The 56429-nt window shown below is 64.6% G+C and carries 48 protein-coding genes (1 of these 48 running past the window's edge); 19 read left to right on the top strand and 29 right to left on the bottom strand.

Annotated features, from left to right (window positions below):
- Positions 1-39: 39 nt before the first annotated feature.
- Genes speB through ACP159_RS16440 form a run of 4 tightly spaced genes read right to left on the bottom strand, consistent with a single transcriptional unit; the run spans position 40 to position 3718 of the window.
- Entirely contained in the window at positions 40-996 is a 957-nt protein-coding gene (gene speB, locus ACP159_RS16455; RefSeq protein ID WP_425100818.1) for an agmatinase, read from the bottom strand.
- A gap of 10 nt (positions 997-1006) precedes the next feature.
- The gene (locus ACP159_RS16450) at positions 1007-1894 is read right to left on the bottom strand and encodes an NlpC/P60 family protein (RefSeq protein ID WP_425100817.1); all 888 of its coding nucleotides are present in this window, start codon (positions 1892-1894) and stop codon (positions 1007-1009) included.
- On the bottom strand, positions 1894-3279 hold the full coding sequence (locus ACP159_RS16445; protein ID WP_425100816.1) for a leucyl aminopeptidase family protein: 1386 nt from the start codon (positions 3277-3279) through the stop codon (positions 1894-1896). The genes ACP159_RS16450 and ACP159_RS16445 overlap by 1 nt, the downstream gene beginning before the upstream one ends.
- A gap of 58 nt (positions 3280-3337) precedes the next feature.
- A complete protein-coding gene (locus tag ACP159_RS16440) occupies positions 3338-3718 on the bottom strand; it encodes a hypothetical protein (protein WP_425100814.1) in 381 nt (126 codons plus the stop codon).
- A gap of 152 nt (positions 3719-3870) precedes the next feature.
- Between ACP159_RS16440 and ACP159_RS16435 the strand changes: the two genes are divergently transcribed.
- Complete coding sequence (locus tag ACP159_RS16435; RefSeq protein ID WP_425100813.1) at positions 3871-4518, top strand: carbonic anhydrase; 648 nt, start codon at positions 3871-3873, stop codon at positions 4516-4518.
- 14 nt (positions 4519-4532) lie between these two features.
- Here the strand turns inward: ACP159_RS16435 and ACP159_RS16430 are convergent, their stop codons facing one another.
- Positions 4533-4868 carry a hypothetical protein gene (locus ACP159_RS16430; RefSeq protein ID WP_425100812.1) on the bottom strand — a complete coding sequence of 112 codons (336 nt, stop codon included), beginning with the start codon at positions 4866-4868 and terminating at the stop codon, positions 4533-4535.
- 124 nt (positions 4869-4992) lie between these two features.
- Here ACP159_RS16430 and ACP159_RS16425 point away from each other — a divergent pair, with 124 nt between their 5' ends.
- Entirely contained in the window at positions 4993-5349 is a 357-nt protein-coding gene (locus tag ACP159_RS16425) for a hypothetical protein (protein WP_425100811.1), read from the top strand.
- Positions 5350-5358: 9 nt separating this feature from the next.
- Here ACP159_RS16425 and ACP159_RS16420 read toward each other — a convergent pair whose 3' ends face one another.
- On the bottom strand, positions 5359-5511 hold the full coding sequence (locus ACP159_RS16420) for a hypothetical protein (protein ID WP_425100810.1): 153 nt from the start codon (positions 5509-5511) through the stop codon (positions 5359-5361).
- Positions 5512-5966: 455 nt separating this feature from the next.
- The gene (locus ACP159_RS16415) at positions 5967-6989 is read right to left on the bottom strand and encodes an aspartate-semialdehyde dehydrogenase (RefSeq protein WP_425100809.1); all 1023 of its coding nucleotides are present in this window, start codon (positions 6987-6989) and stop codon (positions 5967-5969) included.
- Positions 6990-7392: 403 nt separating this feature from the next.
- Between ACP159_RS16415 and ACP159_RS16410 the strand changes: the two genes are divergently transcribed.
- Positions 7393-9261: a polysaccharide biosynthesis protein gene (locus ACP159_RS16410; protein ID WP_425100808.1), complete on the top strand. Its 1869-nt coding sequence runs from the start codon at positions 7393-7395 to the stop codon at positions 9259-9261.
- 75 nt (positions 9262-9336) lie between these two features.
- Here ACP159_RS16410 and ACP159_RS16405 read toward each other — a convergent pair whose 3' ends face one another.
- The gene (locus tag ACP159_RS16405; protein WP_425100807.1) at positions 9337-10179 is read right to left on the bottom strand and encodes a TIGR00730 family Rossman fold protein; all 843 of its coding nucleotides are present in this window, start codon (positions 10177-10179) and stop codon (positions 9337-9339) included.
- Positions 10180-10442: 263 nt separating this feature from the next.
- Here ACP159_RS16405 and ACP159_RS16400 point away from each other — a divergent pair, with 263 nt between their 5' ends.
- The 4 genes from ACP159_RS16400 to ACP159_RS16385 are packed head-to-tail and all read left to right on the top strand — an operon-like array spanning position 10443 to position 15324.
- Entirely contained in the window at positions 10443-11699 is a 1257-nt protein-coding gene (locus ACP159_RS16400) for an imelysin family protein (protein ID WP_425100806.1), read from the top strand.
- 42 nt (positions 11700-11741) lie between these two features.
- Complete coding sequence (locus tag ACP159_RS16395; RefSeq protein ID WP_425100805.1) at positions 11742-13271, top strand: di-heme oxidoredictase family protein; 1530 nt, start codon at positions 11742-11744, stop codon at positions 13269-13271.
- Position 13272: 1 nt separating this feature from the next.
- Positions 13273-14256, top strand: coding sequence for an imelysin family protein (locus ACP159_RS16390; RefSeq protein ID WP_425100804.1), 984 nt, complete (start codon positions 13273-13275; stop codon positions 14254-14256).
- A gap of 3 nt (positions 14257-14259) precedes the next feature.
- Positions 14260-15324, top strand: coding sequence for a DUF1513 domain-containing protein (locus tag ACP159_RS16385; RefSeq protein WP_425100803.1), 1065 nt, complete (start codon positions 14260-14262; stop codon positions 15322-15324).
- Between the two features lie 102 nt (positions 15325-15426).
- On the opposite strand, the gene ACP159_RS16380 is transcribed toward ACP159_RS16385, so the two are convergent.
- From ACP159_RS16380 to ACP159_RS16335, 10 genes are all read right to left on the bottom strand, one after another.
- Positions 15427-17631, bottom strand: coding sequence for an NADP-dependent isocitrate dehydrogenase (locus ACP159_RS16380; protein ID WP_425100802.1), 2205 nt, complete (start codon positions 17629-17631; stop codon positions 15427-15429).
- A 160-nt stretch (positions 17632-17791) separates the two neighbouring features.
- On the bottom strand, positions 17792-18808 hold the full coding sequence (locus ACP159_RS16375) for an alginate lyase family protein (RefSeq protein ID WP_425100801.1): 1017 nt from the start codon (positions 18806-18808) through the stop codon (positions 17792-17794).
- Between the two features lie 12 nt (positions 18809-18820).
- Positions 18821-21565, bottom strand: coding sequence for a hypothetical protein (locus ACP159_RS16370; protein ID WP_425100800.1), 2745 nt, complete (start codon positions 21563-21565; stop codon positions 18821-18823).
- Positions 21565-22869, bottom strand: coding sequence for an alginate O-acetyltransferase AlgX-related protein (locus ACP159_RS16365; RefSeq protein WP_425100799.1), 1305 nt, complete (start codon positions 22867-22869; stop codon positions 21565-21567). Before ACP159_RS16365 ends, ACP159_RS16370 begins: the two co-directional genes overlap by 1 nt.
- 36 nt (positions 22870-22905) lie before the next feature.
- A complete protein-coding gene (locus tag ACP159_RS16360; RefSeq protein ID WP_425100798.1) occupies positions 22906-23652 on the bottom strand; it encodes a hypothetical protein in 747 nt (248 codons plus the stop codon).
- Complete coding sequence (locus tag ACP159_RS16355) at positions 23649-25208, bottom strand: NosD domain-containing protein (protein WP_425100797.1); 1560 nt, start codon at positions 25206-25208, stop codon at positions 23649-23651. The genes ACP159_RS16360 and ACP159_RS16355 overlap by 4 nt, the downstream gene beginning before the upstream one ends.
- Positions 25201-26622 (bottom strand): mannose-1-phosphate guanylyltransferase, encoded by a 1422-nt coding sequence (locus ACP159_RS16350; protein ID WP_425100796.1) that lies wholly within the window; start codon positions 26620-26622, stop codon positions 25201-25203. The genes ACP159_RS16355 and ACP159_RS16350 overlap by 8 nt, the downstream gene beginning before the upstream one ends.
- Before the next feature lie 23 nt (positions 26623-26645).
- Positions 26646-27734, bottom strand: coding sequence for a hypothetical protein (locus ACP159_RS16345; protein WP_425100795.1), 1089 nt, complete (start codon positions 27732-27734; stop codon positions 26646-26648).
- Positions 27735-27864: 130 nt separating this feature from the next.
- Positions 27865-29343: a glycosyltransferase gene (locus ACP159_RS16340; RefSeq protein ID WP_425100794.1), complete on the bottom strand. Its 1479-nt coding sequence runs from the start codon at positions 29341-29343 to the stop codon at positions 27865-27867.
- 8 nt (positions 29344-29351) lie between these two features.
- A complete protein-coding gene (locus tag ACP159_RS16335) occupies positions 29352-30671 on the bottom strand; it encodes a nucleotide sugar dehydrogenase (RefSeq protein WP_425100793.1) in 1320 nt (439 codons plus the stop codon).
- A 345-nt stretch (positions 30672-31016) separates the two neighbouring features.
- Here ACP159_RS16335 and ACP159_RS16330 point away from each other — a divergent pair, with 345 nt between their 5' ends.
- Positions 31017-31946 (top strand): heparin lyase I family protein, encoded by a 930-nt coding sequence (locus ACP159_RS16330; RefSeq protein WP_425100792.1) that lies wholly within the window; start codon positions 31017-31019, stop codon positions 31944-31946.
- On the opposite strand, the gene ACP159_RS16325 is transcribed toward ACP159_RS16330, so the two are convergent.
- Positions 31943-32125 carry a hypothetical protein gene (locus ACP159_RS16325; protein WP_425100790.1) on the bottom strand — a complete coding sequence of 61 codons (183 nt, stop codon included), beginning with the start codon at positions 32123-32125 and terminating at the stop codon, positions 31943-31945. The two genes, ACP159_RS16330 and ACP159_RS16325, sit on opposite strands and share 4 nt — an antisense overlap.
- A gap of 68 nt (positions 32126-32193) precedes the next feature.
- A complete protein-coding gene (locus ACP159_RS16320; RefSeq protein WP_425100789.1) occupies positions 32194-32334 on the bottom strand; it encodes a hypothetical protein in 141 nt (46 codons plus the stop codon).
- A gap of 407 nt (positions 32335-32741) precedes the next feature.
- On the opposite strand from ACP159_RS16320, the gene rimP reads away from it, so the two are divergent.
- The 4 genes from rimP to infB are packed head-to-tail and all read left to right on the top strand — an operon-like array spanning position 32742 to position 38066.
- Positions 32742-33308, top strand: coding sequence for a ribosome maturation factor RimP (rimP, locus tag ACP159_RS16315; protein WP_425100788.1), 567 nt, complete (start codon positions 32742-32744; stop codon positions 33306-33308).
- A gap of 5 nt (positions 33309-33313) precedes the next feature.
- Positions 33314-34927 carry a transcription termination factor NusA gene (gene nusA, locus ACP159_RS16310; protein WP_425100787.1) on the top strand — a complete coding sequence of 538 codons (1614 nt, stop codon included), beginning with the start codon at positions 33314-33316 and terminating at the stop codon, positions 34925-34927.
- A gap of 7 nt (positions 34928-34934) precedes the next feature.
- Entirely contained in the window at positions 34935-35570 is a 636-nt protein-coding gene (locus tag ACP159_RS16305; RefSeq protein ID WP_425100786.1) for an RNA-binding protein, read from the top strand.
- A gap of 9 nt (positions 35571-35579) precedes the next feature.
- Positions 35580-38066, top strand: coding sequence for a translation initiation factor IF-2 (infB, locus tag ACP159_RS16300; RefSeq protein WP_425100785.1), 2487 nt, complete (start codon positions 35580-35582; stop codon positions 38064-38066).
- Between the two features lie 168 nt (positions 38067-38234).
- Here infB and ACP159_RS16295 read toward each other — a convergent pair whose 3' ends face one another.
- The 4 genes from ACP159_RS16295 to ACP159_RS16280 form a co-directional block, all read right to left on the bottom strand.
- Entirely contained in the window at positions 38235-38369 is a 135-nt protein-coding gene (locus tag ACP159_RS16295) for a hypothetical protein (RefSeq protein WP_425100784.1), read from the bottom strand.
- 172 nt (positions 38370-38541) lie between these two features.
- Positions 38542-38940 carry an 8-oxo-dGTP diphosphatase MutT gene (gene mutT, locus ACP159_RS16290; protein ID WP_425100783.1) on the bottom strand — a complete coding sequence of 133 codons (399 nt, stop codon included), beginning with the start codon at positions 38938-38940 and terminating at the stop codon, positions 38542-38544.
- 49 nt (positions 38941-38989) lie between these two features.
- Positions 38990-40216 carry a bifunctional glutamate N-acetyltransferase/amino-acid acetyltransferase ArgJ gene (gene argJ, locus ACP159_RS16285; protein ID WP_425100782.1) on the bottom strand — a complete coding sequence of 409 codons (1227 nt, stop codon included), beginning with the start codon at positions 40214-40216 and terminating at the stop codon, positions 38990-38992.
- Positions 40217-41065: a peptidylprolyl isomerase gene (locus ACP159_RS16280; RefSeq protein ID WP_425100781.1), complete on the bottom strand. Its 849-nt coding sequence runs from the start codon at positions 41063-41065 to the stop codon at positions 40217-40219.
- Positions 41066-41238: 173 nt separating this feature from the next.
- Between ACP159_RS16280 and secA the strand changes: the two genes are divergently transcribed.
- A complete protein-coding gene (gene secA / locus ACP159_RS16275; RefSeq protein ID WP_425100780.1) occupies positions 41239-43959 on the top strand; it encodes a preprotein translocase subunit SecA in 2721 nt (906 codons plus the stop codon).
- 1087 nt (positions 43960-45046) lie between these two features.
- On the opposite strand, the gene ACP159_RS16270 is transcribed toward secA, so the two are convergent.
- The 4 genes from ACP159_RS16270 to ACP159_RS16255 all read right to left on the bottom strand — a co-directional run bounded on the left by ACP159_RS16270 (position 45047) and on the right by ACP159_RS16255 (position 49223).
- Positions 45047-45253, bottom strand: coding sequence for a hypothetical protein (locus ACP159_RS16270; protein ID WP_425100779.1), 207 nt, complete (start codon positions 45251-45253; stop codon positions 45047-45049).
- A gap of 3 nt (positions 45254-45256) precedes the next feature.
- Entirely contained in the window at positions 45257-47155 is a 1899-nt protein-coding gene (locus ACP159_RS16265; protein WP_425100778.1) for a TRAP transporter permease, read from the bottom strand.
- A gap of 64 nt (positions 47156-47219) precedes the next feature.
- A complete protein-coding gene (locus ACP159_RS16260; RefSeq protein ID WP_425100777.1) occupies positions 47220-48221 on the bottom strand; it encodes a TAXI family TRAP transporter solute-binding subunit in 1002 nt (333 codons plus the stop codon).
- Between the two features lie 60 nt (positions 48222-48281).
- A complete protein-coding gene (locus tag ACP159_RS16255) occupies positions 48282-49223 on the bottom strand; it encodes a dihydrodipicolinate synthase family protein (protein ID WP_425100776.1) in 942 nt (313 codons plus the stop codon).
- A 158-nt stretch (positions 49224-49381) separates the two neighbouring features.
- Between ACP159_RS16255 and ACP159_RS16250 the strand changes: the two genes are divergently transcribed.
- From ACP159_RS16250 to ACP159_RS16235, 4 genes are all read left to right on the top strand, one after another.
- Positions 49382-50404: a LacI family DNA-binding transcriptional regulator gene (locus ACP159_RS16250; RefSeq protein ID WP_425100775.1), complete on the top strand. Its 1023-nt coding sequence runs from the start codon at positions 49382-49384 to the stop codon at positions 50402-50404.
- Between the two features lie 26 nt (positions 50405-50430).
- Positions 50431-50691, top strand: coding sequence for a hypothetical protein (locus ACP159_RS16245; RefSeq protein ID WP_425100774.1), 261 nt, complete (start codon positions 50431-50433; stop codon positions 50689-50691).
- A gap of 151 nt (positions 50692-50842) precedes the next feature.
- Entirely contained in the window at positions 50843-51958 is a 1116-nt protein-coding gene (locus tag ACP159_RS16240; RefSeq protein WP_425100773.1) for an NUDIX domain-containing protein, read from the top strand.
- Positions 51959-52060: 102 nt separating this feature from the next.
- Positions 52061-53488 (top strand): nicotinate phosphoribosyltransferase, encoded by a 1428-nt coding sequence (locus ACP159_RS16235; protein WP_425100772.1) that lies wholly within the window; start codon positions 52061-52063, stop codon positions 53486-53488.
- A gap of 380 nt (positions 53489-53868) precedes the next feature.
- Here the strand turns inward: ACP159_RS16235 and ACP159_RS16230 are convergent, their stop codons facing one another.
- Entirely contained in the window at positions 53869-54000 is a 132-nt protein-coding gene (locus tag ACP159_RS16230) for a hypothetical protein (RefSeq protein WP_425100771.1), read from the bottom strand.
- A 450-nt stretch (positions 54001-54450) separates the two neighbouring features.
- On the opposite strand from ACP159_RS16230, the gene ACP159_RS16225 reads away from it, so the two are divergent.
- Positions 54451-55536, top strand: a complete 1086-nt coding sequence (locus tag ACP159_RS16225; RefSeq protein ID WP_425100770.1) for a translocase — start codon at positions 54451-54453, stop codon at positions 55534-55536.
- 21 nt (positions 55537-55557) lie between these two features.
- On the top strand, positions 55558-56429 hold the 5' portion of the coding sequence (locus ACP159_RS16220; protein WP_425100769.1) for a substrate-binding domain-containing protein. It continues 691 nt past the right edge of the window; 872 of the gene's 1563 nt are visible here — the first part of the coding sequence; the start codon lies at positions 55558-55560; the stop codon falls past the right edge of the window.

Genomic DNA, 56429 nt, shown 5'->3' with positions numbered 1-56429 from the left:
AGGATTTCGATCCGCTTTCTTTTCAAGAAAGCGTCCCCCTCAGTCCGCGACCATCGCGCAAAGCAACTCGAACAGGATCGAAACCCCGAGGAAGGCCGTTCCACCCGACGCATCGAAGGGCGGCGAGACCTCCACGAGATCCGCGCCCACGATATTCACGCCGTAGAGTTCACGGCAGACCTGCAATGCCTGAAAGCTGTTCGGACCGCCGACTTCCGGCGTCCCCGTCCCCGGAGCAAACGCCGGATCGACGAAGTCGATGTCGTAGCTGACGTAGGTCGGCATATCCCCGACGATCTCCCGCGCCTCTGCCATCACATCCGCGATGCCCCGGGCAAAGAACTCCTCGATCGGCACCACGCGAATGCCGACGCTCTCGGCAAAATCGCGGTCCTCGCTGTCGTACATCGTTCCGCGAATGCCGATCTGGATGACCCTGCGGGGATCGAGCAATTCCTCCTCCACCGCCCGGCGGAACGGCGTGCCGTGGGTGTAGAGAGTGCCGCCAAAATAAGAGTGGAACAGGTCCGTGTGGCTGTCGAAGTGGATCATGCCGAGCGGTTCGTCCTTCGCCAACGCGCGCAGCACCGGCAGCGAGGTCAGGTGATCCCCGCCCGCCGTCAGGGGCCGGATGTCGAGGCTCACGAGACGGTCATAGAACGCGGTGATCCGCCGCATGGAGTCCTGGATATCAGCCGGGTTCGGCCCGACGTCGCCCAGATCAGCGCAGTTCACCGTCTCGAAGGGCCGCACGCCGGTCTCGCCATGTTGCGCCCGGATCATCGTCGAGGCATCGCGCAACTGCCTTGGCCCGTGGCGCGGCCCCGGGCGGTTCGTCGTGGCGCTGTCCCACGGCACGCCGATCAGGCCGATATCCACATCTGCCAATCTTTCATGCTCTGGCGGCAGGTACGGCAGCCGCATGAAGGTCGGCACCCCGGCAAAGCGCGGAAGGTCGAAGCCGGAAACCGGGTGAAAGAAGGGATCGGAGGGCATGGCGGGCTCCTTAAGGCATCACGCGCGCATGGCGCGTCACCTCACCGTCCCCCTGTGCACGGATGCGGTCAATGGCGTCGTTGATCGGCTCGTAAGCGACAGCCATGTGATGCACATTTGCATGAAGAAGGGTGTCCGGGTCCGCGACCCAGGCCACATGGCCTTTCCAGAACATCAGATCGCCGCGCTGGGGCGGTGTTCCGGGCGGCAGGGTTTCGCCCAGTTCCCGGAATTGCATGTCGCTGTCGCCGGGGCATGGGATTCCGCAGAGCGTGCAACCCATCTGCACAAGGCCGGAGCAGTCGATCCCCGGACTGGAATTGCCGCCCCAGAGGTAGGGCGTGCCAAGCAGGCGCTCGGAGACGGCGACGGGGTCCGGCTCCGGGTCCGTCAATGCACGGAGATGGCTGGCCGGAACGAAGCGTTCATAGTATCCACGGTCCCTGTCGACGGCGTCGGATGCAGCCGGAACGGCGACGCGCGCCCAGCGGTCCGTTGTGTCGAACACATGCAGCTGCGCACCCATCGGCAATTCCCGAAAACGCCAAGTGACTTTGAAATCCGGCTCCAGATAGCCATGGGTCAGCCGGGCGGAGACCCGGTGCGTGGCCCCCGGAACAAACTCCGTCGTGACGTGCCGCGCACTCGTCCACCCGCAGTACCCATCCTTGCAGGCACGGACAAAGGCCCAGCCCTCGCGGTATTCGAGGACCCGGAGCGCTTCTCCGAGGAGCAGTTGCCGGTCCATGGCACAAGCCCGGCTTTCCGACGGAAAGAGGTCAACCGTCCCCCAAACCACAACCGCCCGATCGCCTTCGACGAACCGCTCCGCCTCGACCTGCCCCTTGAGGGACAGATGCGCCACGCGGCCGTTGAACGGTGTGATCCTGCGGTCCATCAGAGGTCCAGAACCTTTGGCAGCGCCGCGAGGATTGCCCTCGGCCCCTGCATCAACCCACCTTTGCTACGACCCGGAGCGGGGCTGGGTTGCCACGAATAGATGTCGAAATGCGCGTAGGATTTCGCACCCTTTGTGAACCGCCGCAGAAAGAGCGCGGCGGTGATCGAACCGGCGAAGCCGCCTTTCGGGGCGTTGTCGAGGTCGGCAATGCCCGGCTCGATCAGCGCCTCGTAGGGCTCGTGGAAGGGCATGCGCCAGACTGGGTCCGCCGCGGCGTCGGATACCCCTGCCAGCGCGGACGCGAAGGTTTCGTCATCGGTGAAGAACGGCGCGAGGTCCGGGCCGACGGCCACCCGCGCGGCGCCGGTCAGCGTCGCCATGGAAAGCATCAGGTCAGGCTCTTCCTCCGCCGCGAACGCCAGGGCATCCGCCAGCACCAGCCGCCCCTCGGCGTCGGTGTTGTTGATCTCGACAGTCAGGCCGTTGCGGGCGGTCAGGATGTCCTGGGGGCGGAAGGCATTGCCGGCAATGGCGTTTTCCACCGCCGGGATCAGCACCCTTAGACGCACCTGCAACCCGGTCGCCATGATCATCCGGGCAAGGCCCAGCACGTTCGCCGCCCCGCCCATGTCCTTTTTCATCAGTCCCATGGAGGCGGCATTCTTGATGTCGAGACCGCCGGTGTCGAAGCAGACTCCTTTGCCGACCAGGGTCAGCCTCGGCCCGCGGTCGCCCCAGCGCATGTCGATCAGGCGCGGCGCCTGTTCCGCAGCGCGTCCCACGGCGTGGATCATCGGGAAGTTTGCCTGCAGGAGGTCATCCCCGCGCGTGACGGTCATCGCCGCGCCATGAGCCTCGGCCAGAACCCTTGCCGCCTCTTCCAGATGCTCCGGCCCCATGTCGGATGCCGGCGTGTTGACGAGATCGCGGGTCAGCGCCTCGGCATTGGCAAGGATTTCCAGACGCGCGGCATCAAGCCCCGCCGGCGCCTTCAGGCCCGCGCAATTCGGCGTGCTCTCGCGGTAGCGGGAAAACCCATACCCGGCCAGCAACCAGCCAAGCGCCTCACGCTCCAGCCGGTCGTCCGGCAGAGCGTTGGCGAGATGGTAGACGCCTGGCGCCAATGCGGTTGCCGCAGCAGCCAAGACAAACCGTTGCCGCGCGCGCTGCTCCGCCGTCCCGTACCCGGCCAGTGCCCCGACCGGCGCACCACCAGTCCCGGGCAGAATGAGGACCGAACCGATTGCTCCGCCGAACCCGGTCGCCTTGACCCAGGTCCGGGTTGCATCATCCTGTTCCGCCAGCCAGCCGTCGAGCGACTGAGGGTCGAGGATCGTCAGGGGAAGGCTTTCGGCCTCTGCGGGGGCAAAACTCAGGGTCATCGGGTGTCCTCATCCGGTTGCCGCACAGCCTATCGGGGCAGTTGGCAACTGCAAGGGCTCAGACCGAAAACTCCTGCAGGTCCCAGAGCATGGCCAGCGAGCTCTCGCCCATTCGGACCAGACGGGCAATCGTCGCCGCCTCCGCGACCGCATCGCCGAACTCGATGCAGACCATCACGTCCCGCGCCACCTTCGACAGGCTTTGCAGGCCGATCTGATCGGCAATCGCTCCAAGCGCGCGCAGCCCCTTGTGCAACTCCTCGCGCGGGCCGCGGATCGACTGCTCCTGGAGTTGACACAGCCTGTGCGCCAATTCTTCCATGGCGCGACACACAACATCCTCCGCCGCGTGCAGACCCAGATCATTTCGCAGCGTTTCGATCTGGCCCTGCTCAACGCGCGGCTCTTCGGCCGGTGCCAGATAGGTCACATCTTTCACATCTCACCCCATTCGGTTGGCCCCCACGGCTGATGCAACATGCACCGTCGACCTTCCCAAAAGGTTATCCCGGACGGATGTTTTCGCTCGAATTCGCCTCGAATTCCGGGTATCGCAGGCTAGTTTTGTCGTGACATTGCAGGAGGAAAGCCATGCACCCGGTTCGTCCGCTCCCCGGATACCTCGTTCAGCGTTACCACGGCTGGAAAGCCACCAACTATTCGGAGAACAGCGCGTGGTATCGCCGCCTTGCCAACGAGGGCCAGCGCCCACGGGCCATGGTGATTTCCTGCTGCGACAGCCGTGTCCACGTCACATCCATCTTCGGTGCCGACCAGGGTGAATTCTTCATACACCGCAACATCGCCAACCTCGTGCCACCCTATGAGCCGGACGGCAACCAGCACGGCACCAGCGCCGCGGTGGAATTCGCGGTCACGGCGCTCAAGGTGGCGCATGTGATCGTGCTCGGGCATTCGCAATGCGGCGGCGTGCAGGGCTGTCTCGACATGTGCGAAGGGCATGCGCCGCAGCTGGAGGAGAGCACCTCCTTCGTCGGCCGCTGGATGGATATCCTGCGTCCCGGGTATCAGCGGCTGAAGGATGCCGATCCAAAGGTCGAGGCACGGGCGCTGGAGAAGGAATCGGTCATCGTCTCGATCCAGAACCTGATGACCTTTCCCTTCGTGGAAAAGGCGGTCACCGAGGGCGAGTTGACCCTGCATGGTCTCTGGACCGATATCGGCGAGGGCGGGCTCGAATACCTCGACCCTGCGAGTGGCGAGTACAAGCCGGTCTGATACCGGCTCTTAACTCAGTGCAGCGTGCCTGCGTGTCCGTCCAGGGAGGCACGCACGCAGGGCCGGCCCATCCGTTTCGCCAGACTGCGCAGCGGCACGCCGAGGGCGCTGCCCGTGCACAGGCCGCGGCCCGCTTCGTCGAGAATCACGAGATGGCCTTCGCGGAAGGCCAACCCGTAGCCTTTCGTCGCGAGCGCCGTGGTCAGGGATGACCAACTCTCGGCGGCCTCGAATATCGGGGTGAGAAAACCGCGGAGCAGAAACAGTGTTTCGCAATCTCGCGGATCGGGAAGTCCGGCCTCTGCTGCCGCGTCGGCCCAACCGGCCTGATCTTCGGTTTGATGACGCATTGCTCGTCTCCTTGACTGCACATTTCAGCGTCACAGCAGAAAAAGGCGAAAATGCGGCAAAGTTCTATCAATTGCGAACGGTCTGGCAACGGTGCCTTAACCACTCTGTGGAATAGCTACGGACATGCAACTCTTCGATCGCCCCAGCCACGTTCCCGATGACCCCCTCGCCACATCTGGCGCGGTATTCCTGCGAAGCGGGCGACCCCGGACCGAGCCGCAATCCGACGAGGATCGGCAGGCTCTCGTCCGGGACCGCATTTCCCAGGACTTCCACGCTGCACGCGGCTGGGCGGAACTCCAGGGGCGTCTGCTGCTCAAGGGATATGTGCTGCGGCCCCAGGGCGAGAGGCTCACGCTCTGCCACCGCGCGGACGGCAAGGTGATCTGCCGTGCCTCGGAACTCGGTGTGCCCTACGCGGAGTTGAGGCGGCGTTTCGGGCTGCCGTTCCCCTCCGCGAACCCGATGACCCAGCAGTAACGCAGCCGCTCACGCCGCCTGTTTCGTTCCGACCTGCCCTGTCATTGCCTCCCGCTTGAACAGCGGAACGCGGCTGGGCCGGGTACGGCGCGGGGCGGCCTTGATGTGTGAGAGGGCGCGCAAACGGCGCGCGCGGATGATTTCGACAAGGGTATCGGTCATGAACTGCTCCTGATCTGCCGGACGCCGTCTGTTGGTCCCCGGTTTTGCCCGGGGCCGCGGCGTCTTCACATCGGAGAGGGTGGGCGGTGTTTGTGACCTCGCAATGACCAAATGCGGCCGAGGTCATGACACATTTCCGGCGCGGCGTTTCCGGAGAGACGAGAGTGTGAGCACACCGCGCCAGAATGCAGACTAGTCCGGCTTCCGAGCTGCCGGAGTGAGAGAGAGAGGCAGTCTGTTGCAGAACCTGGAAACCGCCATTCTGGCCTGGGGAACACCGGCTTTCTGCCGCTGAAGAGAAGATAACATTTTAGACAAATCCGCACCAGCAAAGGGACGGATAGCGGGGCGGCCAGAGGCATTACGCGCGGTATACTTTGATACACCGGCTTAGGAATGCATAAAGGACGATGCGGTCACCCGCACCGTCCTTCCCATGTTTCCGCCGAAAAATATCAGCCTTTCTTCAGGGCTCGCTGGCCCAGCACCTCGGCGATCTGCACCGCGTTCAGCGCCGCGCCCTTGCGCAGGTTGTCGGACACACACCACAGGTTCAGGCCGTTTTCGATGGTCGAATCCTGACGGATACGGCTGATGAAGGTGGCGAAATCGCCGACGCATTCCTTCGGCGTTACGTAGCCGCCGTCCTCGCGCTTGTCGATCACCACGATGCCCGGCGCCTCGCGCAGGATGTCGCGCGCCTCGTCCTCATCGAGGAAATCCTCGGTCTCGATGTTGATGGCTTCGGAGTGCCCGACGAATACCGGCACCCGCACACAGGTCGCCGTGACCTTGATCTTGGGATCGACGATCTTTTTCGTTTCCGCGACCATCTTCCACTCTTCCTTGGTGGAGCCGTCATCAAGGAAGACGTCGATGTGCGGAATGACGTTGAAGGCGATTTCCTTGGTAAACTTCGACGGCGGCACGTCCTTCACCGGGTTGTAGACGGCCTTGGTCTGCTCCCACAGCTCGTCCATGCCCTCCTTGCCGGAACCGGAGACCGACTGGTAGGTCGAGACGACCACGCGCTTGATCTTCGCACGGTCGTGCAGCGGCTTGAGTGCCACGACCATCTGTGCGGTCGAGCAGTTCGGATTGGCGATGATGTTCTTCTTGGTATAGCCCATGATCGCGTCCGCGTTCACTTCCGGCACGATCAGCGGAACGTCCGGGTCGTAGCGGTAGAGCGAAGAGTTGTCGATCACGACGCAGCCCTGGCTCGCAGCCTTGGGCGCGTATTCCTTCGTCGGGCCGGAGCCCACGGCGAAGAGCGCGATGTCCCAGCCGGTGAAGTCGAAGGTTGCGAGGTCCTGGGTCTTGAGGGTCTTGTCGCCGAAGCTCACCTCGGTGCCGAGAGATTTGCGCGATGCCAGCGCAGCGATCTCATCAACCGGGAACTCGCGCTCGGCGAGGATGTTCAGCATTTCGCGGCCCACGTTGCCCGTGGCGCCCGCGACGACGACCCTATAGCCCATTTGGCCCTCCTTCAGGTTCCTGTCTCCGATCCGGCCCGTCCGGCCGTCCGGCTGGCGCGCTGCATACAGTGTAGTGCTCCCGTGTGAAAGAGCGAGTTTGCGCCGGGCCAACCATCCTGCGGAAGTCACGGCAACTTTCGGGAAGTGTCATAAATTCGACACGCAAAACCGGTCAGACGCGCGATTTCGATGCATGTTTGCACATTTCCGGTGGAAATCCGCTTGAATGTGCATGTGCAGAAATTGAGTGCTTGCGTCATAAATAGGCATCCCTCTAGATAGGTCTGAAAGAAGCGGCTACTCCCTTAACGGGTGGTGCAACGGGCAGTTTGCAGGGCCGTACAACGATAAAGAGTGTGGCAAGTCGCCTTGAGAGCGGCTACCGCAGGGGACTAAAAGACGCATGTTTTACGAACTTGTCACGGCCCTTTCCCGTCAGCAAAAGCAGATTGTCTTTACGCTGATCGACGCAATTTTCATTCCGATCGCCTTTTGCCTCGCCATAGCCCTCGAAGCGTCGGTCCACGCCGATCTTGCCACGATATCCGAACAGTCGACCCTCATGCTCGGCATGATCGGCGCGGGAATCGGCATTTCCTGGTGGCTCGGGTTGCCTGCGATCAAGCTGGCCGCTTACGAGACTCGCGGTATCATCCGCACCGGCGGCTATGCCGGGATGCTCGCGATTGCCGGGGTCGTGCTCGACTCGGCGCTCGGCGGTACGCTGCCGGTCGGCGTCTTCCTGATCTTCTCGCTGCTCCTTCTGGTCATGGCCGCCACTTGGCGCGTGGCGCTGCTGCAGGTCACGCTGGAGATCTATCGCCGCGGCAAGACGCGGATGCGGGTGCTGATCTACGGCGCAGGCCAGACTGGCCAGCAACTCGTCGCCGCCCTGCGCCAGGACAACGTGATCCAGGCCGTCGCCTTCATCGACGACAACCCGACGCTGCAAAGCTCGACGATTTCCGGCCTGCGCGTCTATGCCCCGGCACGGATCAAGGACCTGATCGTAGAGAAGGACATCGACCGCGTCGTCCTCGCCATGCCCTCCATGCGCGCACCGCAGCTGGCGAGAATCGCGCACAAGGTCCGCAGCTACGGCTGCGAGGTGCACGCGCTGCCGTCCTTTGCCGAGCTGGTCGGCAAGGGCGAACTCGAATCCCGGGTCTCGCCGGTGTCTCTGGACGATCTTCTCGGCCGCAACCGGCTCGAAAACGAACTGCCGGGCGTCAGCCACGCCTATACCGGCCGCCGCATCCTCGTCTCCGGCGCGGGCGGCTCCATCGGCTCCGAACTGTGCCGCCAGCTGATCGCTTGCAAGCCGTCCTGCATCGTGCTGATCGAGCATTCGGAACTGGCGTTGTACAACATCGACAAGGAACTGCGCGACATCAGCGCGGGCATGTCCATCGTGCCGGTGCTCGGCTCCGTCCTCAACGACCAGTTGATGCGTGACGTGATGATCGAGCACAAGGTCGACGTGGTCCTGCATGCCGCCGCCTACAAGCACCTGCCGCTGGTCGAGATGAACCCGCTGGCCGGTCTCAACAACAACGTGCTCGGGACAAAGGTGATCGCCGATGCCGCCCGCGATTGCGGTGTCGACCGTTTCATCCTCGTCTCCTCCGACAAGGCCGTGCGCCCGACCAACGTCATGGGGGCCTCCAAGCGGCTTGCCGAGTTGCTGATCCAGGACCTTGCCACCCGCAGCACCGGAACCCGCTTTTCCATGGTCCGCTTCGGCAACGTGCTCGGCTCCTCCGGCTCGGTGATCCCGCTCTTCGAGGAGCAGATCGCCCGTGGCGGGCCGGTGACGCTGACTCACGGCGAAGTCACCCGGTATTTCATGACCATTTCCGAAGCCGCCCGCCTCGTTTTGCTGGCCGGGTCCTTTGCCCGGGGCGGCGATGTCTTCGTGCTCGACATGGGTGATCCGGTGCCGATCAAGAAGCTGGCCCGCCAGATGATCGAAGGTGCCGGTTTCACCGTGAAGGACGGCGAGAACCCGCAGGGCGACATCGAGATCAAGGTGACCGGCCTGCGCCCCGGCGAGAAGCTGCATGAAGAGTTGCTGATTTCCCCGGACATGCTGACCACCCCGCACGCGAAGATCCTGCGGGCGCAGGAAGGCTACTTGTCGGAATTCGAGATCGCCACCGCGCTCAAGGATCTGCGGCAGGCGGTGGAGAACCGCGACGAGGCGCTGGCCCGGGGTGTCATCGCCCGCTGGGTCGAACAGGGCGAGATGGCCGAGGCCGCGCAAAGCACCTGACGGGCCCCGACCACCGGACAAGAAAAAACGCGCAGCGGCCCCGCTGCGCGTTTTTCCGTTTCAGAGGGCGGCTGTTTACCGTCCGGGGATGTCGCTCCGCGCCGGCTCCACTTCCCAGTTCTCGATCAGCTCCGCCGCTTCCTGCGCCGTCTCGACAAAGCGGAACAGTTCCAGGTCCTTCTCGCTGATCGTGCCCGCTTCGGCGAGGGCCTCCCAGTTGATGATCGTCTCCCAGAACGTTCGCCCGAACAGCAGGAACGGCACCCGTTTCATGCGCCCGGTCTGGATCAGGGTCAGCGCCTCGAACATCTCGTCCAGCGTGCCGAAGCCGCCGGGGAAGACGCAGATGGCGCGTGCGCGCATCAGGAAGTGCATCTTGCGGATCGCGAAGTAGTGGAAGTTGAAGGCAAGGTCCGGCGTCACATAGGGGTTCGGTGCCTGCTCATGTGGCAGCACGATGTTGAGACCGATGGACACGCCGCCCTCGTCTTCCGCCCCCCGGTTGCCCGCTTCCATGACACCCGGCCCGCCGCCGGTGCAGACCACGTAGTCGCGGTTTCCGGTGGCCTTCGACTTGCGCGTCATGATCTGCGCGAAGGTGCGGGCCTCGTCATAGAAATGCGACAGGTCGGCGAGGGTCTTCGTCCGGGCCTTGTCCTTCTCCGCCGGGGAGGGAATGCGGGCCCCGCCAAACAGCACGATGGTCTGGTCGATCTGGTGCTGATCCAGCAGCATGTCGAACTTCAGGAGCTCCAGTTGCAACCGCACCGGGCGCAGTTCGTCGCGACACAGAAATTCCTCGTCGGCAAAGGCGAGACGATAGCTCGGCGATTGCGTCTGCGGTGTGACGGGCACATGTTCTGCGGTGTCCATATCGAGATGGGCATCCCGAAACGGGCTACGGCGGTCCTGGGTCATCAAAGGCTTTCCTCGTTGGTCCTCAACCCAGACGTATCGCCTCCGCCTCAGGAGCGCCAGCGATAGCGATGCCTCTGTCCGCCAAACCGTCTGCGCCGCGCATCCTGCGCCCATCCGCGTGTCGGTTCCGGGTGGTTTATAGGCGACTTATTTTATCGGAATTGACACTTCCGAGTATTTTTGTCAGTTAATATTTGACGCGATTCACACGCCGCACCCGGCTATCCTGAAGGCACGGGCGGCGGAACAAAGGACAGGACGACATGACACGCACCCTTCTTGCATCGATATTTCTGCTCGGCATGGCGGCCCCGGCCCTCGCCGGCAAGGCCGAGATCCTGACCAACTACGCCAATATCGGTCACGCAACCTACGAGGACAGCCTGCTGAAGGCGCGGGACCTGCGCACCGCGATCGACGCGCTTCTGGCCGATCCGTCCGACGCGACGCTGGCCGCCGCCCGCACCGCCTGGCTCCAGGCCCGCGTGCCTTACCAGCAATCCGAAGCGTTCCGGTTCGGCAGCCCGATCGTGGACGAGTGGGAAGGCAAGGTGAACGCCTGGCCGCTGGACGAAGGTCTGATCGACTATGTTTCGGACGACTACGAAGGCCCGACGGACGAGAACGAATACGCCGCACTGAACGTGATCGCCAACCCGACATTCACCCTCGCAGGCGAACAGATCGACGCCACCGAGATCACGCCGGAGCTGATCTCCGGAACCCTGCAGGAAGCGGACGAAGTCGAAACCAACGTCGCCTCCGGCTATCACGCCATCGAATTCCTGCTCTGGGGGCAGGATCTGAACGGCACCGAGCATGGCGCCGGCAATCGCCCCTGGACCGACTACGCGCAGGGCGATGCCTGCACCCATGGCAACTGTGACCGGCGCGGCGCCTACCTCGTCGCCGCGACGGACCTGCTGATTTCCGACCTCGAATACATGACGGCACAATGGACCGAAGACGGCGCTGCCCGCGCCGCGTTGATGGCGGACGAGAATGCCGGCATCCAGGCGATCCTGACCGGCATGGGCTCGCTCTCCTACGGCGAACTCGGCGGTGAGCGCATCAAGCTGGGCGTGCTGCTGAACGATCCGGAGGAAGAGCACGACTGCTTCTCCGACAACACGCACAACAGCCATTTCTATGACGGCATGGGTATCCGGAACGTCTATTTCGGCTCCTACATCCGCGCGGATGGCACCATCGTCTCGGGCGAGAGCCTGTCCTCGCTCGTCGCCGCCAGCGATCCGGCGGTTGACGCGGAGCTGCAGGCGAACCTGAACGCGACCATGGCGAAGCTCGGCCAGATCAAGGCCGCCGCCGAGGCCGGTTTCTCCTATGACCAGATGCTCGCGATGGGCAACGAAGGTGGCGAGGCGCTGATCATGGGCGCAGTGGATGCCCTCGTGACCCAGACCCGCTCCATCGAACGTGCCGTCGCCGCGCTCGGTCTCGACCAGATCGGGTTCGAAGGGTCGGACAGCCTCGACAATCCGAACGCCGTGTTCCAGTAAGCCTGTCCCGGGGGCAGCCCGAGTGGGCTGCCCCGTTGCCTCATGCGCCACGCCCTTACCCTGTCCGTCCTGATCGCGACCACAACGGCTGCCGCGGCTTCGCCCGACCTGTCGGATCGCCACCTCGATCTGGTTCCGCGCACCGCCGAAGAGGCCGACCGGATCGCCGCCGTCATCCCGCCAACCGACGATTTCAGCGCACCGGAGGCATTCGAGGCCAATTCGGCGGGCGCGGCAACCGTGACGGACTGGCGCGGCGGACAGGCCTTCTCCCAACCCTCCGCGACCCTCTCTTCCGAGGAGACGCTCGACTTCGCGGTGGGCAACGGGTTGTTCCGCAAACACTGGGTCCCCGCACCGGCCTCGACCAAGGCCAGCGACGGCCTGGGCCCGTTGTTCAATGCCCGCGCCTGCCAACAGTGCCACCTGCATGACGGGCGCGGCCACCCGCCCGAACCGGGCGACACCGACCGGGTGTCCATGGTGCTCAAACTCTCGGTTCCCGCGCCGGGTGACGCCGCGCTTGCGGAGATCGAAGCCTATCTTGCCGCGCTCGACGGCTCCGCCCCGCGCACGCGCCCCGACCCCTCGCTAGGATCGCAGCTTCAGGACAGGGCGCTGCCGGGGATGGACATCGAAGCACGCTGGGACGTCACTTACGAGGAGAGTCCCGTGATCCTGTCCGGCGGCGAGACCGTCAGCCTGCGCAGACCGACCTACCATATCGACGGCGTTGTATCGGACGGGCTGGTTATCAGCCCCCGCGTTGCCCCGCAGATGATCGGCCTCGGCCTGCTCGAAGCCATTCCGGCGCAGGACATTCTCGCGCACGAGGACCCGGACGACAGGGATGGCGACGGCATTTCCGGCCGGGCGCAGATCGTCTGGTCACAGGAGTACGACGCACCGATGCTTGGCCGTTTCGGCCTGAAGGCCGGAATGCCGACAGTCCGCGCCCAGGCGGCGCAGGCGCTCTCGACCGACATCGGCATTTCGAGCCCGCTGCATCCCGACCCCGCGGGCGATTGCACGCCCCGGCAGACCGCCTGCCGGAACGCGCCGCACGGCGACGGGGACGCGCGGCACCACGAGATCGACGCCGCTGGCCTTGACCTGATCACCTTCTACAGCCGCAACCTCGCCGTGCCCGCCCGCCGCGCTGTCGGCGACCCGGAGGTTCTGCGGGGCAAGCAGGTCTTTTACGAGACCGGATGCCCGGCCTGCCACGTGCCGAAGTTCGTCACCCACCGCCTGAGCCGGGACACCGCACAGAGCTACCAGTTGATCTGGCCCTACACCGACCTTCTTCTGCACGACATGGGAGAAGGTCTCGCCGATCACCGCCCCGAAGGCCGCGCCAGCGGACGGGAATGGCGCACGCCGCCGCTGTGGGGTATTGGCTTGACGCAGGCGGTCAGCGGGCACAGTTACTTCCTGCATGACGGGCGCGCGCGTTCGCTGCTGGAGGCCGTCCTCTGGCACGGCGGCGAGGCAGAGCCCGCCAGAACCCGTGTCGTGGAGATGCCCCCTGCGGACCGTGCGGCGCTGATCACCTACCTGGAGAGCCTTTGACATGCGCAGCCTAGCCCTCGTTCCGCTCCTCGCCGCCACGGCGGCCTTCGCCGATGTGAACAGTGTCGTCGTCGACCATATCCTGCCCCGGTTCTCCACCTTTGCGGAGGCCAGTACCGACCTGTCCGAGGCCTCCGCGCAGGATTGCACCGCCGAGGCGCTGAAACCGTCGTACAACAATGCCTTCGATGCATGGATGGGGATTTCCCATCTGCAACTCGGCCCCCTGGAACAGGACGGGCGCGCCCTGACCATCGGCTTCTGGCCGGACAAGCGCGGCATGGTGGATTCCACCGTCGAAAAGATGGTGAAGAGCGAGAATGCAGCTGTCGCCTCTCCCGAGGAGTTTGCGGAGGTCTCCATCGCCGTGCGCGGCCTTTTTGCGCTGGAGCGGCTGCTCTACGATCCCGAACTCGCCGGATATGGCCGGGGCGATTATTCATGCGCCCTGGTGCAGGCGATCAGCGGCGATCTTGCCCGTGTGGCCGGGGAGATGAACGCGGAATGGCAAGACTACGCCAAGGTGCTGCGGACCGCCGGGGAGCCCGGGAACACCGAGTATCTGGACAAGGCCGAGGCGGCACAACGTCTCTACACCGCGCTGCTCTCCGGTCTCGAGTTCGACGAGGACAGCCGCATCGGACGCCCGCTCGGCACCTTTGACCGCCCCCGTCCCGCCCGCGCCGAGGCACGCCGCTCCGGACGCTCCCTGCGCAACGTCGTCCTGTCTCTGGAAGCCCTGCGCGATCTCGCCCGCGCCCTCTCGGACCGGCCGATCCCGAAGGTCGAAGCCGCCTTCGACACCGCCTTGCAGCAGGCCGCCGAGCTGGAGGACCCGGTCTTCGCCAGCGTCGACGATCCGATGGGCCGGCTCAAGGTCGAGGTTCTGGGACAGTCCATCGGCTTCGTCCGGGAGGCCGTCGAAGGCGAGATCGGCGCGGCGCTGAACCTCACCGCCGGTTTCAATTCGGCTGACGGAGACTGACCCATGCGCCGACGCAACTTTCTTGGGGCGCTGCTGGCCTCCTCCACCTTGCCCGCCGTCAGTTGGGCCGATGCCGGAAGCCCCGCCTTCGTCGCCGCGGCGCAGGAGCCGGACGGGGGCTATGCCCTCTTCGGCCTGTCGGAACTGGGCGAGGACCTGTTCCGCATCCCCCTGCCCTCACGCGGCCATGCCGCCGCTGCCCATCCTCATGCGCCGGAGGCCGTCGCCTTTGCCCGCCGCCCGGGCACTTTCGCGCTGGTCATCGACTGCGTGTCCGGAGAGGTGGCCCACCGGCTGGAATCGCCCGAGGGGCGGCATTTCTACGGGCACGGCGCGTTCCTGCAGGACGGCGGCCTGCTGTGCACGACGGAGAATGACATCACGACCGGCGAAGGGGTGATCGGCCTGTGGTCCCGTGCCGAAGGGTATCGCAGGGTTGGCGAACTCCGCTCCGGCGGCATCGGGCCACATGAACTCATCCGCCTGCCGGGCGATGTGCTTGCCGTGGCGAACGGCGGCATCCTGACGGACCCGACGCAGGGCGATGGCCGCGAGAAGCTCAACATCGACACGATGATGCCGAACCTAGCCTACGTCACTTTGGACGGGGTGCAGGAGATCGTGGAACTCGATCCAGACCTTCACAAGAACTCCATCCGTCACCTCGCGACGGACGGCGAGACGGTGGCCTTTGCAATGCAGTGGGAGGGCGAGTTGCCCGATCCGGTGCCTCTCCTGGGACTTCACAAGCGCGGGCAGACGCCGGTTCTGGCCTCCGCCCACCTTGCCGAGCAACTGGCGATGGACGGCTACGCCGGGAGCATCGCGGTTGACGGCGACACGGTTGCCATCACCTCGCCGCGCGGCGGGCGGGTGCATCTCTTCGGGCTGGACGGGACGTTCCGGGAGAGCCTGAAACGGACGGACCTCTGCGGCGTCGCCTCTGGTCCCTACGGGCTTGTGGCCACGGACGGGCTTGGCGGGGTGTGGAGCATCACCGCCAAGGGGCTCACACCGCAGGTGAAGGCAAACCGCGCCTGGGACAACCACCTCGTGCGCATCGGCTGAAACCGGCGCACCGCAGCCCCGGACGTGCTCCGGGACCTCAACGCAAACAAAAGCCCCGCCGACTGACGTTGGCGGGGCTTTCCATTTCGGTCACCTGGCGTTTCAGCCGATGATCGCGTTCAGCGTCTTCGACGGGCGCATCACCGCGGCGGTCTTGGCCGCGTCGCCGTGGTAGTATCCGCCAAGGTCGACCGCCTTGCCCTGCTCCGCCGCCAGTTCGCCGACGATGGCCGCTTCGCCTTCGGTCAAGGCCTTGGCGATGGGAGCGAAGTGCGCCGACAGTTCGGTGTCCTCGGTCTGCGTTGCCAGAGCCTCGGCCCAATAGCGGGCGAACCAGTAATGACTGTCGCGGTTGTCCGGCTCACCGACCTTGCGGGACGGGCTGCGATCATGGTCGAGGATACCTTGCGTCGCCATGTCCACAGCATTGCCCAGCACGCGGGCCTTCTCGTTGCCTTTCTGGTCCGCGAGGAACTTGAAGCTCTCGCCAAGCGCGCAGAACTCGCCCAGCGAGTCCCAGCGCAGGTGGTTCTCTTCCATCAACTGCTGCACGTGCTTCGGCGCGGAGCCGCCCGCGCCGGTCTCGAACAGGCCGCCGCCGTTCATCAGCTTGACGATGGAGAGCATCTTGGCGGAGGTCGCCAGTTCGAGGATCGGGAAGAGGTCCGTCAGGTAGTCACGCAGCACGTTGCCGGTGATCGCGATGGTGTTCTCACCCTTGGTGATGGTTTCGAGCGAGGCGATGGTGGCTTCACGCGGGGCCATGATCTCGAACTTGTCGGCCACGCCTTTGGCCTCCAGGATCGGCTTGACGTATTCGATCAGTTCGGCGTCGTGCGCGCGGTTGGCATCCAGCCAGAAAATCGCACGGTAGCCGGTGGCCTTCTGACGGTCGATGGCGAGGTTCACCCAGTCTTCGATCGGCGCCTTGCGGGCCGAGGCGGAGCGCCAGATGTCGCCCGCTTCGACGGCGTGCGAATGCAGCACGGTGCCATCGGCGAGGATCATCTTCACGGTGCCCGCCTCGGGGATCTCGAAGGTGGTCGGGTGCGAGCCGTATTCCTCGGCCTTCTGCGCCATCAGGCCAATGTTCTGCACGGTGCCGGCGGTGGCCGGGTTCAGCTTGCCATTCGCCTTGAAGAACTCGATGGCCGCGTCATAGACCGGCGCATAGGAGTTGTCCGGGATCACGCAGTTGGTGTCGTGCTCCTTGCCGTCCGGGCCCCAGCCCTTGCCGCCCGCGCGGATCAGTGCCGGCATGGAGGCGTCGATGATGACGTCGGAGGGCACGTGCAGATTGGTGATGCCCTTGTCGGAGTTTACCATGTACATCGGCGGGCGCTGTGCGGTCACGGCCTCGATGGCGGCCATGATCTCCGCGTCGTCCTTGACCTTGTCGAGCAGCGCACCCATGCCGCCGTTCGGGTTCACACCCAGCTCCTTCATCTTGTCGCCGTACTGCTCGAAGACCGGCTTGAGCCAGGCCTTGACCGCATGGCCGAAGATGATCGGGTCGGAGACCTTCATCATCGTCGCCTTCATGTGCAGCGAGAACAGGGTGCCTTCGGCCTTAGTCTTTTCGATCTCGGACTCGAGGAAGGCATCCAGCGCCTTCGCGCTCATGAAGGTCGCATCAACCACTGTTCCTGCCGGGTAGGAGACGCCCTCTTTCAGGACGGTCTCGCCGGAGGCGGTCTCGAGCACGATCTTCGCCGTGGCGGCGTCCTTCAGCGTGGCGGAAACCTCGTTCGAGAAGAAGTCGTTGCCGCCCATCGCCGCAACGCGGGTCTTGGACGCGGAAGTCCACTCGCCCATGCGGTGCGGGTTGTTCTGAGCAAAGCTCTTCACGGCGGCGGCGGCGCGGCGGTCGGAGTTGCCCTCGCGCAGAACCGGGTTCACCGCGGACCCCTTGATGGTGTCATACTTGGCGCGGACGGCCTTCTCCTCGTCAGAAGACGGCTCATAGGGATAATCCGGCAGCGCGTAGCCCTGCGCCTGCAATTCCTTCACGGCGGCCACGAGTTGCGGCTCGGACGCGGAGATGTTCGGCAGTTTGATGACGTTTGCGTCGGGCCGTTTGACCAGCTCGCCCAGCGCGGCGAGGTCGTCGGAGATGCGCTGCTCTTCGGTCAGGTAGTCCGGGAAGGTCGCAATGATGCGCCCGGCGAGGGAGATGTCCTTCGTGCCGACGGAGACACCGGCGGCGCTGGCGAAGGACTGGATGATCGGCAGGAAGGAGGCGGAGGCCAGTTCCGGCGCTTCGTCGACCTTGGTGTAGATAATATCGGGCGTGTTCTGATCAGACATCTGTACCAATCCTTTCATCGGTTACCCCTGCCTTAAGCCATGAAAGACAGGTTTTCCAGCGCGACGGCGCCAGGGTGGCGGCGCATTTCGTCGCGGTTGTATGCAATGGAATACCGAAAATCCAGCCGAATTTTCTGCGCCGCCGCATTTCGACGGAAAGTCAGGGCTTCCAGAGCAGGGTCTGGTTGCCGCCGAGTTTGGAAAACGACAGCGGGCGACGTTCATTGGCCATCTCCCGCGCCTCGCGGTTGCCGCTGAGCAGGATGTAGGGTTCCAGCCAGGCAAGCTGGAAATCGTCGAGCGTGTGGGTGCCGTCGAAGAAGCTCTGAACCTGCCCGGTGATGGCCTCGGTCTTGCTGCCATTGGCAAGGTCCGAGAGCGTAAACGCCGCAGCCCGGTCCAGTGCGTTGTCGCATCGGTCCTTCAGGGACACGCCCTGGCGCTCCAGAACCAGCACCGCCGTCGCCAGGGGGGCCATGGCGTACAGCTGGTAGTGCAGCGCATATTTGCCCCGGGTCATCTCCTGCGGCAGGCTGCCGTCCTCGTTCGCCGAGCACAGAACATAGGCCGTCGACCAGACCGCCCAGCTTTGCATGACGACGTCCTGCGTCAGCGCTGCTGTCGACGCCGCCGCGAGACCGGCCCAGGCCCGCAGGTTGCCGGAGGCCGCACCCGGCGGGGCGTCCTCCCAGAACCGCATCTGCGCCTCCATGCGGCGCGAGAGCCAGGCCCGGATATCCTCCAGCCCGGTGTAGTCCGTGCTGTAGAACATCGCCTTGCCCGCGATGATCGCGAAACCGGCCAGACGCGATCCGATGGTCAGGCGCGTCGTCTCCGACCCCATGTCGGACAGCGCGCCGGCCCGCGCCCACTCGGCCATCTGGCCGATGATGCAGTTGGCGCGGCGCTTCCTGGCCTCCGGTTTGGCCTCCATCATCTGGTCCAGGTCGGTGGCAAGGTCCCGGATGAAATCGTCGAGCGGTTTCAGCGCCGCCTCGGTCTCCGCCTCCACCTCCTCGTTCAGCGTCGCCCGGGCGTCGCCACTCCCTGCATAGCGGCTTTCGAAGGCAAGGCTAACGACAGGCGCGGGCGCGGCAGGGCAACTGTCCTGCGCTTGCACCACGTTGGCGGCGGCAAGGAAACTCAGGGCGAGGAAGGGCAGAGGAAGGCGCATCATGTTCTTGACTGGTCAGAGGTCGGCGGCGGCGGCAATCAGCCGGGCCAGGTCTGCGGCCCGCGGGTTGCGGGCCGCTTCGGCCCGGGACAGCCAGTCGAGCGCCGCCCTCGTATCACGCGCCACGCCGAGACCAAACCCCAGACTCATGCCCAATTCGACCATCGCCTCGTCCTGCCCGCCTTCTGCGGCCAGCGTCATCCAATGGGCCACCTCTGCAAGATCGGCAAACGTCTTCGCCCCGGCCTTCAACAGCATCGCATATTCGTACCGCGCCGCCGCATCGCCCGCCTTCGCCGCACGCTGGTAGAGCGCCGTCATGTCGCGACCATCGGCCAGCGCAGCCTGCACCGCGGTGTCGGCAATGCGGACCATGTGAAGACGCTCGATGAGGGTCTGGCCCTCGGCCTCGTCCAGCATCGCTCCAAGCAAGGACGCCGCCCGCTCCGGATCGAAACCCGGCAGGTCAGGGTCAGCGGTGAGGTGGTAGAGGCGCAGCGGTGCAACTGGATCGCCATCCCGCAGGCTCCGCGCGATGACCGCGTCCGGCGTCGGAGCGGCCCCCTTGTCGAACATGGCCATCTGTTCATCCGTCAGCCGCAGCTTCGACAGGATGTGCCCGCCGTCGAAGGCCAGCGTCACGCCGCGCCAATGCTGCACCATCGCCGCATCGCCCCGGATGGCATAGGCATCCCCGATCTCGTCCGCGTCCTTGTTGCCGCAGTTCATCAGCGAGACGGCGCGGTCGATGTAGTCGTCCACCTTGCTGTCCGGCAGGAAGGGGATGGCGAACATCAGGGCGAGGAAGTCGCCACGCTGCTCGATCACATCGCGGAATTCCTCGTACACAATCCGGGCGCTTTCCAAGTAATCCGCCGCGCTGGCGCTTTTCGCGATCAGCCGCGACTTCAGCCGGATCGACGCGCCTTCGCCTCGCACTCCGGCCATGGTCAGCATGTGCAGCATCTCCCTGGCGACCTCGGGATCGCGGGCCATGTCCTCGGTCAGCGCCACGGAGAGGTCCAACGCCGTGGTCACGCCATTGTTGAGATACACCCGGCGGAAGAACTCGATGGCGAGGTCCCATTCGGCGGCCGATTGGGCGAGGTCCAGTTCCATCCGCCCAAAGCTTTCCAGCGCCTTGTCCGATGCGCTGATCTTCCGCGCCCAGTAGCGCAGCGCCTGATCGGCGGTCAGCGGATCGGACTGCAACCTCTGGCCCATCTCCGCCCGTGCCTGTGTGTGGCCCTGCAAGGCATGGGTCTGCAACCGCGCGAGCCGCTCCGGCGAGCGGAACGGCGAGAGCGTCAGCGCATCTCCGGCACTCAGGTCCACCGCCGGATCGAAAGTCGCGGCGTAGGTATCCGACCAGTGGGTCGCCTCCGCCATGCGAGGCGCGTCGTTGACCTGGCAGCGATAGAGGGCATTCAGCCGGTCCATGGAGGACGCCATGCCGAACCGCTCGACCGTCTCCAGCAGCAGGCTTTCCACGCGGGCCACGGTTGCCGGATCGTCGCGATAGCGCACCAGCATCTCGGCCAGCATCTGCATGCCCTGCTCGTCGCCACGCCGCACCGCTTCTTCCAGCAGGTCCAGCGCCTCCGCCTCGGCCTTCCACCGACCCTGCCGCTCGATCAGCTCCTTCGCCAGATCGGTGAAGACAAAGCCCGGCGCCTGCGGGATCAACGCCAGTTCGCGCAGGTACTGCAGGCGCAGGCTGTCCTCGTTGATGACCAGCCCGTTGATCTTCAACCCAAGCTCCAGATAGGGGATCAGGCTCCGATGCACGCGGCGGCGGTCCTGATCGTGATTGAAGCCGAGGATATCCTGCAGATCGTCCTCCGTGATGGCGCCACTGGCAAGCAGAAGGCTCGTCTGCCGGTCGTCCGGGGCCACGCCCAATTCCCTCGCCCGGGCAAGGTAATGGCGCATCTCGTCGAGGTCCTTCTGATCGCCGTCAGCGTTCAGGTGATACTCGACGACCCGCCATGCGGCCTCGGCCCCGCCCATGTCAGCGGCGAACCGGCGCCAGGCCTTGGCGATCTGAGGGTTGGCGATGACGAGATCACCCTTGATGTATTCCTGTGCGATCCGCTCGGCGCGGGCGCAGACACCGGGGTTCAACTCCCCCAGAAGCCCGCCAAACGCCATGGTCACCGTCAGGTCCAGCGGCGCGTCCCAGCCGTCGACACGCTCGCCCTGCGAGAGCATCTGCGCGATCTGCGCCAGCGCCCGGGCATTGCCGCCGAAGGCCGCCTCGCGCACCATCTCGGTTGCGAAGGCCTGATCGACCGGCACCCCGCTCCCGTCGGCATAGTAGCGCGCCAACGTCAATTTCTGGTTGTTGGTCAACTCTCCCACCCGCGCCCGAAGCTGCGGGATCAGGGCGCGGGCCTGCAGGTCGTCCATACGGCGGGCACGCAGATGCAGGGTGATCCGGTCGAACCTCTGGTCGATCTCCGTATAGGCCGGGTCCAGCCGCCCGTGCCAGGCGATCAGCGCGTCAATGAAATCGAACCAGCGGGCGGCGTCCTCACGTTGCAGGCGCCGGATGTCACGCGTGAGGAAGTCGATGCGCAGATCGTCGGTCAGTTCGATCTCGCCCAGCCCCTGCTCGGTGTTGACATCTCCTTCGCCTGGCGGTGGCGCGTTGCAGACGTTGCGGGGGGCGATGTTCGGCGGCAGGAACTCGATGGGCAGCGGGTCGGCCTGCCCGGCAAACGGCAGCAGACACAGGACGGCGGCAAGCAGACGGCGCATCAGTTCACCTCCCCCGGCAGGCAGGCGAACAGCCGCGCGTCCGGTCCGGGACGGCCGTCGAAGGTGATCTCGATGGATGTGGCACCAGACTCGGCAAGCCCGCTCAGAGGTACGTAGAAGCGTCCGGTCAAGTGAGCATCCTCGTTTCGGTACACATGCCGAACGCGGCGCAAACCGCGCTCATCCATGAAGGCCACATGTACGGCACCCGGGATGCCATCCGCGTCGATCAGCAGCATGTCGGGCGTCTCCGGCAGCCGGGTCAGGTCCGCTTCGAGCGGCGCACGATTGCCGGAAGCCATCATCGGAACGGACACCGTGCACGCGCCAGAGGCGGCGGCGATGACTTCCCGAATCGGCTGGTCGCCGGTCTGCGCCAGGTTTTCCCAAACCGGGTGTTCCCAGACAAGAACGTCGGGTTTGAAAACCCGGTAGGCGTCGGACGTCAGGTAGCTGGAGAGCGCCGCGAACGGGCCGCCTCCCGGTGCGCTGTAGACCGCGACCGACAGGCCGCTGGCCTCCTGCAGCAGCGCGGGCAGATTCGTCACCGGCTCGCCGGTCATCTCGGTTCCGACCAGCGCAATGCGGGCCGTGTCCCCGTCCAGCAACGCCCCCGGCGCCTTGTCGTCGGCACTCATGATCCGGAGGGCGATGGGGTGCGGCAAGGTCGAGCCGCAGCTCTCCTGCAGGTCGAGCCGCATGGCGGAGTCGATCTGCACCGCCTCGCCCGCGATCACCGGAAAGGCTGCCCCGGGCAAAGAAAGCCGCGTCGTCACCTGCGCCGCGATCGCCTGTGCCAGAGCCCGCGCACCATGCGGCGTGAGGCGCGGATCGGGACCGAAGTACGCAGGTTCCACAAGGGACGCCGACGCCAGTGCCGCGCGGGCATCCACAACCGCGACACCGGCCCGTTCCAAAGCCTGCAGGCCAAGGTCATGAACCGTCGTCGCCACGTCGATGTCGAAGCCGAGATAGCGCGCCATAGGTGGCAATTGCCAAGGCTGACCAAGGGCTTTCGACGGTATCGGCAGGTAGACCAGGGTCACGCCCTGCGACGCGAGCGCCTCGGACAGGGCTGCGATCTGCATCACGTTCCCGTCCGTCAGCCCCTGCACCATCATCAGGTCCGGATCGACACGGTAGAACATGCCGCCGTCCCCCTCGACCGCCGGCAGGGCGTCGGAGTCCACCAACCCTTCGCAGCCATAGGCCGAGGATTGCGCATGCCCCGGCGCGGCCACGCACAGCAGAGCAAGCAGCGACAGCGCCGCGCCCGCCTTCACCTCATTGATCCATCGTGCCATGGGACAGCCCCCGCTTCCCGTTTTCATGTCCTGCCGTTACCCACCTGGCGCGTCTTTCGTCTCCATCAGGGCCAGCAGGTTCTCCGCCGTCGTCATGATCCCGAGATGCCGCGACTGCGCCGCCTGCTCGAGCAGACCTTTCGCCCGGTTCCGGGCCTCTGCCGACAGGTCCTGCTGCTCCAGCAAGACCATCGCCATGCGCAGTTCCACCTTGCCGTCGGCATTTTCCTCGCCCTGTGCGAGGATCTTCGCCCGGGTTCTGTCACTCAAGGCCCCGAACAGCTTGCCCTCACCATTGAAATCCACCACGGCGTCCAGCGCCAGGGTGTTTCCCGCCCAGGCATGGGCATAGAGCACCTTGATATAAAGCCGGATCCGGTCCCGCGACTCGGTTTCGGGATCGAGCCGCGTCATGGCGGCAATCATGTCCGGCAGGGTCCAGACCCGCCCGGCCCCGACCGCGATGGCGCTGTAATACGCCACATCGGAGGCCGCGGTCACCGCCCGGCCCTGCGCGATCAGCCGACGGACATAACGCTGCGCGGCGAGGCCGTCGCCCATGTCCGCCAGACGGCGCAGGGCCTCGTCGCTGACCTCGGCGTTCTGGTGCATCGCGGTGCGGGCGCGGACGAGATCCGCCGACAGGCCCTTCATGCTGCGCCGGTCCGGCGTGACGGTCACGCTGATCTGGCGGGTCTCGGCGCTGTCAGTGAACGGCAGCGGGATGACCTGCGCGCTCGCCTGACCGGCGAGGAGGACCAGAAGGACGGAAAGCAGCCTCATTGCCAGCGGCCCTCGGAACAATCCGGGGCGACCAGAGCCTCCGGGAACACCGTTTCCGACGCACTCAGCACCATCGGGCTGCGGCCCCGCAGGTCGCGGGCGAAATCGCGGTTGCGCGGGGTGATGTCGCCATCCACCAAGCGCGGCAACTGGTTGGAGAAATCATTGCCGGACATCAGGATCTGCGCCCCGGTGGCCGTTGCCAGACCGGCTTCATTGCCGCGCAGCACGTTGCCGGAAATCAGCGTCTGCGCGCCCTTCGGCTGCGCCGAGATCCAGATCCCCGCGCTGCCGCTGCCGGAGATGGTGTTGCCTTCGATCAGCACGCCGTCGCTGGAACGGATGTCGATGCCCTTCTGACGGCTGTTCAGGACGACATTGTCGCGCACCACGCCGCAGCGGGTGCGCTGGTACTTGATCGCGCCGCCGGAGCGCCGCCAGATCACGTTGCCGCTCACTTCGACACGGTCGGAGGAGCCCTGCACGAGAATGCCGGAGCGGTCCCCGTCGAGCAGCACGTTGCCCTTCACAACGGCCTTGTCGGAGCCAGCCAGCACCCGCACCGCGTTGGTCGGACCCTTGCCGAAGAACAGGTTGCCTTCCAGATGGGCTTCCGTGGCGGAGGACAGCAGCAGCGCGTTGTTGCGCATGTTGTAGAAGCGGTTGCCATTGATGACCGATCCGGCAGTCCCGTTGACCGAAACCGTCTGGAGGTCCTCGAAATGACTGCCCAGGATGCGCGTGTCGCCGGTGGAGGGCATGAGCGCATGGGCGACCACGGAAACGCCTGAGAACTTGGGTGTGTTGCCGAAGCCGAGCCCCTGGAAACTCGCGCCCACGGCGTCGAGAGACCCGCCACCGCCGATCGTCAGAAAGGGCACGAAGTCCTTGCTGGTCGGGTTGGGACCGCCGGTTGCGGCGATCCGGGCACCGTCGATCTCGACCCGGCCGAAACTGATGATGAAGGCGCCGTCGGGACGGCTCATCGCCAGCCGGTCGTCCGGGCCAAGGCGCAGTACCGTGTCCTGCCAGAGGACGACCGGGATGCGCAGGATGTCCTGCCCCGGGCGCATGTCGGACTGCAGACCCAGCGCACGCAGCGATTGGCGGATCAGGTCGAGCGTCACGATGCCGCCCCGGAACGTCAGGGCGTCGGTGTTCTGTTCCGGGTGGGCCAGCAGGATGTCGAGATTGTCCTGGCCGCCGTGCACCTGCGTCAGCAGCGCCAGCGCTGTCCGGAAGGTCTCGACGGTCGCCACCGCCTCGGGGTGCTGGGCAAATGCCTCGTCGGACGCGACGACCTGCGGGTTTCCGGTCCTCGGCAAGTCCTCCGTCAGCCCCGAGAGGCCAGCCTGCATCAGGAGTTGCGACAGGGACAACTGACGGGCGGCGGGATTGCGGTCCAGAAGGTCGGACAGATCCTGCAATTTCTTGTCCAGGGCAAGAAGCTGGAAATCCGGCGCCGCGCGTGCGGAGCCGGGCGCCAGCAGGCTGGCGCAGAACAGGGTCGCGGCCAGACAGGTCGCGACAAAGATCTGCGCCCGCGCCCTAGCCATTGCCGACCATCGGCAGGGGCACTGCCCCGATGTCGAGTTTCTCGAGTGTCACGAAGAGCAGTTCCGCCTTGTCCTCGCCGCTGTTGACGATACGAACCTCGCCGTTCTCGTCGGCATAGATGCGGCCGCCCTCGGTCGCGGTCTTGCTCCAGCCCGGACCGGATGCGTGGACCTGTCCCTGCACCACGATGACCTGCCGGTTGCGCGGACCCTTGTCGAGGATGACTGTCCGGCCGACCTCGATCTCCGCCGTCCCGAGGTGGAAGTTGTCGGACTTCACCAGCTTGGCGATTTCCTTCTGCTTCTCGAAGGGCACCATGGCGGGCTTGGCCTCGGCATGGACCTCGGTTTCGGTCCGGCTCTGCGCCTTGAGCTGTTCCACGATCTTCTTGACGTTCTGCGTCTCGTCCATCTTCGCCACGAGGAGCGCGTCCGGCGTGTCGATGACGATGATGTCCGTCAGGCCGACGACGGAGACGAGACGGCTGTCCGCCCGCACCATAGTGTTCATCGCGTCGAGCGCGATGACGTCGCCCTGCAGCACGTTGCCGTTCATGTCGCGCGGCGAGATGTTGTACATGGCCAGCCAGCTGCCGACGTCGTCCCAAGTCACGTCGAGCGGCGCGAGCACGATGCGGTCGGTCTTCTGGAAGACGACGCCTTCGGTCGGCTCGCCTGCGGCTTCGGCGAAATCCGCCTCGTTGAGGTAGAGCGCTTCCGGCGTTTGCGAGCCGAACTCGACCGAGTCGGCGACGTAGGCCGCGGTGCGCGGGTCGAACTTGGCGTATTCTTCGATGATGGTCGCTGCGGAGAACATCGACAGGCCGGAGGCCCAGTAGGCCGCCTGCGAGTCGATCAGCGCCTGCGCCTCCTCCGCCGGGGGCTTCTCGACGAAGCCGCCGACGCGGCGGATGTTGTCGTAGCCCTCCATTGGCCCGGCATCGGTGATGTAGCCAAAGCCGGTCTCCGCATAGCGCGGCGGAATGCCGAAGGTGATGATGTGCCCGGCCTGCGCGGCCGGGATGCAGGCCTCGATCGTCTCGGTCAGAGGTCCGGAGATGATGTGATCGGCGGGCACCACGACAAAGAGGGCGTTGGGGTCCTTGCGGGAGATCGCATGCGCGGCGGCCAGCACGGCGGGGCCGGTGTTGCGGCCCATCGGCTCGCAGATGATCTGGGCGTTCGACTGGATCTCGCGCAGCTGCTTGACCACCGTGCCGCGATGGGTGACGCCGGTGACGATCACGGGGTCATTGTAGATCGGCCCGGTGTGCCGCTGCACGGCGACCTGGAAGAAGGTCGACGATTCGGGTCCGCTGATCTTCTGGAACTGCTTCGGGCTCTGGGTCCGCGACAGCGGCCACAGGCGGGTGCCTTTGCCACCGCAGATGATCAGGGGATAGATCGTGGTCATGACGATGCCTCGTTTCCTGTTGCTCAGAGCCAGGGCAGGCTCTTCGACAGCCGCAGCCTTGCGGATTTGCCGATATCCTCGCTAGTCAGAGCACCGTCTACGGGAACAAGGGTCACAGGGATGTACAGGTCACCGCGCATACTGGCCGCGGTGGTCGCTTCGCTGGCGATGACATTGACGCGCACACTGCGCCCGTCATTCAGATCCATGGTGACCACGTCTCCGTTCATCGCCCTGTTCAGTCCCTCGATACTCATCAGAGTCTGCGCTCTGATTTCAGAAGTATTAACGAAAATTGTCAGAATTAAGTCTGTTTGAAGGACTGTTGCGCCCTCATTTATTCCTTGCGAAACAACAGCTTCACAGTCGCACGGCATGGTGAAATTCAGCACGTCGCCGGTGTTTGCGTTAATGGAAAACAGCACCTCTCCCTTGCCTGCGGAGGGGTTCAGATAGCTGATCTGGCCGGGCGCCGTCGCGCGCATCATCTGGCCGGCCTGTTCGATGAAAACCGGGTGCATCTCATGCCCGGTGGTGTAGCGCTTGAACAGCACGAAGGCTGCAGCGAGGATCAGCAGGCCGGAGACTGCGGCGACGGAAATGGAGCGGACCCGATCCGCAATCGACGCCTTGGCCGCCTCGCCCTTGGCCTTCTTCGGCTCCAGCGGGCCGGTGTAGCTGACCATGCCGTCGAGGGTCACGAAATCGCCCGCGATGAAGCTGTTGAGGATGTAGCGCAACTGCGGCAGGTGGTGGCCCGTGGGATGGGCGAACTGGAACACGGATGCGCCGTCATCGGCCTCGCTCAGCACCGTGATTTCCGGATGCAGCGTGACGGAGAAGTTCTCGAAGGCGAAATGCAGGATCGCGACGTGATGCGTGCCCTTGCCCAAGGGCGCGCCCTCGTCGCAGGTCGCATGCAGCTGCATCAGCGAGAGTTTTTCGCCGGTATACCGCTGGCCATTGATCGACAGCGAGAACGGCACGTCCAGAAGCGGATGCTCGTCGTCATAGCCAAAGTCGGGTGGCAAGGCCTTGCCCGCTGCCGGAGCCGGTTGTGCCGCGGGCTGCTCTCTCTGAGTGCCCGTCCCGTAGGCATATTGGACGCTCATACCCGACAGGAAGAACTCCTGTGGAATGGAGGACTGGGCCGGTTCGACCCGCTTCCCCATCTTTTCGGGATCCTGACTGTCAGTCCGGAAAATGTCATTTGCCATCTGGTTGCCCCCGCACCCCTAGCCCCTATTCCACCGTGTTCAGAAACATGATCGCGACAGTCAGCCAGGAGAGGGCCAACGCGTGGTGGGCAAAGGATTCCCAGGCTTTCACCCGGTCGTAGAGCGACAGCTTCACGCCGCTCCCCCCGCTGCCCTGTCGCGTCCATTTCTGTTTATCGAGGCGGAAAAGAACGAATGTCTTGATGATTGCACCGGCGATCTGTCCGAAATACAGGATCGGCGGGTGTGTGACGGGGAACCATTCCCCGTTGAAAACTGCGATGATCACGCAGAACAGGTACCGGGTCACCATGACCCAGGCGATGTAGAGCGGGATGACCGTCGGCGTGACCGTGACGGCTGCGACCAGAACCGAGATCGGCCCGACGAGCGTCGTCCACATGGACACCCGCTGGTCGAGGATCGACCACCAGGTGAAATAGCCGATCTTGCTCGGCGGCTGGCGCAGGGCGCGGCCATTGGTGCGCATCATGTTGCCGAACCAGCGGACCATGAGAGTCTTGGCGCTGTCGTAGAAGGTATCGCGCGGCTGTCCCTCGGCGGATTGCGATTGCACGTCCGGCAGGTAGGCCATCTGGTAGCCGTTGCGCAGCAGCCAGTACCAGGTCGACTTGTCGTCGCCGGTGAGGAAGTTCACGCGGCCCAGACGCCAATGGTCGAGATAGTCCTGACCCACGCCCTTGATGAACCCCGGATTGGTGGCAAGGCAGGCGCGGAAGACGGACATGCGGCCCGTCAGGGTCAGCACGCGGTTGCCGAGACCCATGGAACACATCATCACCTGCCGCTGGTTGAAGCGCAGGGTGAACCAATCCTTGAACAGGTTCTGCTTGTCGATGATCGCGGCCTCGTCCGTGGTCAGGGCCCCCATCTTCGGATCGGAGAAGAAAGGCGCGGCCTGCGCCCAGATGTCCCGCGGCACGACTGTATCGCCATCGACGAAGATCATGATGTCGTCTTTGGTCGGCGCCTTGTCCGCGAGGATGCGCAACGCCTTTTCCATGGCGTCGCGCTTGCCGGAGGATTTGATGCGGTCGATGATCAGCTCGACATTGGTCATGTCGAATTTCGACGTCTCGTAAAGCTGACGGATCAGCCGCACATCCTTGCCGTCCACGGCGGAGACCACAATCGTCGCCCCGTCCCGCGCCTTCGAGGCGGCCTCGAACAGGCGGCGGTAGACCATGATGGTGACGTCGATATCCACCATGTAGGTGGTGACCATGAAGAAGCAGTGCGAGCGCACACCGCTGTTCCAGAAGCGCGCGTTGTGACGGCGCTTCCAGATGGGATATTGAATCCGGCGGAAATAGATGGCCCGCGCAAAGTTGGTCAGCGCCCAACTGTAGCGCCAGATCCCGAGGAACCCGACGATGAAGATCGCCTTGGATCCCTCATGGATCTCCCCCAGGGCTCCCTGGGGGACAACGGACACCAGAAGGTAGATGACCGAGAAGTACGCGATATGTGTGAGGGCCATCATCACCGGCGTTACCAGCAGATGCCTTCGTACTTGTCCGAGGTCACCATGTCCCGGTGCAGGCGGGTGAGATCGACCACCGGACGCGCTTTCGACGCGGCCTTCAGCTTCTCCACGGTCTCGTTGTAGTAGTTGCCCACGAGAACGGCCCCGGCATCGTTGATGAGCTTGTCGAGGTCGCCGACGAGCCGGCTTTGCAGGTTCGGAACGCTCTCGTTGCCCCGGCCCGCGCCCGGCGTGCCGCTGTCATAGGCTTCCTTGACGAAGGGGTCGTAGATGTCGACCTCGATACCCTTGTCGATCAGCCGCGCCGCGAGGGAGATCAGCGGGCTTTCCCGCAAATCGTCGGTGCCCGGCTTGAAGCTGATACCGACGAAACCGACGCGCTTCGCGCCGCTCTTTTCGACCATCTTCTCGGCACGGGCGATCTGCGCCTCATTGGCTTCCAGCACCGCGTTCAGGAGATGCGACGGCGTGTCGTTCTGCGCCGCGAGATGACGCAGCGCCCGCACGTCCTTGGGCAGGCAGGAGCCGCCAAAGGCGAACCCTGGACGCATGAAGTAGGGCGACATTGCCGCCTTCTTGTCCGAGCACAGGATCTCCATGACCGTCTGGCCGTCGATGCCGCAGGACTTGGCGATGTTGCCGATCTCGTTGGCAAACGTCACCTTCACCGCGCGCCAGGTGTTCGAGGTGTATTTCACCATCTCAGCGGTGCGGATATCCACCTTGTTGACCGGGCAGGGCATGTCCTTGTTCAGCTCGGCGAGGATTTTGCCGGTCTGTTCGTCCATGAAGCCGAAAACAACGAGGCCCGGGTCATAGCTGTCGGCAATCGCCGTGCTCTCGCGCAGGAACTCGGGGTAGTAACCGACGCCGAAGTCCTTGCCGGCAACCTTGCCGGAGGTCGCTTCGAGAACCGGAATGCAGGCGGTTTCCGTCGAGCCCGGTACGATGGTCGAGCGGATGACGACGGAGTGATAGGCATCCTTCTGCCCCAGCGCCTTGCCGATGGTCTCGCAGACGCTCGTTACATAGGACAGACCGACGGAGCCATCCGGAGCGGAGGGCGTGCCCACGCAGACAAACGACAGGTCGGTTTCGAAAATCGCCTTGGCGAAGTCGCTGGTTGCGCGCAGCTTGCCGCTGGCCACCATTTCTCGAACGAGATCGTCGATGCCTTCCTCGACGATGGGGGACATGCCCGCATTGATTGCGTCGATCTTCCCCTGGTCGACATCGACCGCGATTACGTCATGACCGTCCTGCGCCAGGCATGCTGCCGACACGACTCCAACGTAACCAATGCCGAAGACACTGATCCTTGCCATGGTATTTGCCTCAAGTTTGTTAACACCGTCTGACGCAGTGCTTTTTGATTGGGGCCAGTATGGGGCAGAAATGTTACCTCGCAAGTTTGCCACCAAATTGCCGTTAACTTTTTGATCATTGTGGTCAAGTGGTTACAGTTGCTCGCGTTTTACCTTGCGTAAGGCGATGCCTATACGGAAGGAGTGCATTCCGGGAAAGTTCATTGGTTAACAACAGGTTAACGAGCATCCTCAATTCTGCTTGGGTGCAGTCCGACCAACTAGAGGTCGCTCATTGCACCAGATATCGTAGACTCGTATAGTTCTCTGACATCATCTGGACAGACCGCAGAAAGGACGGAAACCATGGTCACGCCCCGTCTCGCCGCCCTGTTTCTCGCGGTGACATTGCCCGCCTGCGTGCCGTCGGTGCCGGGTTTCGGCCTGTCGGATCGTGATCCGGCGGAGGCGCCGCGCGGATATGAACGCCTGTTCAGCCCGTTCGCGCACAACTTCCGGCACGCCTCGAGCGCTGACGGAGCGCCGGTCCGGCGCGGTGCGGTCTCGGAGCGGTATGAGTTGCGCACCGGCGACTGCGGCGGCAGCGACTGCGGGAACCCGCGATACCGTGCTGAGATTGCCCTGAAGGACGAGGCGCGGATCGGGCCCGTCGGCACCGAAACCTGGTTCGGATGGAGCTTCTACAATTCCACCGTCCCGAGCTTCGACCGCAAAGACTCGCTGCGGCTGGTCTTCGGGCAATGGACCATGGGCGGCGACGCCAGCCCGGCGATCCGGTTGATCCAGCTGGGCAACGATGAAGGCAACTGGTCCACCTGCCGCCCCGCGATCTGCAGCGGGCCGGAAAAGGACGCCGGTGACGTCGTGGTGCAACTGGAGGACCTGCGCCGGACGTTCGACTGGGGCGAGACGGAGAACGACGGCTATGTCTGCCGCCTGTTCGACATGGCCGCGAGCCGGGGGCGATGGGTCGACCTAGTGATGCAGACGAATTTCTCGCAGAATACCGACGGCTACCTGCGGGTCTGGGTCAACGGCGTGCTGAAATGTGACTACTCCGGGCCGATCCTCTCTCCGAACAGCCTGTTCGAAGGCAATCGGCCGGGACACCGGCGCGGTATCTTTTCCAGCTATACGAGCCGGTGGGACGAGACCCACGGCACCCGCCCGAAGCCGACGCTGGTGGTCTATTACGATGAATTCCGGATCGGAAAGTCGCGGGCGGAAGTCGACCCCGCAATGCTCGAAGCGGCGGGCGCCAGCGCGGTGGATTAAACCGCGAGGCGGACGGTGGTGCCGTCCGGATACTTGAAGACGATCGCATTGCCGACGCGGCTGACCTGCGCCTTCCCCGCGAAACGCCCGGTCTGCGGGACGATTTTCATGACGGCTTCATCCGCCAGCGGCAGAATGGCAAGGGATTGGGTCGGGACCGTGTGGCAGTCGGTACGCATCAGGGGGCAGCTCCTGTTATGTCAAAGCAAAGGGCGGGCAGCCTTCCGGCCAACCTTGGTCAAGGACGTCAGCCGGGCAGATCGGCTTTGTCGAAAACCCTTGCGAGAACCACGCGGTCGAGGACTGCAAGGGCGACCATGGCAAGAAGAAACACCATCACTTTGCTCCATTTCTTTTTGCCCCCAAACCCGGGTTCGAGCAATATCATTCGGGGCGGGAATGTGGCGAAATTTCTGAAATTTGGCCGGAATTGGCCGATTTTGCGGCGGGATTGATCCGGGCTCATGGACAGCCGAAAGGATCGCCGGAGACTGTCCCGGACAGCGCATCAAAGCCGTCTTTGGCAAATCCGAATCATGGTTAAAATGGGGCAAGGCCCGCGGTGGCCCATCACCGCCGGAATCCCCTCCCGGACGCCCTCCGGACGTGATAGGATACACGCAGCGGCTGAATCTTCTTGCACTCCCGCGCGAGGCCCCCTATATGGCCCTCAACAGCGCGGCGCTGGGGTCCAAACCCGACGCCCACCGGAGAGGATCGAACGGGCCGCTGGCCCGTTTTTTTGTTTTCGGCTAACCGCAGGACATCCAACCGCCCGAAAGGGACGACAGACATATGACCGACCTGATCGCCAAGACCGCCATCGACAAGCGTCTGGCCGAGATCCTGACCCCGGTGATCGAGGACATGGGCTTCGAGCTCGTCCGCATTCGCCTCATGGGCGGCAACACGCCGACCCTGCAGATCATGGCCGAGCGCCCCGAGGGTGGCATCGAGGTGGACGAGTGTGCCGCCATCTCGAACGCCGTCAGTGCCACTCTCGACGTCGAGGACCCGATCACCGACGCCTATACGCTGGAGGTCTCCAGCCCCGGCATCGACCGCCCGCTGACCCGGCTCAAGGATTTCGAGACCTTCGAGGGCTACGAAGCCAAGGTCGAGACCTCCGACCTGATCGACGGCCGCAAGCGCTTTCGCGGCGTGCTGGCCGGGGTCGAGGACGACGAGGTCCTGATCAACCTCGACGAGGGCACCGTGGGCCTGAAGTTCGACTGGCTCGCCGAAGCCAAGCTCATCCTGACCGATGAGCTGATCCGTGAGATGCTGCGCGCCCGCAAGGCCGGGGCCGTTGATGAATCCCAGTTTGATGAGATCGAGGCCGACGGGCCTGAAGAGGAGTAATTCACATGGCAATCACCTCTGCCAACCAGCTTGAGCTTCTGCAGACCGCCGAGGCGGTGGCCCGCGAGAAGATGATCGACCCCGGTCTGGTCGTCGAAGCGATGGAGGAGTCGCTCGCCCGCGCGGCGAAGTCGCGTTACGGCGCCGAGATGGACATCCGCGTCAGCATCGACCGCCGCACCGGCAAGGCGACCTTCACCCGCGTCCGCACCGTGGTCGAAGAGGAAGAGCTGGAGAATTACCAGGCCGAGTTCACCGTCGAGCAGGCCAAGCAGTACATGGCCGATCCGAAGGTGGGCGACACCTTCGTCGAGGAAGTGCCGCCGGTTGAGCTGGGCCGCATCGCCGCGCAATCGGCCAAGCAGGTGATCCTGCAGAAGGTCCGCGAAGCCGAGCGCGACCGCCAGTTCGAAGAATTCAAGGACCGCGCCGGCACCATCATCAACGGCACCGTCAAGCGCGAGGAATACGGCAACGTCATCGTGGACGTGGGCCGGGGAGAGGGCATCCTGCGCCGTAACGAGAAGATCGGCCGCGAGAGCTATCGCCCGGGCGACCGCATCCGCTGCTACATCAAGGACGTGCGCCGCGAGACCCGTGGTCCGCAGATCTTCCTCAGCCGTACCGCGCCCGAGTTCATGGCCGAGCTGTTCAAGATGGAAGTGCCGGAAATCTATGACGGCATCATCGAGATCAAGGCCGTGGCCCGCGACCCCGGCTCCCGCGCCAAGATCGGTGTCATCTCCTATGACGGCGGCATCGACCCGGTCGGCGCCTGCGTCGGTATGCGCGGCAGCCGCGTTCAGGCCGTCGTGAACGAGCTTCAGGGCGAGAAGATCGACATCATCCCGTGGAACGAGGACATGCCGACCTTCCTCGTCAACGCGCTGCAGCCTGCCGAGGTATCCAAAGTGGTTCTCGACGAGGACGCCGAGCGCATCGAGGTGGTGGTGCCGGACGAACAGCTGTCGCTGGCCATCGGCCGCCGCGGCCAGAACGTGCGTCTGGCGAGCCAGCTGACCGGCCTCGACATCGACATCCTCACCGAGGAAGAAGAGTCCAAACGCCGCCAGAAGGAATTCGAGGAGCGCACCCAGCTGTTCATGGACACGCTGGACCTGGACGAATTCTTCGCCCAGCTGCTGGTTTCCGAAGGCTTCACCAACCTCGAAGAGGTGGCCTACGTCGAGCTCGATGAACTGCTGGTGATCGACGGCGTCGACGAGGGCACCGCCGAAGAGCTGCAGACCCGCGCCCGTGAGCATCTCGAAGAGCAGGCCCGCAAGGCACTGGAGAATGCCCGTGCGCTCGGCGCCGAGGACAGCCTGATCGCCTTCGAGGGGCTGACCCCGCAGATGGTCGAGGCGCTGGCCAAGGATGGCGTCAAGACGCTCGAGGACTTCGCGACCTGCGCGGATTGGGAACTGGCCGGTGGCTGGACCTCGGTGGACGGTCAGCGCGTGAAGGACGACGGCCTGCTGGAGCCCTTCGATGTCAGCCTCGAAGACGCACAGACCATGGTCATGACCGCCCGCGTCCTTCTCGGATGGGTGGACCCGACCGAACTCGAAGCCGATGACGAAGCCGAGGGCGACGAAACCGAAGAGCAGGAGGCCTGAGCCGATCATGACCCGAGGGGGCCGAGACAAGGACCGCGACGACGGACCGGAGCGCAAGTGCATCGCCACGGGCGAGGCGCAGCCGAAATCCGGCCTGATCCGCTTTGTCGTCGGCCCCGAAGGTCAGATCGTGCCGGATCTGGCTGGAAAACTGCCGGGACGCGGCCTATATGTTGCGTCTCAGGTCACCGCGCTGGAGAAGGCCGCGAAGAAAGGCCTGTTCTCCCGCGCTGCGAAACAGCCGGTGACCGTGCCGGGCGACCTTGTTCGGATCATCGAGCAGATGCTGGCCAAGCGGGTGGTTGATCTGATCAGCCTTGCGCGGAAGTCCGGGGATGCGGTGTCCGGCTACGAAAAGGTGAAGGACTGGCTGATGAAGGAAGAGGCCAGGGTCCTGATCCAAGCCGAGGATGGCTCGAGCCGTGGCAAGTCCAAACTGAGCACGCCCTATGGCGGCACATATATTGGCTGGCTCACGGCCGACGAGCTTGGGATGGCTTTCGGACGACAAACTGTGATACACGCGGCGCTTGGCGCTGGCGGTCTGGCGCGTCGTGTTGTAGAGGAAGCCCAACGATTGAAGGGTGTACGTGTCGGAACGTCCGATACGGATCGCGCTGGCAGGGGCCAGCGGAAAGGATAAAGAAGCTTCATGAGCGATAACGACGGTAAGAAAACATTGGGTTTGCGCGGAGGCGCCCGCTCGGGGAACGTGAAGCAGAGCTTCAGCCACGGGCGGACCAAGAACGTCGTGGTGGAAACCAAGCGCAAGCGAGTCGTCGTGCCCAAGCCGGGTGCCACGGCGGCCAAAGGTGCGTCCGGTGGAGCTGTCAGTGCAACGGGCGCGAAACGTCCTGCGGGCATTTCCGATGCGGAGATGGAACGCCGCCTGAAGGCGCTGCAGGCCGCCAAGGCACGCGAGGTCGAAGAGGCCGCGCAGCGCGAAGCCGAGGAGAAGGCCCGCGCCGAAGAGCGGGACCGCCTGCGTGCCGAGAAGGAACAGAAGGAGCGCGAACAGCGCGAGGCCGAGGAAGCGATCAAGCGCAAGGCCGAGGAAGAGGAGCGCAAGGCGCGCGAAGCGGCCGAGGCCGCGAAGGCCGCAGCCGCAGCTCCCGCCCCGGACGACTCGCCGCGTGCCGCCCGGGCTCCCAAGGAAAAGGACGCGCCGCGCCGCGCAGCCGTGCAGGTGGAACGGGAAGACCGCTCCGGGCGCGGCAAGAAGGGTGGCGACGAAGGCGGTCGCCGTGCCGGCAAGCTGACGCTGAATCAGGCGCTCGGTGGCGAAGGTGGCCGTCAGAAGTCCATGGCCGCCATGAAGCGCAAGCAGGAGCGCGCGCGTCAGAAAGCCATGGGCGGCGCCCAGGCCCGCGAAAAGGTCATCCGTGACGTCAAGTTGCCGGAGGCGATCACCGTCGCCGAACTCGCGAACCGGATGGCGGAGCGCGTGGCCGACGTGGTCAAGGCTCTGATGACCAACGGCATCATGGCGACCCAGAACCAGACGATCGACGCCGACACCGCGGAACTCATCATCGAGGAATTTGGCCACAACGTGGTCCGCGTCTCCGATGCGGACGTGGAAGACGTCATCCAGCAGGTCGAGGACAAGGCGGAAGACCTCCAGCCGCGTCCGCCGGTCGTGACCATCATGGGCCACGTCGACCACGGCAAGACCTCGCTGCTCGACGCCATCCGCGACGCGAAGGTGACCGCGGGCGAAGCCGGCGGCATCACCCAGCACATCGGCGCCTACCAGGTGCAGACGGACAGCGGCTCGCTGCTGACCTTCCTCGACACGCCGGGCCACGCCGCCTTCACCTCCATGCGCTCGCGCGGGGCTCAGGTGACGGACATCGTCGTGCTCGTCGTGGCGGCCGATGACGCCGTCATGCCGCAGACCGTGGAGGCCATCAACCACGCCAAGGCCGCGAAGGTCCCGATGATCGTCGCGATCAACAAGATCGACAAGCCGTCCGCGAACCCGACCAAGGTGCGCACCGACCTGCTCCAGCACGAAGTGGTGGTGGAACAGATGTCCGGCGAGGTGCAGGACGTCGAGGTTTCGGCGCTGACCGGCAAGGGTCTCGACGAACTGCTCGAAGCCATCGCGCTGCAGGCGGAAATTCTCGAACTCAAGGCCAACCCGGACCGCGCCGCGCAGGGTGCCGTCATCGAAGCGCAGCTGGACGTGGGCCGCGGCCCCGTCGCCACCGTTCTGATCCAGAACGGCACGCTGCGTCAGGGTGACATCTTCGTCGTGGGCGAGCAGTACGGCAAGGTCCGTGCGCTCATCAACGACAAGGGCGAGCGCGTGCAGGAAGCCGGCCCGTCTGTTCCGGTCGAAGTGCTCGGCCTGAACGGTACGCCGGAAGCCGGTGACGTGCTGAACGTGACCGAGACCGAAGCGCAGGCCCGTGAAATCGCCGAGTACCGTGCCAATGTTGCTAAGGAGAAGCGTGCCGCCGCAGGCGCCGCGACGACCCTTGAGCAGCTCATGCAGAAGGCCAAGGACGATGAGAACGTCAGCGAGCTTCCGGTTCTGGTCAAGGCGGACGTGCAGGGCTCTGCGGAAGCGATCGTGCAGGCGCTGGAGAAGGTCGGCAACGACGAGGTGCGCGTGCGCGTGCTGCACTCCGGCGTCGGCGCGATCACCGAGACGGACGTGGGCCTCGCCGAGGCCTCTGGCTGCCCGGTCATCGGCTTCAACGTCCGTGCCAACGCCTCGGCCCGCAACACGGCGAACCAGAAGGGCGTCGAGATCCGCTACTACAGCGTGATCTACGACCTCGTCGACGATGTGAAGAAGGCGGCCTCCGGCCTGCTCTCCAACGAGATCCGCGAGAACTTCATCGGTTATGCCAACATCAAGGAGGTCTTCAAGGTCTCCAACGTGGGCAAGGTCGCTGGCTGCCTCGTCACCGAAGGTGTGGCACGCCGCTCCGCCGGTGTGCGCCTGCTGCGCGACAACGTGGTGATCCACGAGGGCACGCTGAAGACGCTCAAGCGCTTCAAGGACGAGGTGGCGGAAGTCATCTCCGGCCAGGAATGCGGCATGGCCTTCGAGAACTACGACGACATACGCCCCGGCGACGTCATCGAGATTTTCGAGCGGGAAGAGATCGAGCGGACGCTCAGCTGATCCGCGCCACGGAAACAACGAAAAGCCTCGCCGAGACCAATCGGCGGGGCTTTTTTCATGTCACGACCAGAGGCTCTGTGTTTCTTCGTCCTCAAAACAAAAAAGGCGCCCTTTGGAGGACGCCCCTGTCTGCTCTTGTAGTGCCGTGGCAGGCCCGAAGGCCCCGGCTCAGGCGGGTTTGCCGACAGGCAGACCCGTGAAAATGCGGTCCCCGACGCGAACCGTGATCCGGCCATCGGGCAGCGTTTTCTCCAGAAGTCCCTGAACTGACACGCAACTCCCAAGGATCACAGTGCGCAGCATGACATTTTCTCCCCCATGTCAACGAGTACGGGCAGATTACTCGAAATCCGTTAATGAATCTATAAACGCCAGTTAAGAAAACGTCACAAAAGCTCACGAAATTGGCGGAAATTTTGTGCGAATGCCTTCCTTGGCAACATAATTACCCGCGCAACCGTCGGTTGGCGCCGACTCACAACCAGTCGCGGAGAATCGGTATCAGCGGAATGTCGGCGGGCGGCATGGGGTAATCCCGCAGGTGTTTCGGAGCGACCCATTTGAGCACCTGCCCCTCCCGCGCCTGCGGGATGCCGGTCCACTTGCGACAGGCGAACAGCGGCATGAGCAGGTGGAAGTCCTCGTAGGAATGCGAGGCGAAAGTCAGCGGGGCGAGGCAACTCGCCCAGGTGTCGATGCCCAGTTCCTCCTGCAACTCCCGGATCAGCGCATGTTCCGGCGTCTCCCCCGGCTCGACCTTGCCGCCCGGAAACTCCCAGAGGCCCGCCAGGGACTTGCCCTCCGGACGCTGCGCCAGCAAGACACGGCCATCGGAGTCGATCAGCGCGACGGCGGAGACGAGAACGGTTTTCATGGGAACGCCTTCTGCAACGTGGGCCGCTCCCGGGAGCGGCCCGTCAGGATCACGAGCGATAATCCGCGTTGATCGAGATGTATCCGTGGGTCAGGTCACAGGTCCAGATCGTCGCCTTGCCGTCGCCAAGGCCAATGTCGACGGTGATGTCGATCTCCGGCTTCTTCATCAGCGCCGCGCCGTCGGCCTCCTTGTAGGTCTCGGCGACCCAGCCATGCTCAGCCACCTGCACGTCGCCGAACCGGATCGACAGAAGGTCACGGTCCGCAGCCGCGCCGGACTTGCCGATGGCCATGACGATGCGACCCCAGTTCGGGTCCTCGCCCGCAATGGCCGTCTTGACCAACGGCGAGTTGGCGATGGCAAGCGCGTGGGTGCGCGCATCGGCATCGGAGGCCGCTCCGGTAACATTCACCGTCACGAACTTCGTCGCGCCCTCGCCGTCCTTGACGACCTGATGCGAGAGATTTTGCATGACCTCGTGCAGCGCCGCCTCGAAGGTCGCCTCCCCCGTGACGTCGACGCCGGAGGTCCCCGTCGCGCCCATCAGGAGCGTGTCGGAGGTGGAGGTGTCGCTGTCCACGGTGATGCAGTTGAACGTCTTGTCGTTGATCCGGCTGACCATGGCTTGCAGATCCGCCCGGCCGATCTTTGCATCGGTAAAGATGTAGACAAGCATCGTCGCCATGTCCGGCGCGATCATGCCCGAACCCTTGGCAATGCCCGCGATATGAACGCGCTGGCCTTCGATGTCGACCGAAGCTGTCGCGCCCTTGGCAAAGGTGTCCGTCGTCATGATCGCCTTCGCGGCCATGTCGAGCGCCTTGTCGTCGAGCTGGGCATTCAGGTCTTCGAGCTTGGCGATGATGCGGTCGTGCGGCAGACGCTCGCCGATCACGCCGGTGGAGCTGGTAAACACCCGCTCCGCCGGAAGCCCGGTGATCTTCGCCACCGCCTCGCAGATCGCCGCGACGGAGCCCTCACCAGCCTTGCCGGTGAAGGCGTTGGAGTTGCCGGAATTGACCACGATGGCCGCGCCCGCGTCACTGTCGAGGCCGATCTTGGCCTGGCAGTCGAGCACGTTGGCGGAGCGCGTGGCGGAGCGGGTGAACACGCCCACCATCACGCTGCCCGGATCGAGCAACGCCAGCATGACGTCCTTTCGTCCCTGGTATCGCACCCCGGCCTCCACGGCGGCAAAGCGCACGCCGGGGATGACGGGAAGCGTCGGGAACGACTCGGGGGCGAGGGGCGAAACGGACGTGATCTTGGCCACTTACTTCTCCAGAAGCTCAAGGTTGGTGAGGATCGACGGGTCGATCGAGGACGAGTCCTTGATCGAGACATCGGACTCCGACACGCGGCTGTCAATGTACTTGGAGACGGCTTCCTGCTGCAGCGCGTTGACGATCTCGGCGCGTACGGCCTCGAGTTCCGGCGATTTCTGCGTGCGGATGTCGTTCAGCTTGATGACGTGCCAGCCGAACTGGGTCTGTACCGGACCGGTGATGTCGCCGGGGTTGAGGCTCTCGACGGCCTTCTGGAACGGTTCGACCATCATGCCCGCCGCGAACCAACCCAGTTCGCCGCCATTCGGACCGGAGGGGCCGGTGGACTTGGCCTTGGCGGTCTCGGCGAAATCGGCGCCGCCCTTGACCTCCGCAAGGATCGCCTTGGCCTCGTCCTCGGTTTCCACGAGGATGTGGGAGGCGTTGTATTCCTGCCCCATCTCGCCGTCGATGTACTGCGCCTGGTAAGCCGCCTTGATGGCCTCCTCGGTCACGGCTTCCTCGGCGATGCGGCTGATGGCGACGGAGGCCAGCAGCGACCGGCGCTCGTTTTCCATGGCGAACTTCACGCGCGGGGTTTCCACCGCGATGCCGTCCTGCGCCATGGCTTCCTGTTGCACCAGTTGGTCGAGGATGCCTTTCCAGAGCACATCCGGCGGCAATTGCTGGTATTGCTCGGGCAGACCGGCACGGACGGTCATCATGTGGCCGATGGTGATCTCGGTGCCGCCGACGGTGGCGACGACGGTCTCGGCGGTTACGTCTTCGGCCCATACGGGCAGCGCAGCGGTGATCGCGAAGGCGGCTGCGCCAAGCATCGTGAGGGTTTTCGACATGTGTTTTTGTCCTTCCGGGCATGGCCGCTACACGGGCGGCGTTGACACTCTCCGGCCCGCCCCTTACATGCGCAAAGGGCTCTGCGTGGCCAGTCGTTCCCCTGTTTCATATGGGCTGAGTGCGAGGCGGGCAAGCAGATGCCGCACACGAAGCTGGGAACAGGTACGACAGCATGCTGGGAAAAATCGCGCGCAAGGTGTTCGGCAGTCCGAACGATCGCAAGATCAAGGCCACGCGCCCGCTGGTCGAAAAGATCAACGCGCTGGAACCCGAGTTCGAAAAGCTCGACGATGCGGGCCTGATCGCCAAGACCGAGGAATTAAAGAAACGGGTGGCGGACGGCGAGAGCCTCGATCACATCCTTCCCGAAGCCTTCGCAAACTGCCGGGAAGCCGCCAAGCGCGCTCTTGGCCTGCGCGCCTTCGACGTGCAGCTGATGGGCGGAATCTTCCTGCACCAGGGCAACATCTCCGAGATGAAGACGGGCGAGGGCAAGACCCTCGTTGCCACCTTCCCCGCTTACCTCAATGCCCTGACCGGGCGCGGTGTGCACATCGTCACGGTCAACGACTACCTCGCCAAGCGCGACGCGGACTGGATGAGCAAGGTTTATCGCGCCCTCGGCATGACCACCGGCGTCGTCTACCCGCGCCAGCCGGAGGCCGAGAAGAAGGCCGCCTACGCCTGTGACGTGACCTATGCCACGAACAACGAACTGGGCTTCGACTACCTGCGCGACAACATGAAGTCCGAGCTGAGCCAGATAAACCAGCGCGACCATTACTTCGCCGTGGTCGACGAGGTGGACTCGATCCTGATCGACGAAGCGCGGACGCCGCTGATCATCTCCGGCCCCGCCGACGACCGCTCGGACCTCTATCTCGGCATCGACAAGCTGATCCCGGAGCTGAACGAGGATCACTTCACCATCGACGAGAAGACCCGGAACGTCACCTTCACCGACGAGGGCAACGAGTTTCTCGAGGAACAGCTGCACGCCCGGGGCATCCTGCCCGAAGGCCAGACGCTCTATGACCCGGAAAGCACCACCGTGGTGCACCACGTCAACCAGGGCCTGCGTGCGCACAAGCTCTTTACCAAGGACAAGGACTACATCGTCCGCGACGGCGAGGTTGTCCTGATCGACGAATTCACCGGCCGCATGATGGCTGGACGCCGCCTGTCCGAGGGCCTGCATCAGGCCATCGAGGCCAAGGAAGGCTGTCAGATCCAGCCGGAGAACGTGACGCTCGCCTCGGTGACGTTCCAGAACTACTTCCGCCTCTATGACCGCCTTGGCGGCATGACCGGCACCGCCGCGACCGAGGCCGAGGAATTCATGGAAATCTATGGCCTCGGCGTGGTCGAAGTTCCGACCAACCGCCCCATCGCCCGGATCGACGACGACGATGCCGTCTATCGCACCGCCCGCGAGAAGTACGAGGCCATCGTCGCAAAGATCGCCGAGGCCCACGAGAAGGGCCAGCCGGTTCTGGTCGGCACGACCTCCATCGAGAAGTCGGAGATGCTGAGCCAGATGCTCAAGGCCGCAAACCTGCCGCACAACGTGCTCAACGCACGCCAGCACGAGCAAGAGGCGCAGATCGTCGCCGACGCGGGCAAGCTTGGCGCTGTGACCATCGCCACGAACATGGCGGGCCGGGGTACGGACATCAAACTCGGCGGCAACGTCGAGTTCAAGATCATGGAAGCCATCGCGGCAAACCCCGAGCGTCACCCGGACGAAATCCGGGCCGAAATCGAGGCGCAGCACGAGGCCGACGAACAGGCGGTCAAGGACGCCGGCGGGCTTTTTGTCCTGGCCACCGAGCGCCACGAAAGCCGCCGCATCGACAACCAGTTGCGCGGCCGTTCGGGGCGTCAGGGTGACCCGGGCCGCTCGTCCTTCTACCTGTCGCTCGAAGACGACCTGATGCGCATCTTCGGCTCGGAGCGGCTCGACAAGGTGCTCAAGGGCCTCGGCATGAAAGAGGGCGAGGCCATCGTTCACCCCTGGGTGAACAAGTCGCTGGAACGCGCGCAGGCGAAGGTCGAGGGCCGCAACTTCGACATCCGAAAGCAGCTGCTGAAGTTCGACGACGTGATGAACGACCAGCGCAAGGTGATCTTCTCCCAGCGCCGCGAGATCATGGAAGCGCAGGACCTGTCCGAGGTCGTGGAGGACATGCGCCACGAGGTCATCGACGAGCTGGTCGACACCTACGCCCCGCGCAAGGCCTACGCAGACCAGTGGGATGCCCAGGGCCTCTACGCGGCCTGCATCGAGAAGCTGGGCATCGACGTTCCGGTGATCCAGTGGGCCGATGAGGACGGAGTCGATCAGGACGTGATCCGCGAGCGGCTCGAAGAGGCATCGGACCAGATGATGGCGGAGAAGGCCGAAGCGTTCGGACCGGACACCATGCGTCAGATCGAGAAGCAGGTGCTGCTGCAGACCATAGACACGAAGTGGCGCGAGCATCTTCTGACCCTCGAACACCTGCGCTCTGTCGTGGGTTTCCGGGGCTATGCCCAGCGCGATCCGCTGAACGAGTACAAGACCGAGGCATTCCAACTCTTCGAAGGCTTGCTCGAAGGCCTGCGCGAGCAGGTCACCAGACAGCTGTCGCAGGTCCGGCCAATGACGCAGGAAGAGCAGCAGGCCATGATGCAGCAGCTCGCCGCACAGCAGGCCGCCATGCAGAAGGCCGCGCAGGACGCCCGCGCCCGGCATGACCCGGTCCTGCCGACCGGCGAGGACGAAGGCGCACGCGAAGCGGCCCCCGGATTCGACGAGACCGATCCGTCGACATGGGGCAACCCCTCGCGCAACGACCTCTGCCCCTGCGGCTCGGGCAACAAATTCAAGCACTGTCACGGACGCCTGGCCTGATACGCCGAGCGTGACAAACTTGGAGAAGAATGTCCGAGAACCGGGCCTCTCGACAAACCAGGAACGATAAAGGGTCCGCAGCGCGGACCCTTGGCGGATAGGAAAATTCGGGACGCTCTTGCGCGTCGCGGATCGCCCGGGCCTCATCGACTGGCTTGACGACTGAGGCCAAGCCAGTCGCCTTCGACGTCCGGGAGGCAGGCAACTCGCCGGCCATGACTGTTTTCACTATTGCGGTAGTCTTGCCGGCCTTTCGCTGGCAGACGGCGCTGATAGGATGCAGGTCTTTACCCTCGGCCGCGGGAAGGGCCACGATCCGCGGTGATGGCAGGGGCACGATCAGGCGACCGCGAAACGGTGCCTCTGGGCCGGATCAGACAGTATGGATTCAGTCGTCCTGTCCTGCGTTTCGTGCTCCCGCGTTGGTTCCGTCAGTCCGTGGTTCCGCTGACCCGAACCAAATATGTCGGACTTGTGAAAACGGACGACGGTTTCACAAGAGGTTTTTCTGTTTTCTTGCAAGTTTCTGTAAATATGCTGAAATTTCGGCCTCAAGTGGGCGACGCAGACGTTTTTCGTGATGCATCCGTGCGAAATCCTGGCCGCAGATCCATGGTTGGTGCCGCGTGAGCAGTCTGGTCCGGACGGCCGGATAGGTGCTGGCGTTCCCTCATTCATGGCGGGCAGTGTTCGGCAGCGCACCAACGATCTCGCTGCGAATAGCCGTGCAGTCCCGAAACTGGAAACCCGATCTTTGTCCGGCCGCGAAAGGCGCGGCGTGTGTCGAAACCGTGCCAACGCATCTTGGACGGTAAACTTTTCCGGACTTTCTACCGCCGCCGAACGGCTCTGGCACAGAGGAACATCGACGTCGACACCGACGCTTTGCGAGATCGAAGGGTCGCTCGGTCACTCTGGATGCCGAGGATCATGGGGGACACGACATGGATCGACGTCCGCGCCGAAATGCACGGGGGTTTCGACGGTGCTGTCGCGGGGGCTGACGCATTTGCCTGTCTGCGCGGGGACATGGTAGACCCTGCGCCCGTCGTGCGCCGGGATCACCGACCAACCCGCAGGATCGGTCTCATCGATCAGCTGAATCAGAGCCGCGCCCGGCACGGACTCGATACAGATCCGCGGTTTGCCGGTCCGGTGCGAGATCCGCAGCAGGAACGACGTCGCCTGATCCCAAGGCATCCACGAACATGAACGGATGCTCCGTGACCTGCCGGATCGTCACTCTGCCAGACCTCTTGACAATGCCGCTTTCGGGCCGGTGCAGGATGGTCATGGATTACTCCGCAGGGTTCGGCAGCGCGGCTGACTTGGTCCGCCGCGACAGCACGGCGACACCGATGGTCAAGAACCATCCCGCACACAGCGCGATCAGCCAGGGCAGCGAGCCTGACGGCGCGATCACGGCCACCAACCCGGCCAGCCCGATCGGCAGGCGCGTGGCCCAGCCCAGTGGCCTGCCCGACCAGCCGCCAAAGGCCACGGCCCAAAGCGCGGTCGAGACCAGCAGCGACAGGGCGCTGAAGCCGATCCGGGCCAGCGACCCCTGGGCCAGAACCCCGGGATCGAAGACAAAAGCAAAGGGCACGAAGAAGGCGACCAGCGACAGACCGAAGGCCGAGAGCGAGGTCTTGACGGTCGAGGCCTGCCCCACGGCGGCGGCCGCGAAAGAGGCCAGCGCCACCGGCGGCGTCACCATCGACAGCACGCAGTAGTAGAAGATGAAGAAATGCGCGGCCAGAGGCTCGATGCCCAGCTTCTGGATGGCCGGGACGAACAGCACCGCGCCGATGATGTAGGCGGCGACCGTCGGCAGGCCCATGCCCATGACGATGCAGCCGACCATGGCCAGCATCAGCGACAGGTAGATCGAGCCTTCGGAGAGCGACAGCAGCGATCCGGCGAATTTCAGCGCCAGGTTGGACTGGACGGCCACGGCGATCACGATGCCGATGGCGGCGATGGGCACGGCGACCTCGGCGGCCTGGCGCGGCGCGTCGCGCAGGGCCTCCTTGACCTCTGTCATGCCGATCCAGGTGGTGCGGCGCAGGAATGGCGTCACGAGGCAGGCCAGCGAGGCGATCACGGCGGAATACGAGGCCGAGTAGCCGCTGACCAGCAGTCCGATCAGCACCAGCGGCGGCAGGATCAGGTGCAGGCGCGGCAACAGTGCGGGGATCTCGGCGATCTCGGCGGCGGTCATGGCGCGGACGCCGTCGCGCCGCGCGGTCAGGTCGACCACCAGCAGCAGCGCAAGGTAGAAGGCAACTGCCGGAATCAGGCCCGCCAAGGCGATCTGCGCATAAGGCATGCCCAGAAGCTCGGCCATGATGAAGGCGGCGACCCCCATGATCGGCGGCATCAGCTGCCCCCCGGTCGAGGCGATGGCCTCGATCCCGGCGGCGCGATGATCCGGCACCCCGGTCTTCTTCATCAGCGGGATGGTAAAGACGCCGGTGGACACGACATTGGCCACGGCGGAGCCCGAGATGGACCCCATCAGCGACGAACCGATGATCGCGGCCTTGGCGGTGCCACCCGTGGCACGACCGGCGGCGCGGATGGCGAGGTCGATGAACAGCTGGCCACCTCCCACCGCCGAGTAGAACGCGCCGAACAGGATGAAATAGAAGATGAAGCTGACCGAGGTCGAGGTGGTGATGCCCAGCACACCCGCCGTGGTCATGGTGGTGATCTCTGTCGCGGCCTCAACGCCGAAGCCACGGAATTGCAGCCAGCCGGGCAGGATATTGCCCCAGAACGCATAGGCGATGAAGGCCAGCAGTACCCAGACCAGGATCATGCCAACCGCGCGGCGCGACCCTTCGAGCAGCAGGAAGACCAGCAGACCGCCAAAGACGATGTCGGTGGTGAAGATCGGCGAGACGTTCTCCATCCGGGTGGTCAGCCGCTCGAACCCGGTCAGGTAGTAGCCCAGAACCGCCAGGGCGCCCAGGATCAGCGCGGCGTCAATGGCTACGCACAGCCAGCGCGGCAGCGCCGGGGCGTTCAGCGGCTTGTAGAGAAACAACAGGACCAGCGCGGCGGTCAGGTGGACAGGGCGTTCCAGAAGCGGTTGCTGGGCCTCGAACAGCAGCCAGACCTGAAAGGCGACAAAGGCGATGCCGATCGCAAAGGCGATGGCGTGGGCAGGGTTGCGGGACAGCATGGCGCGCATGATCTCCTCTGTTTGGCACATCGCGTCAGGGGGGGCGCGGCCGTGATGCGGCCGCGCCTGTGGATCACATCAGGCCGGCTTCGCGGTAGTAGCGCGCGGCACCGGGATGCAGTTCGATCCCGACATTCTCGGGCAGCATCGCCTTGGCCGGATCGAAGCGGGACCATGCGCCATGCGACGCCTTCAGCGCGTCGGCGTTCTCGATGATCGCCTTGGTGATCTGGTAGGCCGTTTCCTCGTCCAGGCTGGCGTTGGCGATCAGGACGGTGCCCAGGTTGGCGCCGGACGTCGCCTCGGTCTGGCCCTTGTACCACTCGGGGCCGTAGCTGCCCGGTGTCAGGCCGTTCTTTTCCAGAAGCGCCATGGCCGCGTCGGGGATGTCGAGAAAGACGACATCGGTGGTCAGCGCGACCTCGGTGATCGTCGGGTGCCCCTTGATCATCGTGTCGATGTAGATGTCGGCATTGCCGTTGCGCATCTGGTCGGCGATCTGGCCGGTATCGACCTGGATGATATCGCCGCCATTGGCCTTGATCTGGTCCACCGAGGTGCCGAGACCTTCAAAGATCATCTCGGCCACCGGAACGGCGGACGACCCGACCGGCTTCATCAGCACGCGCACCGGCTTGCCCGAGGCCATGATCGCCGCGAGGTCCGTGGTGCCCATCTGATCGACAAAGCTCTTGCTGGCCATCACGCCGACATAGACGTTGTTCAGGCCGCCGACGAGCGCGCGGATGTCCGGGGCGCTCATGCCCTGGTAGACGTCGTCGCCGTTCGCGGCCCAGACCGCCGATGCGACGTTGGACAGCGCGATTTCCGCCTTGCCGCCCTGCACGACCATCGGGTTGGCGACGCCGCCGCCCCGCGCGATGACCTCGACCGAGTTGTCGCCCAGGATCGGCTCGATGATCTGTTCCAGCGTCGCGGCGAACACGTACCAGGACGAGCCTTCGCGCATGGCGCCGATGCGCACGTCCTGCGCGGCGACGGACGTCGCCGCGATTGCCGCCGCAATGGTCGCGGTCGCGGCGAGGCGCAGACCGTTGAATTTGAAATTGAACATGGTTTCCTCCCTTGTGGCCAATCTGCCCCCGGCACGGGACCGGGGGCAAACGGTTTGCTCTTATTCGGCAGCCATCGCCAGATCGACGCGGCCGATGCCGGCGGCGTCGAAGGCGGCTTCGATCTCGCGCTCGGCGGCCTCGCCCAGATCCTTGAGCGGCTCGCGGATGGTCGCGTGATCCAGAAGGCCACGGTGGCGCAGGCCGATCTTGAGCGCCACGGTGCCTTCCATGTGCGAACCGCGGTGATAGACGGCGCGGGTGACGGGCAGCAGCTGTTCGAACACCTTGCGAGCAGCAGTATAATCCTGCGCCTTGCCTGCGGCGATCAGGTCGATCAGCAGTTCCGGCGCGATGTTGCCGTAGCCGACCAGCAGGCCGTCGACGTCGAACATGGTCGGCAGCAGCCATTCGTCATGGCAGGACAGGATCTGCAGGTCGGGCTGGGCTTTCTTCAGCTCGGGGATCTCGACGTACCAGCGCTTCATGTTGCGCACGCCGTTCTTGGTGGCGACGCAGCCCGGCTGCGCGGCGATGTCCAGCTGGGTGTCCAGATCGTAGGACGCCTTGGTCGCATCGGGGTACTGGAACAGAATGGTCTGCAGACCGCCCTCTTCGTAGATCGCCTTGTAGCGGTCCTGCGGCGCGCCCTTCTGGAAGCCGAAGCGCAGCCAGCCGTGGTTCGGATAGACCAGCGCGCCGGTCGCACCGGCATCGAACGACCGCTTGGCCTCTTCGGCGGCAACCTTGGTGCCTTCGCCGGTGATGCCCGCGATGATCGGAATATCGACCGCATCCTTGTAGGCACGGATCAGGTCCAGCCGCTCGTCCGGCGTCAGGAAGGTGCCCTCACCCGCGTGGCCGAGGATGACCAGCGATTTGACCTGATCGAAGCTGGCCAGCCATTTGGCGATGCGGATGTTCGCCTCCATGTCGAGCGAGCCGTCCTTGTTGAAGGCGGTGACGGGTGCGGGATTCAGGCCGCGCATATCCATGGGTTGCATGTCGGAAACTCCTCCAGATGCGTTCAAGAAACTGTCTGACCCGCGCTGCAACTCCCGTTTGGGAACGATTGCGGGAACGTTCCCAAAAATGCATTGCCAGACGCGCCTGTCAAGTGCTAGTTTTGGGTATCGGCGCAGACCGCGTCGGAGGAGATCCCATGGCTGACGGCGAAACATCCATGAAAACAAAGGCGCGGGTAACACTTCACGATGTTGCGCGCGAAGCCGGCGTTTCGAAATCCACCGTCTCCCGGATGCTGGACGAGCGGCTTCCGAACAACGACTCAGCAAAGGCACGGCATGTGCGGGACATCGCCCGCAAGCTGGGCTATATCCGCGACCTGTCGGCGGCCAACCTGCGGCGCGGATCGACGGGCACAATCGGGGTGATCGTGCCGCGCCTGACGGACACCGTCATGGCGATGCTCTACGAAGCTGTCAGTGCCGCCGCAGCGCAACAGGGCCGATTTGCCATCGTGGCGACCACCGACGACAACCCCGAGGCCAGCCGCAAGGCCGCCGAGGCGCTGATCCGTCGGGGCGTCGATGGCCTGATCCTGACGACCGCCCGCGAGGGTGACCACTTCGGGGATGAATTGCGCGGCCGCGGCGTGCCCTTCGTCTATGCGCTGCGCCACAACGGGGCCAGCGCGGCTTCGGTCGGGGACGATCAGCTGGGCGGCTATCTGGCGACGCGGCACCTGATCGACCTTGGCCACCGCCGCATCGGAATCATTGCCGGGCCGGACTATGCCACCAGTTCGCTGGGGCGGCTCGCCGGGTATCGGCAGGCGCTGTCCGAAGCCGGGATCGACGCCGCGCCCGAGCTTGTCGTGCCGTCGACCTTCAGCATCGAATCCGGCGAAACGGCGGCGCAAACCCTTCTGGCTCTGGCGCATCCACCAACCGCGATCTTTGCCATCAACGACAACACGGCGATCGGCAGCATGTCCGCCATCGCCCGCGCCGGGCTTTCCGTGCCCGATGATATCTCTTTGGTCGGCTACAACGACATCCCGATCGTCAGCCGCTTGCCGGTTCCGCTGACGACAGTGCGCGTCCCCTTCGATCGCGTCGCCGAAGTGGCCCTGCAGCTCTTGTTCGATGACGGCGACATTGCGACCGTCAGGAAGATCACCCCGAGCCTGATCCCACGGAAATCAACCAGGTCCCTCACATAGCATCGCCGGGCTTTCGCCCGTCACGGATGGAAACCTTGATTCCGGTGTCAGGGCGACAAAATGTGACGCTCGGGACAAGACTTGCGGGCAAGCCACGACCGACCGCCCAAAACGGCAACCAGGGCGCGTTTACATATTTGACCATTTGCCGACCAGAAAGCCGAGATGGCGTCAAAGTCCTCGGTGACCGTTTCCTGCGCATTGCCGCCGCTGATGGTGGCCGCAGCGAAGGTCGTTTCTCGGCTCCGGATGTGAATCACTATTTGAGAGGATGGTCAGGGCAGTAGTTGGCGCAGTTTCCCGGTTCGGAGTCCTGAGCACGGGAAGCTGGTCTCGCAACGATTCCGCTTGCCAAATACAGCTTTTCGGCTTTTGGTGCGGCCACGGCATTCCGGGAGGTCCGGAGTGCTTCGACATAGCAGAGCGGAGGACGCACTGATGAAAGACCCCGACACGCGGGTTCTGGCCGTCATGATCGGCCGGGTCAACCCTGTCACGAAGGCCCACCTGCACATCCTGGAAACCGCCGCGCGTGCCGCCAATGACGTGCTCCTGCTCGTCGGCAGCGCCTACCGGCCACGCAGTTTCCGCAACCCGCTGAGTTTCGACGAGCGCAAGGCGCTGGTGCGCAAGGTGGTCACCGGGCTGGAGGCCCGGCTCGACATTCTGCCGCTGATCGACACGCTCTATTCAGACCGTGCCTGGGCGGCGAATGTCCGCATGGCGGTGAAGGCGTACATCCGGGCCCGTGGCTGGGAGGAGGAGGCCGTCAAGGTCCTGCTGACCGGCTTCGAGAAGGACAAATCCTCGCGCTATCTCAAGTGGTTCCCGGAATGGGAGGCGCTGCCGGTGGAGCCCTTGAAACACGCTGGTCGGGTAATCAACGCCACTGACCTGCGGCGTGCCCTGCTGCTGGACAATGCCACGGGCGACCTGGTCGAAACCTTCGGCGCGGCTTCCGTCGCGGCCTTCCAGGGCTGGATCGACGCCAATCCCGAAGCGGTACGGACCGTGCGCGCCGAGGCCACCTACATCCAGCGCTACCGCGCCGGGACGGAGGCGGCGGAGAAAGTCTTTGGCTACCCGATCCCGATCAACACCGCCGATGCGGTGGTTGTGCAGTCCGGCCACGTGCTGATGGTGCGGCGCGGGGTGCAGCCCGGGAAGGGCACGCTGGCGCTGCCTGGCGGGCACCTCAACCGCGATGAGACCGCCGAACAGGCCGCCATCCGCGAGCTGCGCGAGGAAACCCGGCTGGACGTGCCCCCGGGCCTGTTGGCCAACCGCATCCGGGCACGGCAGGTCTTTGACCATCCGGAACGGTCCGAACGCGGCTGGGTCAGGACCGAGGCCTTCCTCTTCCAGCTCGAGGACCGCAACCCGATGGAGAAGGTCAAGGGCGCGGATGATGCCGACAAGGCGCTCTGGATGCCGCTCGACCAGGTCACGCCGGACGGGATCTTCGAGGATCACTTCGACATCCTGCAGCACTTCATCCCGGAGGTGGCCGTATCCTACGGCTCGATCCTGATGGCGCAGTTGCAGGCTCTGTAAGATCCGGTCGTCCGCGCCGGGCCCTGTCTGGGCACAAGCGGGCAATCACGGGGGCCGGGAGGTCCGTCCCTCGAACACGTCCATCCGAGGAGGAACCGGACAATGACCAAGACAAAGCCGTTTGCGGCGCTCTTTGACGATGCGCTCGATCCCGACAACATCCTTTTCGATACCGACAGTTACAAGCTGTCGCACTACGCCCAGTATCCGGACGGGACGGAGGCCGTGTCGTCCTACATCGAGGCGCGCAGCCCCTTTGGAGAGATCGACCGGCTCGTGTTCTTCGGCTTGCAGGTCGAACTGGCGCGCCTCGCGGGCCCGGTGGTGACGCAAGCCGCGTTGGACCAGGCGGCGCCGGTGCTGAAGGCGCACGGGTTTGACGTGTACCTGCACGGCTGGCAGCGGATCATCGACGATTTCGGCGGCTGCCTGCCCATCGAGATCGACGCCTTGCCGGAGGGGACGCGCGTCCCCGTGCGCATCCCGCAACTGCGCATCCGCAACACCGCGCCGGGCTTTGGCTGGCTGGTGGGTTTCCTCGAAACCCGGCTGTTGCGGGCGGTGTGGTATCCCACGACGGTCGCCTCGGTCTCGCACTTTCTTGTCAAGGCAATCAGGGAGCGCCTCGTGCTGACCGACGGCAGCGACGCGGGGGCCGAGTTCAAGCTGCACGACTTCGGCGCGCGCGGCGCGTCGAGCCGGGAGGCCGCCGCGCTTGGTGGGCTGGCGCACCTCGTGGCCTCGCGTGGCACCGATACCGTCCCGGCGCTCGTGCTGGCGCGCAACCTCTATGGTGCTGACATGGCCGGGTTTTCGATCCCCGCAACGGAGCACTCGACCATGACGGCGCTTGGTCCCGATGGGGAACTGCGGCAGATGGAGCGCTTCCTCGACGCCAACCCCACGGGCATCATCGCCTGCGTCTCGGACAGCTACGACCTGTTCCGCGCCATCCGCAATTACTGGGGCGATGCCCTGGAGGCCAAGGTCATGGCGCGGCAAGGGACTCTGGTGATCCGGCCCGACTCCGGTGACCCGGTCGAGATCGTCCCGGACGTGATCGAGGCGCTGATGGCGCGGTTCGGCTGCCAGATGACCGCGCAGGGTTACCGCCTGCTGCCGCCCCAGGTGCGGGTGATACAGGGCGACGGGATCAACGCCACGTCGCTTGTCGAGATCATGGAGGCGATGATGGCGCGCAGGCTGGCCATCGGCAACATCGCCTTCGGCATGGGCGGCGCACTGCTGCAGAAGGTCGACCGCGACAGCTTCGGCTATGCCATGAAGGCCTCGGCCATCCTGATCGACGGACAGTGGCGCGACATCTTCAAGGACCCGGTGACGGCCGGCGGGAGCAAGACGTCGAAGCGCGGGCGGCAGGGCGTCCTGCTGTCGGACAGCGGCGCCATGGCGGCCCGCCGGCAGGAGAACATCCCCGCCGGTGCCGACGCCCTGAGACCGGTATTCCGAGACGGGCAACTGCTGCGCCGCTGGGCGCTGGAGGAGGTGCGCGCAAGGGCCGGGGTGTAAGCTGAAACGAGCGATCTGCCCGTATGCCGCGCGGGCAGATCCACCGGTCCTGGACCGCGCTGGGTACGAATGATCGGACTCGCGTCGGCGAGTAGCCCAGAATGCCGGGACCTCGTGGTTTACGGCAATTGCCATGCGTGCCATCGCATTCTGTCGAAACACGCGCGTCCGGCGTGGTCGAAGGTGAGTTCGACAAGGAACCAAGTGGGCGCCTGGTCGCTGGCGCCCCACAGCACCATCCACTTCAGGAAGTCCGACGGCTCCAGGGTCGCCCGTGCCCGGGCATCGTTCTCACCGCGTAACCCATGTCGCCGAAGGTCCTGCCTGAACCGGGAGAGGCGTTTTTCTTGCATGGTCCTGAACACCCGTTCGATGAGCGGCTACGGCCAAGACTTCTCCGGCAGGCCCCCCCTCTTGGTGATCCCGAGCGAGTTCGGGATGTGGCAAGCCGGGTCGGTGATGTAGACGCAGCAGCGATACTCGGCGATCAGATCGGGCGCATCGTATTCCATCCCCTGATAGTCTCAGCCCATGGCGTCGGAGATCTCGGACTTGTCCGAGTAGATCATCTCCAAGGTCAGCGCCAAGGTGATCACTGTGCCTTCGGGGACGATCAGCAAGGCCGGCAGGCAGCGGGTGTGGACATTGATGGCAGAGGAAATCTCGACCGGTTCGTGGGCACCTGCATCTGGTTGAAGCACGCCTCGCACGCTGCCGCATATTATTACGCAGACCCAACCATGAAATGAAGTAGCGGAGCCTATCGCCCCCCCTTCATACAGGCCTCGCGACAAACGTGTTTCGATTTGGGACGAACTTCGCCGTCATCTTCAAAGCGGCCCGGAACGCGGAGTCATTGCCAACATTGCGCCGCAAATGTCGCAATGACTCCGTGCGCCTGCCGTAACCGTGCCTTGTTTTGACGGCAGAAATTCCCAATGAGTTAACCATGGGAGGCCGTCATGGCACGTTCCAAGAGCTACATCCTCGGTGGCGCGACGCTCGTCTGTGCCCTTGGCATCGGCTACATCATGCAATTCGGCTTCTCGCTTCCCGGCAGCCAGTCGGGCGGCACGTCCGGCCCGATCGAGGTTACGGACATCACCCTGACCACATCCGGCCTCGGCTCGCCCCTGCCACCCATGGAAGGCGCGGGCATTGCCTACCAGCCTCCGGCACAACCGACCGCGCGCAGCGAGCCGATCACCGTCAACCGTGGAATCCCGTCCATCGAGTCCGCGGACGTCGGAACCGAGGAAGCGGAGGCCATCGACGAGGAAATCGAGATGGCAGCCGCGGAGAATACCGCACCGGAGCAGATGCTGCCGGTCGCGCCCGCCCCGGCCGCGCGTGCGGAACCGGCTCTCGCCTGCGACATGGGCATGCAGGCGGAGCCTGCCGCAGGGGCCATGGTCAAACTGTCGCTGACGGCCTCCTGCCATGCCGACGAACGCGTGACGATCCACCATCAGGGCATGATGTTCACCGAGGTGATGTCGCCCGAAGGCACTCTGGACGTGACCGTTCCCGCGCTGTCGGAGAATGCTCTCTTCATCGCCGCCTTCGTGAACGGCGAAGGTGCGACGGCCAACGCCGAGGTGTCGTCCCTGCCCTTCTACGACCGCGTCGCGGTGCAGTGGAAAGGCGAAACCGGCCTGCAATTGCATGCCCGCGAGTTCGACGCAGCGTATTTCACGCCTGGCCACGTCTGGGCCGAAGCTGCGGGCGACATCGGTGCCGCTGCAGCCGGTGAGGGTGGATTCCTCGTACGCCTTGGCCAGCGCGATGCCCCGGAGTCTCTGATGGTCGAGGTCTATTCCTTCCCCGTCGGCACGGCGAAGAAATCCGGCGAAGTGCTGATGTCCATCGAGGCGGAAGTCACCGAAGCCAACTGCGACCGCCAGGTCGAGGCGCAGACCCTGGACATCCGGGAAGGCAGCCCGTTGCGTGTGGGTGACTTGACGCTGGAAATCCCGGCCTGTGACAGCGTTGGTGATTTTCTGGTGTTGAAAAACATCGTCGAAGACATGAAAGTCGCCGCACGCTAAGCCACGGCAAACGGGTCATCCATGCGACAGTTCTGTGCGGCGGCCCTCGCCGCACTTTTCCTTTTCATCGGCCTTGTTTCCCATGCGTCCGCGCAGGATATCACGCTCCGCTCGCGCGATGGCGGCGTCGAACTGACCGGCACACTTCTCGGCTTCGATGGCGAATTTTACCGGCTTCAGACGCAATACGGCGAGTTGACCGTGGACAGTTCCGGCGTGCTCTGCGAGGGCGTCGGTTGTCCCTCATTGACCGATTTCGTCGCGGAATTGACGGTCTCCGGCTCCGAGACCATGGGCGCTGTCCTGATGCCCGCACTGATCGAAGCCTTTGCGCTGCGCGGCGGTCTCACCACCAGCCGCGAAACCACCGGACCGGACACCTTCACCTATCACCTCAAGGAAGGCGGCACAGGCAAGACCGTGGGGCGGTTCTTCTTCCACCTCACCAACACCGACACCGGCTTCGCCGATCTGCTGAGCGACAACGCCGACATCGTCATGGCACTCCGCGAGATCCGCCGGGCCGAGATCACCCGGGCGCACGAGGCTGGTCTGGGCGATCTGCAGAAGCACAACCGCAGCCGCGTCCTCGCGCTCGACGCGATGGTGCCCATTGTCGCGCCGGGCAATCCGGTGGATGCGATCTCGCCCACTGACCTGTCACGCATCCTTGCCGGGACACTGACGAACTGGGCCACGCTGGGAGGCCCCGATGCGCCGATAAGTATACACCTGCGCAATCCCGGGTCGGGACTGGCGCAGGGAGTCGAGGACCGGCTGGTCAAACCCGCGCGGGTGACCCTGACGGATGGCATCATCCGCCACGACAGCAATACCGCCCTCGCCGAGGCCATCGCCCGCGACCCCTTCGGCATCGGTCTGGCCAGTTACTC

It is taken from the genome of Tropicibacter sp. S64, from assembly GCF_049803835.1.
GTDB lineage: Bacteria > Pseudomonadota > Alphaproteobacteria > Rhodobacterales > Rhodobacteraceae > Pacificoceanicola.
Note: the sequence above shows the minus strand (reverse complement) of the source record. Positions and strands in the feature narration are given on the sequence as shown.

Excerpts from the sequence above, each read along its gene's own strand:
- ACP159_RS16420 (WP_425100810.1), bottom strand. The coding sequence starts at position 5,511 with ATGACCGATACCCTTGTCGAAATCATCCGCGCGCGCCGTTTGCGCGCC.
- infB (WP_425100785.1), top strand. The coding sequence starts at position 35,580 with ATGAGCGATAACGACGGTAAGAAAACATTGGGTTTGCGCGGAGGCGCC.
- ACP159_RS16265 (WP_425100778.1), bottom strand. The coding sequence starts at position 47,155 with ATGCGCGCCATGCTGTCCCGCAACCCTGCCCACGCCATCGCCTTTGCG.
- ACP159_RS16245 (WP_425100774.1), top strand. The coding sequence starts at position 50,431 with ATGGAAACCTTGATTCCGGTGTCAGGGCGACAAAATGTGACGCTCGGG.
- ACP159_RS16385 (WP_425100803.1), top strand. The coding sequence starts at position 14,260 with ATGCGCCGACGCAACTTTCTTGGGGCGCTGCTGGCCTCCTCCACCTTG.
- ACP159_RS16360 (WP_425100798.1), bottom strand. The coding sequence starts at position 23,652 with ATGAGGCTGCTTTCCGTCCTTCTGGTCCTCCTCGCCGGTCAGGCGAGC.
- ACP159_RS16320 (WP_425100789.1), bottom strand. The coding sequence starts at position 32,334 with ATGATATTGCTCGAACCCGGGTTTGGGGGCAAAAAGAAATGGAGCAAA.
- ACP159_RS16400 (WP_425100806.1), top strand. The coding sequence starts at position 10,443 with ATGACACGCACCCTTCTTGCATCGATATTTCTGCTCGGCATGGCGGCC.
- speB (WP_425100818.1), bottom strand. The coding sequence starts at position 996 with ATGCCCTCCGATCCCTTCTTTCACCCGGTTTCCGGCTTCGACCTTCCG.
- ACP159_RS16425 (WP_425100811.1), top strand. The coding sequence starts at position 4,993 with ATGCAACTCTTCGATCGCCCCAGCCACGTTCCCGATGACCCCCTCGCC.
- ACP159_RS16355 (WP_425100797.1), bottom strand. The coding sequence starts at position 25,208 with ATGGCTAGGGCGCGGGCGCAGATCTTTGTCGCGACCTGTCTGGCCGCG.
- ACP159_RS16255 (WP_425100776.1), bottom strand. The coding sequence starts at position 49,223 with ATGCAACCCATGGATATGCGCGGCCTGAATCCCGCACCCGTCACCGCC.
- ACP159_RS16235 (WP_425100772.1), top strand. The coding sequence starts at position 52,061 with ATGACCAAGACAAAGCCGTTTGCGGCGCTCTTTGACGATGCGCTCGAT.
- ACP159_RS16280 (WP_425100781.1), bottom strand. The coding sequence starts at position 41,065 with ATGTCGAAAACCCTCACGATGCTTGGCGCAGCCGCCTTCGCGATCACC.
- ACP159_RS16415 (WP_425100809.1), bottom strand. The coding sequence starts at position 6,989 with ATGGGCTATAGGGTCGTCGTCGCGGGCGCCACGGGCAACGTGGGCCGC.
- ACP159_RS16340 (WP_425100794.1), bottom strand. The coding sequence starts at position 29,343 with ATGATGGCCCTCACACATATCGCGTACTTCTCGGTCATCTACCTTCTG.
- ACP159_RS16345 (WP_425100795.1), bottom strand. The coding sequence starts at position 27,734 with ATGAGCGTCCAATATGCCTACGGGACGGGCACTCAGAGAGAGCAGCCC.
- ACP159_RS16410 (WP_425100808.1), top strand. The coding sequence starts at position 7,393 with ATGTTTTACGAACTTGTCACGGCCCTTTCCCGTCAGCAAAAGCAGATT.
- ACP159_RS16375 (WP_425100801.1), bottom strand. The coding sequence starts at position 18,808 with ATGATGCGCCTTCCTCTGCCCTTCCTCGCCCTGAGTTTCCTTGCCGCC.
- ACP159_RS16350 (WP_425100796.1), bottom strand. The coding sequence starts at position 26,622 with ATGACCACGATCTATCCCCTGATCATCTGCGGTGGCAAAGGCACCCGC.
- ACP159_RS16305 (WP_425100786.1), top strand. The coding sequence starts at position 34,935 with ATGACCCGAGGGGGCCGAGACAAGGACCGCGACGACGGACCGGAGCGC.
- ACP159_RS16270 (WP_425100779.1), bottom strand. The coding sequence starts at position 45,253 with ATGACCATCCTGCACCGGCCCGAAAGCGGCATTGTCAAGAGGTCTGGC.
- ACP159_RS16390 (WP_425100804.1), top strand. The coding sequence starts at position 13,273 with ATGCGCAGCCTAGCCCTCGTTCCGCTCCTCGCCGCCACGGCGGCCTTC.
- rimP (WP_425100788.1), top strand. The coding sequence starts at position 32,742 with ATGACCGACCTGATCGCCAAGACCGCCATCGACAAGCGTCTGGCCGAG.
- ACP159_RS16380 (WP_425100802.1), bottom strand. The coding sequence starts at position 17,631 with ATGTCTGATCAGAACACGCCCGATATTATCTACACCAAGGTCGACGAA.
- ACP159_RS16445 (WP_425100816.1), bottom strand. The coding sequence starts at position 3,279 with ATGACCCTGAGTTTTGCCCCCGCAGAGGCCGAAAGCCTTCCCCTGACG.
- ACP159_RS16405 (WP_425100807.1), bottom strand. The coding sequence starts at position 10,179 with ATGACCCAGGACCGCCGTAGCCCGTTTCGGGATGCCCATCTCGATATG.
- nusA (WP_425100787.1), top strand. The coding sequence starts at position 33,314 with ATGGCAATCACCTCTGCCAACCAGCTTGAGCTTCTGCAGACCGCCGAG.
- ACP159_RS16250 (WP_425100775.1), top strand. The coding sequence starts at position 49,382 with ATGGCTGACGGCGAAACATCCATGAAAACAAAGGCGCGGGTAACACTT.
- ACP159_RS16230 (WP_425100771.1), bottom strand. The coding sequence starts at position 54,000 with ATGGAATACGATGCGCCCGATCTGATCGCCGAGTATCGCTGCTGCGTC.
- ACP159_RS16335 (WP_425100793.1), bottom strand. The coding sequence starts at position 30,671 with ATGGCAAGGATCAGTGTCTTCGGCATTGGTTACGTTGGAGTCGTGTCG.
- secA (WP_425100780.1), top strand. The coding sequence starts at position 41,239 with ATGCTGGGAAAAATCGCGCGCAAGGTGTTCGGCAGTCCGAACGATCGC.
- ACP159_RS16365 (WP_425100799.1), bottom strand. The coding sequence starts at position 22,869 with ATGGCACGATGGATCAATGAGGTGAAGGCGGGCGCGGCGCTGTCGCTG.
- ACP159_RS16260 (WP_425100777.1), bottom strand. The coding sequence starts at position 48,221 with ATGTTCAATTTCAAATTCAACGGTCTGCGCCTCGCCGCGACCGCGACC.
- ACP159_RS16330 (WP_425100792.1), top strand. The coding sequence starts at position 31,017 with ATGGTCACGCCCCGTCTCGCCGCCCTGTTTCTCGCGGTGACATTGCCC.
- ACP159_RS16370 (WP_425100800.1), bottom strand. The coding sequence starts at position 21,565 with ATGCGCCGTCTGCTTGCCGCCGTCCTGTGTCTGCTGCCGTTTGCCGGG.
- ACP159_RS16295 (WP_425100784.1), bottom strand. The coding sequence starts at position 38,369 with ATGCTGCGCACTGTGATCCTTGGGAGTTGCGTGTCAGTTCAGGGACTT.
- ACP159_RS16325 (WP_425100790.1), bottom strand. The coding sequence starts at position 32,125 with ATGCGTACCGACTGCCACACGGTCCCGACCCAATCCCTTGCCATTCTG.
- ACP159_RS16450 (WP_425100817.1), bottom strand. The coding sequence starts at position 1,894 with ATGGACCGCAGGATCACACCGTTCAACGGCCGCGTGGCGCATCTGTCC.
- ACP159_RS16435 (WP_425100813.1), top strand. The coding sequence starts at position 3,871 with ATGCACCCGGTTCGTCCGCTCCCCGGATACCTCGTTCAGCGTTACCAC.
- ACP159_RS16225 (WP_425100770.1), top strand. The coding sequence starts at position 54,451 with ATGGCACGTTCCAAGAGCTACATCCTCGGTGGCGCGACGCTCGTCTGT.
- ACP159_RS16240 (WP_425100773.1), top strand. The coding sequence starts at position 50,843 with ATGAAAGACCCCGACACGCGGGTTCTGGCCGTCATGATCGGCCGGGTC.
- ACP159_RS16395 (WP_425100805.1), top strand. The coding sequence starts at position 11,742 with ATGCGCCACGCCCTTACCCTGTCCGTCCTGATCGCGACCACAACGGCT.
- ACP159_RS16430 (WP_425100812.1), bottom strand. The coding sequence starts at position 4,868 with ATGCGTCATCAAACCGAAGATCAGGCCGGTTGGGCCGACGCGGCAGCA.
- mutT (WP_425100783.1), bottom strand. The coding sequence starts at position 38,940 with ATGAAAACCGTTCTCGTCTCCGCCGTCGCGCTGATCGACTCCGATGGC.